Raw genomic sequence first — 55576 nt, 5'->3', positions numbered from 1 at the left:
CGAACAGATCGTCCTGGACGAGCTGCATGAACGCCGAGGTGTCGGCGTTGAGGTAGTGCGCGCCGAGGGTGTGGAAGGCGGGGTTGCAGGACGTCGAGACGTGGATCATCGCCGGGACGTCCAGCTCCACCATCGCCTCGTACAGCGGGAACCAGTACGGATCGGTGAGGGGCGGCGACGTCCAGTGGCCGCCGGACGGGTCGGGGTTGAGGTTGCACCCGACGAAGCCGAGCTCCCCCACGCACCGGCGCAGCTCGGCCACCGAGTCGGCCAGGGATCCGCCGGGGGTCTGGGGGAGCTGGCAGACCCCCGCGAAGTGCCGCGGGAACAGCTCGATCACCCGGTGGACGAGGTCGTTGTTCACGCGCGCCCACACCCGCGCCGTGTCCGGGTCGGGCACGTGGTGCTCCATCGCCGACGCCCGCGGTGAGAAGATCATCAGATCGCCGCCACGCTCGCGCAGGACCTTGAGCTGGTTTGTCTCCAGGCTCTCGCGGATCGCGTCGTCGGCGATGGCGGGCGGCTCGGGAACGGGGCGGGAGGCGTCCTCCAGGCGCGCGAGCTGTGCCTCACGGAAGGCCCTGTGCTCGACCGGGCTCGTGGTGTAGTGGCCGTGGCAATCGATGATCATCTGTGCTCGTCTTCACTCGTCCGGCGTTCGGTCGACGTAGGTGAGCCCTTTGCTCTCCAGGCGCTCACGCATGGCGTTGACGTCGAGGCCGAGTTCACCACGGGCGTAGCGTTCGCGCAGCACCGCCTCCTTCCTTTCCCGCACCCGGGCGGCCTCGGCGACCTGCCCGGCCCGGCGGCGCGGCACGACCACGACGCCGTCGTCGTCGGCGACGACCACATCTCCGGGCTCGATGTGCTGCCCCGCGCACACCAGGCCGAGGTTGACGTCGCCGAGGGTCTCCTTCACCGTTCCGAACGCGCAGACGTACCGGGCCCACACCGGGAACCCCATCCGCTGGAGCTCGGCGACGTCGCGGCAGCCCGCGTCGATGACCGCGCCCCGGACGCCGCGCGCGGCGACCGATGTGGCCAGCAGTTCGCCGAAGTAGCCGGCCTCCGAGGGGGACGTGGGCGCGACCACCAGGACATCGCCCTCCCGGCACAGCTCGACCGCGACATGGATCATCCAGTTGTCGCCCGGCGGCACGCTCACCGTCACCGCGGTGCCCGCGATGTGCGCGCCCGGATAGACGGGACGCAGGGCGGGGGAGAGCAGCCCGGTACGTCCCTGCGCCTCATGGATGGTGGCCACGCCGTACCGGCCGAGCTCGTCGACCGCCTCCTTGCCGGCGCGCGGCGGGTTGCGCACGACGGTGCTCATGCCGTGTCCGACCAGGGCAGCAGCGAAACGTGGATCACGTCTTCGGCGCCCTCGCCGCCCACCGTCCGGATGGCCAGGTCGGCGTCGTGCAGCCCGAAGGCGTGCGTGCTCAGCTTCTCCAGGGGGAACCGGCCGGACGCGAGCTGGTCGAGGGCGAGCTCGCAGGATCGGTAGCTGTGCCCGCGGGCGCTCTTCACACTGATCGACTTCTCCGTGACCTTCTTCAGCGGGAAGTCGGGGAAGGCGGCCATCTCGCCCTGCACGACGATCGTCCCCTCGCGCCGCTTGAGCGCGTCGATGCCGAGCAGGATCGGGGCGGTCCCGGCGCCGGAGGTGCAGTCCAGCACGACATCGACGCCGCGCCCGCCGGTGATCTCCAGAACACGCCGCAGGGGGTCCTCGCGCGTGATGTCGATGACGTGGTCGGCGCCCAGCTCCCTGGCCAGCGCGAGCCGCGCCGCGTCCCGCGCGGTCCCGGTGACGATGATGAGGGAGGCGCCCGCCTGCTTGCACGCGACGACCTGGGAGAGCCCCTGCTGTCCGGGACCCTGGACGAGAACGGTCGAGGCGTACCCGACCCCGGCGGTGAACAGCGCCCACTCGATGCCGTTCGACAGCGGCGTCACCAGCCCCGCCAGCTCCGCCGACACCCCGTCAGGGACGCGGTGCGTCACCGAGTTCCAGGGCAGGTAGAGGTATTGCGAGAAGCCGCCCCACAGGTGGTAGGGATTGTTCGCGGAGGTGTAGCCGTAGCGCAGCGCGCCGGCATTGGTACGCCAGTCGGTCGCCTCGCAGTGCCGGTACTCGCCCGCGTGGCACCACTCGCAGCGATAGCAGCCGACGTAGTGCTCGACGAAGACGCGGTCTCCCTCGGCCAGGCCCTTGCGCTCGGTGAACGTCCGTCCCGCCTTGGCGATGACGCCGACGTTCTCATGGCCCATGATCACCGGATCGGCGAACGGGGGCCGGGCGTACATCTTGACGTCCGTCCCGCAGATCCCGGCCACCTCGACCCTGAGCAGCGCGCCGTCGTCGGGGATGTCGGGCATCGGGAACTCGCGCAGCTCGGTCGTGCCCGGCCCGGTTCTGACCGCGGCCAGCACCTGCTCCGCCATGCCTTCTCCTTCCTGTGTGCGGCCCCTGTGCGGGCTCGTCCGGTCTGGGCCGGCCCGGCCTATGCCCGATCCAGGAAGCGCAGCACCTGGGCGGGGGCGGTCGATTCGGTCTGCTCGGCCACCGGGACGTCCCAGTACTCCGCCCGGGGCAGGCATTCCTGGAGGTAGCGAGCTGCCGAGGGCGCGTGCGAGTCGTCCTCTCCCGGGACGATGAGGGCGGGGACGTCCAGCCGCAGCAGGTCCTCGGGTTCCGCTCCGGGTACCGTGTCGCGGTCGTACAGCAGCCGCGCGATGCTCTTGACCAGGATGCGGTAGCGGCCCGCGTCCTGCCGGGCGTACTCGTCGGCGAACGCGGCGTCGTTGCGCAACGCGGGAGCCCAGGGGCCGACCCGGGGATCCTTGGAGAACCCCTGGTCGGAGTTCTTGACCAGGGCCAGCACTCCCTCCAGCCCGTGCTCGTCCACGTAGGCCAGATGCCGGTCGAACCGGTCGTGCTGCTTCATGCGGTACTTCACGCCGCCCGCGGGCGAGAACAGCACCATGCTCAGGGTCCGCTCGGGACGGGCGACCGCGAACGCGGCGACCGTGGAGCAGCCCGCACAGCCGCCCATCAGATGCGCCCGTTCGATGCCGAGATGATCGAGCAGGCCGGCCCCCTGCGCCGCGTAGCGATCCCAGCTCAGCCGCTCCAGCCGCCCGCCGGACTCGCCCGCCTCCCGCCGGTCGAAGACGATGCAGGTGTACCGCTCGCCGAGATGGTCGAGCAGCCGCAGGCGCCGGTAGATCCCCAGCGTCCGCCAGTTCTCCCGCTGGGCGTCGAACCCGCCGGGGGAGAACATCAGCAGCGGAGGCCCCGAGCCGATCACCTCGTACCTGGTCGGTATCCCGTCGGCATGGGCGATGGGCATGAACGTGCTCTCCTTGGCTGTCGGTCGGCCTGGCTGTCGGTCGGCTTGGCGGGTGGTCAGCTTCCGGGCGGGACGGGGATGCCGCCCGCGATCTGGCGGGCGGCCCGCACGTCCTCGGCGTACGAGCTCAGCGCGTCCAGTGTGATCCGCGCGACGTTGGCGTAGGTGTCGGGAGGATCGTCGATGGCGGACGCGGCGTAGCCGATGGCGGCGTGCGCCATCCGCATCCGGCCGTCCAGCCACGGGCCGCCGCCGAAGCCACCGACGACGGGGATGGACACGGACTTCGCCACCGCCGCCCCCACCACCGGCCCGGAGTTGGTGAAGTTGAGCAGCGCGGCGCCCGCCTCCTCCAGCCGCTTGGCCTCGGCGATCAGCGCGTCCTTCATCTCCACCGGCACCTGGTCCGCCCCGGACGGGACGGAGCTGTACTCGACCCCGTACCGCAGGGCCGTCTGCGGCGTGATCCCGAACTGCGCGAACACCGGGATCCCCGCCCGGGTGATCGCCCTGACGGAGTCGAGGAAGTCCGGGGCCGCGTCGAGCTTCACCATGTCGGCCCCGGCCTCCTTGACGAACCGGATGGCCGCCCGCACGGCGCTGTCCGTGCCCTCCTGCAGAGGGCCGAAGGGGAAGTCCGCGCTGAGCAGCGCCCGGCTCACCCCGCGCCGCACCGCGCGTGTCACCAGGATCATCTGGTCCATGGTGACCTCGAACGGGTTCGGGTCGCCCCACAGGTTCACGCCGACGGTGTCGCCGACCGAGACCAGGTCCACGCCCGCCCGGTCGGCGATCCGGGCGATCTGGTAGTCCCAGGCCACCACGCCGACGATCTTCCGGCCGCCGTCCTTCATCTCCTGGAGCGCGCGCGGCGTCACCTTTCCCGCGGTTCCGCCCGGCATCGCGGGCCTCCTCTCTGACCCGAAACTCAGACCCGAAGCGCGGTGAGCAGTTCGTACACGTCGCTCTCGTCCGCGGACAGCAGCAGCACCCGGGCGTGCGGGCGGAGCGCGGCGACGGCGTCATCGGCCTCGAAGCCGTCGCCGAGCACGATGCCCGCGGTCATGATGGCGCGGGCGCCGCACTCGCGGCCGATCGCCGCCGCATGGGCCCTCCCGGTGTCGTCGGTCGCGAGGACCACCACCACGTCGGTGTCGGTCAGCAGGTCCGCCAGCGCCGCGGGCGTGCCGTCGAACTCGTGCAGCTCGACCGCTCCCGCGCCGTTGACCGGCCCGCGGTTCCCGCAGGTGAAGAACCTGGCCTTGGCCCAGGGGCCGTCGGCGACACGGCGGGCGACGGACGCCGCCCGCCGGTCCAGAGCGATGATCCGCGCGTTCCTGGCGGGGGCGATGTCGCCGTCGATGCGGTAGCGCGCCTCGTCGGCGGAGGCCGCCCACGCCGACTCGCTGGAGTAGGCCGACAGCGACGCCATCTCAGACCGACGCCTGGGGGGTGCCGGGCGTCGCCTTGACCGCGTCGCGGCAGGCGTCCAGGAACGACTCGGCCTGCGGAAGCACGACCGCCGCCGAGCGCACCCGGTGGTGTGCCGGATCCACGCCGGGTGGCGTCACGCCTTCGTCCCGCAGCGCGATCGCGGCCTTGCGCAGCTTCTGCCGGGCCTTGATGATCCCGCTGTCGGCCGGCACGAGCCGCTCCTTGGTGCGGTCCACGATCGGGCCCATGCTCTCCTGCACCGAGGCGTCCTGCAGTGCGATGCCGGCCACGCCGGAGTAGGTCTCGCCGCGCTTCTGCGCCTCGCGGTCCATCAGGTAGTCGTTGTCCATGTTGGCGACGGGACGGTAGGTCCCGGGGATGTTCTTGCTGTGCACGCCGTGCCCGTCGATCATCGCCTGCCGCTCGGCGTCGGTCAGCGCGCGGACGGGGTGGTAGTCGAAGGAGTAGGTCCAGCAGTTCTCGTCGTCGATCGGCACCCAGAAGTGGCCGTGCACCGGGTGGTCGCCGCGGGGCGGCACCATCGTGAACGCCGGCATCACCCAGGGCGTGATGCGCCAGTAGTACTTGCCCTCCTCGGCGTTGCGGCGGGCCCCGACGAACAGGCCGCCCTCGCTGTCGGCGACCTCGAAGAACGGCTTGGTGTCGTTCAGGTTGTACTCGTTGCCCTTGGCGCCCTTGAACAGCGGATCGTTCTTCAGGCCGCCGGAGTGCAGGAACGTGACGTGGCTGGAGTCGATGCCGCCCTCGAACGCCTGCAGCCAGTTGCACTGCTGCCACCGCTTGGAGGTGTAGGTCTGCTCCGGGGGGACGTGCAGGAACTCGAACTCCGGCAGGCCCGGCCGCCGGGCCGGGTCGCCCATGTGCGTCCACAGCACATCGCCGACCTTGACCAGGGGGTAGGAGGTCAGCTTCACGTTCTCGCAGAAGCTGCTGTTGTCGGCCTCGGACGGCACCTCCACGCACTGGCCGGTGACGTCGTACTTCCAGCCGTGGTAGGGGCAGCGAAGGCCCGACTCCTCGTTGCGGCCGAACCACAGGGACGCGCCGCGGTGGGCGCAGAACTCGTCGATCAGGCCGTACCGCCCCTCGCTGTCGCGGAAGGCGATCATCCGCTCCGACAGCAGCTTCACCCGCACCGGCGGGCAGTCGTTCTCTGGAAGCTCCTCGGCGAGCAGTGCCGGGATCCAGTACTGCCGGAACAGCTCGCCCATCGGCGTCCCGGGGCCGGTCTGGGTCAAGAGGTCGTTGATGTCCCGCCTCAGCACCGCCTTGTTCCCTTCTTCGTGGCTGCTCGGGTCGTGGTCGGCCGGAAGGTCGTGGCCGGCCGGATCATGGCTGGTCGGCTGGGATCTCCACCGTCAGGCCGTCGAGATCCTCGGTGATGCGGATCTGACAGGAGAGCCGGCTGGTGGGGCGCCGCTCCGAGACGCCCATGTCGAGCAGGTCCTCCTCCATGTCGCCTGGGCCGCCCACGAGCGGGGCGAACCGTTCGGCGACCCACACGTGGCAGGTCGCGCACGAGCGGTTCCCGCCGCACTCGGCGACGATCCCCGGGATGCCGTTCTTGACGGCGGTGGCCATGACCGTGTCGCCGACCGTCGCGTCGACGGTGTGCGCGCGGCCGGTGCTGTCGATGTAGGTCACCTTGGACAAGTCGCCGATGTCCTCTCGCGGTGGCGCTACGGCCGTATGACGTTCCCTGGTTCGGACGTTTGGTATGTCCATTAGACCAGACCTCTCTCCCTGGCACAAGGTGAGGTCTCGATGACCGACTTCAGCGGCGCCTCGGGGTCGGCGGCGCGGCCGGGAGGGATGGTCGCGCCCTCACCGAGGGCCTTGCGCACGGTCATGTAGTCGGCGGGCCGGTTGACCGCGTCCACGGCCAGCAGGCGGTTCTGGCGGTAGTACAGGACGGAGAACCGTTCGCTGTCCGGCTCGCCCCGCACCACCTGCTCGTCGTAGCCGGTCGACAGGCCGGCGATCTGCAGCCTGAGGTCACCCTGGTAGGACCAGAACCAGGGCACCGGCTTGGTCCCCTCCGCCCGGCCCAGCAGGGTCGCCGCCGCCACCTGCGCCTGGGCCACGGCGTTCTGGACCGACTCCAGCCGCACCCGCCCTTGCCCGGTCACCGGGTGCGGCTGCGCGGTGCAGTCGCCCGCGGCGACGACCGAGGGCTCGCTGGTGCGGGCCCGCGCGTCCACGACGATGCCCCCGTCGCACGCCAGCCCCAGCTGTTCGGCGAGCTCGGTGCGCGGGACGACGCCGACCGCGATCAGCACGAGGTCGGCGGGCAGCTCCGTCCCGTCGGCCAGCGCGACCGCGGTCACCCTGCCCCCTATGCCAAGGAACGCCGACACCTGCGACGACAGCCGCACGTCGATGCCGCGGCGCCGGTGCGCCCGCAGGTAGAACTCCGAGACCACGGGCCCCACGGCCCGTGCCATCAGCCGGTCCGCGGCCTCGATCACCGTGACCGACCCGCCGAGACGGCGGGCCGCCGCGGCCACCTCCAGGCCGATGAACCCGCCGCCGATGACGACGGTCCGCGCGGCGGAGCGGAGCCGGGCCTGGAGGTTCACCGCGTCGTCGCGGTCGCGCAGGAAGCAGATCCCGTCGAGGCCGGCGCCGGGGACGGGCAGCCGCCGGACGCTCGCGCCCACGGTCAGCGCCAGCCGGTCGAAGGGCAGTTCGCGTCCGGTGGCGGTCTCCGCGACCCCCGAGCCCGGCGGGCCGGTGGGCGACAGCGTCAGCCGGCTCACCCGCTCCCCGCACACCAGGTCGATCCCGGAGTCGGTGTAGAACGCGGGCGCGCGGAGGGGAAGCGAGTCGAGCCCCGCCTCTCCGGCGAGGAACTCCTTGGACAAGGGCGGCCGCTGATAGGGCGGGTGCGGTTCCTCCCCGACGAGGACGATCGGCGCGGTGTCCCCGAGCCGCCGCAGCGACACGGCCAGCTGAAGCCCGGCCTGGCTGCCGCCCACGATCAGAGTGCCGCCGCTGCCCTTCTTCGTGGCGCCTGACATGCAGTACCTCGCTCGACTGGAATAAATGTAAGACCATTATGCCTTAGTCTGGGAGGGGTGTGGCGCGATGCGTCGATCCGGTCGCCGGTGGCGCTCTCGCGGTCGCGCTGATCTCGGCCGAGGGTCTTATGTTTAGAATGTGTTACCTTCCTCTCATGTCTCGTGGTGACAGCCTCCCGACCCTCAAGGCGGTGACCCGGACCCAGGGCGCCAACGCCGCGCTCAAGGACGGCTCCGTGCGACCGGAGGGATTCGTCTTCGACTTCGAAGAGGTCCCCGTCCTGGTGAAGGCGTTCCGCCGGATGGTGCGGAACCTGGAGTTCGACGTCAGCGAGATGGCGTTCACCACCTACCTGTGCGCCAGGGCGCACGGCGTGCCGTTCTCGGCGCTGCCGGTGTTCCTGGTCCGCGGCTTCCACCACGGCGCGATCGTGCACAACACCAGGCTGGGCATCCGGCACCCGAAGGACCTCGAAGGCCGGCGGGTGGGGGTGAACCGCGGTTACACGGTGACCACCGGGGTGTGGGCGCGCGGCATCCTCGCCGACGAGTACGGCGTCGACCTGGACGCGATCACCTGGGTGCTGTCCGGTGACGAGCACGTCGCCGACTACCGGCCACCGGCCAACGTCGTACCGCTGGAGCCCGGACGCACCCTGGAGGAACAGGTCGCCACCGGTGAGCTCGCCGCCGCGATCGGGGTGAGCGTCGACCACCCGGACGTGGCGCCACTGATCCCTGACCCCGACGCCGCCGCCTTCGCGGCGTTCCAGGACTCCGGCCTGTACCCGATCAACCATCTCGTCGTGGTCCGCGACGAGCTGCTCGAAGCCCGGCCGGAGCTCGCCGGGCAGGTGTTCGACGCGTTCGAACGGGCCAAGGACCGGTACGTGGACCGGCTGCGGGCCGGCACGCTCGACCGGCCGGGCCCGGACGACCGGCGCCACCTGAGGGTGCTGGAGGCGACCGGCGCGGATCCGCTGCCGTACGGCGTCGAACCGAACCGGGCGATGATCGACAAGCTGATCGGGCACGCGGTCCGCCAGCACATCCTCGACGAGCCGATGCCACTGGAGACCGTGTTCCCGTACCCGGTGGGCCGAGGCCGGACGGCCGGCGCGCAAGGCGCGCAAGGCACGTAAGGCGCGCAAGGCGCGTAAGGCGCCGCTCGCCGGAGGCGGCCCCCCGCCGGCTCCCTCAGGAGCCGGCGAGCGGGCCATCGGCCGCGGCGCCGACCGCGGCCGACAGATCGTCGGGGGTGAGCCGCTCGGGGTCCTCGGCGAGGTCCGGGCGCCGCGCCAGGGCCGACAGGATCGCCTTGCGCACCCGGCGCCCGTCGAATCCGGCGCACCGGGCGGCGAGCTTGCGATGCAGCTCGGTGTCCTCGGCCAGTGGCCGCAGTCCGGGCCACTGGACGGCGAGTTCGGTCAGCGATCCGCGGATGATCTCGGTGATCACCTCTTCGTCGGGCAGCGCCGTCTCCAGCACCAGGTCGGCACGGGACAGGAACGCCTCGTCCAGTGCGGGCATGAAGTTGGTGGTGGCCAGCATCAACAGGTGGGGTGACGAGGCGCGCAGCTCGTCGAGGCCGGACAGCACGGCGTCGGTCGCGCGGTGCACATCGACGGGGTTGGTCTCGAACGCCGCCGCGCTGCGGCGTACCGCGAGGGACTCGATCTCATCGATCAGCACGATCGTGTGCGGCCGCCGCTGGGCCAGCTCGGGCAGCGTCTCGGTGAACAGCTCCCGCACGGCCCGCTGGCTCTCCCCGAGCATCTCGCTGGGGAACGCGTGCGGGTCGACCTCGACGAACGTCGTCCCGCCACGCCTGGCCAGGGCCAGCGCCACCACCTGGGCGAGCCCCTGGCACAGCGTGGTCTTCCCGGTGCCCGGCGGCCCGGCGAGCACCACCAGGCCGTGCGGCGCGCCGGACAGCCGTTGCAGCCGCCGGCCGTGGCGCAACAGCAGGATCGCCTGGCCCAACAGCCGTTCCTTCAGCGCGGGGGCGGTGATGATCGAGTCCCACGGCCCGTCATGGTGGTCGGCCGGCAGCGCGTGGACACCCGTGATCCCCGGGGGCAGGCGCACCGCGCTCATGGCCAGGTCGGCCGGACGACCTCCGGCCAGTCGACCGTCGTCGGGTCGCCGGCCTGGGCGTCGCGGATGTGGTCCGGCGGCTCCTCGAACAGCACCAGCGGGTCGGTGAGCACCCGCATCGTCTCCAGCAGGCTGTCGAACATGTGGATCCGGACCACCTTGGCCGTCCGGTCGGGATTGTCGTTCAGGTGCTGGTGCCACAGGAAGTGGTCGACGATGATCAGGTCGCCCTTCTTCCACGGATGCCTCTCGCCGCCCTCGGGCTCGGTGCCGAGGTAGCTGTGCCCGTTGCCCTCGACGACGTACAGCCATGCCTCACCCGGGTGGCGGTGCATGGACTGCGCACGGCCCGGGGCGATCTCGAACATCGCCATCGTGATCCCCGAGGCCCGGTAGCCGATCGCCCGGTCGAGCAGGAACGTCGTCCGCGTGCCCCGCGGTGTGGGCAGCAGTTCGAGGTCGTCCCAACTGGTGTGCAGCCGGCCGGACCGGCGGTCGTTCTGCTCGCGGGCGAGCCGGCGGACCCGGCGGGCGTACGGGTCGTCGCCGGCCATCGTCTCGGTGTACGGCGGACGCCCGGGCAGCTCGGCGACGTCGGTGTGGCCGGCGTCCTCAAGTACCGACATGCCCATCGTGTCCAGCATCGGCTCGCTGGAGAAGGTCAGGTACCTCGCGGTGGTCTCGCCCTCGTTGCCGGAGCGGTGCCAGGACCAGGCCGGCAGGTGCAGCGAGTCACCCGGGCCCCACTCGATCCGCTCGCCGTCGATCTCGGTCCAGCCCCAGCCGCCGACGACGAACACCATCGCGTCCCAGCTGTGCCGGTGGATCGTGGTCGTGGTGCCCGGATCGAACTCGTGCACCATGGCGTCCATCGTCCGGGTCGGCCGGTCGCCGTCGACGCCGACGTACACCCCGATCCGGTGGCCGCGCTCGCTGGGGTGGAGCGTGACGTCCTCGGCCGTGACGACCGTACGCCGATTCGCCCGCCAGCTCTCCAGGAACTCCGCGCGCCGTTTCTTCTGCACGTGGTAGTGGGTCACCTTGGTCGTTGTCCGGCTGGCCACCAGCACCTCCTAAAGGAATGACCATTAGGCCAATAATGTCAGGTCGGCGCCCGCCCCACAAGCGCCGCTACCGACCGCCCAGGTGGCGGCGCAGCCTCGGCGTGTAGCCGGCCGGTGTGGCCGCCAGGACCCCGGTCAGCATCAGGGCCGGCACGAGCGGCACGACGGCGAGCAGTCCCGCCACGCCGAGCGGGACCAGGAACAGCGAGGCCGCGCGGAACGTCCCGGCCGCCGCGATCGCGTCGCCCCGTTCCTCCGGGTGGACGGCGTCGGACGCCACCGCCGGCCCGACGGTCTGGAGCACCCCCGCGCCGATCCCGGAGACGGCGAGCGCCGCGCCGGCGGCGAGGGCGGTCGCCGCGAGGGGTGCGAACGCCGCGATGCTCAGACCGGTGGCCAGCACCCCGAGCCCGAACGACCGGGACATCCACCGCTCGGGCACCCTCCCGGCCAGCCCGGTGCCGGCGAGGGACGCCGCGTTGGCCACCGACACCAGCCCGCCGACCATCGAGGGACCCTGCCCGGCATGGGTGAGCACCACCGGGATGTAGGAGCTCAGCAGTCCTCGCCAGGCGCCCGCGGTGACGCCCGCCCAGCAGCCGGCGTCGACACCGGGCCGGGTCCAGATCAGGCCCGGCCGCCGGTCCTCCAGTTGTTCGAAGACCGGAAGCCTGGTCAGCCGGCGGGCGGGCCACATGACCACCGTGGCGATCAGCGCCGCGCACAGCAGGGCGCGGCCGGGCGACGCCTCGGTGAGGAACCCGGCCAGCACCGGCCCGCCGAGCAGGCCCGCCGTCGAGGAGAGGTTGAGCGCGGTGAGGCCGCGGACCGACGAGTCCGACACCCGGACCGCGTGGGTCTGGCTGCCGGTCCAGAAGAACGCGCGGGCGATGCCCTGCAGCAACTGGGCGAGGCCGAACCAGATCGGCAGTGCCGACACGGCGGCCAGCCCGCTGGAGACGGCCAGCAGCAGGGCCGCGAGGACGACGAAGTCCCGGTCCGGGAGCAGGCGCATCGCCGGGCCCATCACCAGGCGCGTGCACAGTTGCGCCACCGCGGACAGCGCCGTGTAGACACCGATCTCGGTGCCGCTGTACCCGGCCCGCAGGGCGAGCAGCGGCATCGCGACCGAGGCCATCCCCAGTGACAGGGAGAAACCCGACGTGCACAGCCAGGTGGGCACGGAGTCCCGGGGCAGTCGCCGGTCGTCAGGCCCCGGGGTCACCGCCCCGCCATGCGATCAGCCATCATCGCCCGGCTCAGGACCGCGCCGCGTCGAACTCGGGCGCGTTCTCCAGGTAGGCGACGGTGTCGTAGCCGAGGTAACGGAAGAGCCGGTTCTGGGCGCTGAGCAGCATGACCTCGCTTCCGTCGTCGGCGACGTGCTGGTGGATGGTGTTCTGCGGGACGTAGATCGTGTCGCCCGCGGTGAACCTGTGCACGGTCGGCTCCTTGGCGATCCGCGCGTAGTACCTGTCGGCGATCTCCGCCTCGACCTCCCAGTGGTAGCTGGTGCCCGAGCCGGACTGCACGTAGAGCACCTCGTCGGCCATGTGCCAGGCCCTGCCGGACCGGCTGCCCGCAGGGATGCGCTGCTGGTAGATGTCGACGCTGAAGCACCGGACGTCGTCACGGGCCGGTGACAGGATGCTGCGGATGATGCCGTCCTGGGTGGTCTCCCAGGTGGTGTCGGCGGGCTTGACGACCTTCTTGCGGTCCATCACGCCGGGCGTCCAGATCCGCGACCAGTCCTCCCTCGGCCCGAACCGGTGCTCGTCCTTGACCGGGCCGCTGCGGCCCTGCTGGATGAGGCCGAAGTACATCCACATGCTCTTGGCCTTGAAGACCAGCGCCGTGGCGGTCTCGTCGCCGTCGTTGAAGTGCCGGTGCACCGAGTCGGTGTGCACGATGACCAGGTCGTCCTTCTCCCAGTCGTAGCGCTGCCCGTCGTGGATCTCGTAGCCCTTGCCGCGCAGGATGTAGAAGGCGGCCTCGTTCTGGTGGCCGTGCCCGTGGTTGGACTTGCCGGGCGGGATCTCGACGAAGTGCACCTGCAGCGTCTGTGTCAGGAAGGGGTCGTCACCCGGGCCGACGCGCCACCAGGTGCGGGAGTCCTTCGAGTCGCCGGAGTGGCCGACCTTGGCGTCGTCGACGACCACCTCGTCGTTGCGGACCCGGGGAGCCTTGAGCTGCGCCTCGCGGAACTCCGACAGTCCGTACTTCTCCGAGGTGATGCCGCGCAGAAAGGTCCGACCGCTCTTCGCCATGATCTAGACTCCCGAGGTTGGAGAACTGTCGTACGGAAAGAATATACTAATGACTGACCATAAGACCATAGTGAGGGAGCGTGCGATGGCGTCGGAACCCGACGGCGGACGGGCCGTCGCGGGACTGTTCAAGCCGCTCCAGGTCGTCCGCGCCTCGCATGACGTGGTCAGGCAGATCAAGGAGGCCATTCACGCCGGCCGCCTCCGTCCGGGCGATGGCCTGCCGTCGGAGCGGGAGCTCACCCAGCGGTTCGGGATCAGTCGCGTCACGGTCCGTGACGCGCTCCGCACCCTGGAGGCCACCGGGCTGATCGAAATCCGGGTCGGAGCCCGCGGTGGTGCCTTCGTCCGGGTGCCCGGACCCGAGCATGTCGGTGACGGCTTCACCAACATGATGCTGCTGTCGGACCTGTCGCCGGAGGAGGTGACCGAGGCCCGGATGATCATCGAGCGCGGTGCCGTCCCGCTGGCCTGCCGGCGCCGTACCGACGACGATCTGGCCGCGCTCGACGAGATCTGCGACCGGTCGGTCACAGCGGTCGAGGAGGGCCGTCACGATGTCGCGCTCTCCGCCGAGTTCCACATCCGGCTGGCGTCCTGCGCGCACAACGACGCGATCGAACTGCTCGTCAACTCGTTCCAGGAACCGCTGCTGATGTCGTTGAGCCGGGCCATGGACGTCGCTCCGGAGATGGGGGCGAGGGGCGTGCGGGAGCACCGTGCCCTGGTGGAGGCGATCCGGCGCCAGGACGTCGCGGCCGCCGACCGGCTGATGAGCGCGCACCTCGGCCGGACGGCGGCCAGGCTCGGTGGCGCCCGGACCTCCGGCGAGGCGGTCGGGCGTGACTGACGCCGGCGACCACCTCACCCCGGTGAACTCCGGCCGGGTGAGCCAGCAGATCGTCGACCAGATCGTCGCGCTGCTGCGATCCGGCCGGCTCGCGCCGCACGACCGGCTGCCCTCGGAACGGCAGCTCGCCAAGGACTTCGGGGTCAGCCGGGTCACCGTCCGGGACGCGCTGCGGATCCTCGAGGCGCAGGGCCTCATGTCGGTCAAGGTGGGGGCCGGCGGCGGCGCGTTCGTCACCGCGCCGTCCGACGAGATGGTGGGGGAGCGGCTGAACGACCTGCTCACGCTGGCGCCGATCGACCCCGAAGACGTGGCCGAAGCCCGCCTGGTGATGGAGCTGGGCATCCTCGACCTGGTGCTGGCACGGGCGACCGAGCAGGACCTCGAGGCGCTGCGGGCGGTGTGCGAACGGGCCGAGCGGTCGCTCGCCGACGGCGAGTACGACCGGAGCACCGCCGAGCAGTTCCACGCACGGCTGGCCGAGGCGGCCCACAACGGCGCGGTGGCCCGGATGGCCGGGTCGTTCCGGGGGCCGCTGCGCATGGCGGCGCTGCGTGCGCGCGAACCCGCGGCGGACGCGCACCAGCGCACCGTCGAGGACCACCGGGAGCTGGTCGAGGCGATCGCGCGCCGCGATCGGGTGACGGCCCGGGCGGTGATGAGCCGGCACCTCACCCGGGGTACGGCGGTGGAGATACCGGAGCCGTGAGCCCGTTCACTGACGCAGGTTGACCACGACGCTTTTCAGCCGGGTGTAGCTGAGCAGCTCGTCGAGCGAGCTCTCGGTCCCGAGCCCGCTGTGCTTGTAGCCACCGAACGGGGTGCCGAGCGGCTTGCGGCCCGTGCCGTTGACCCAGACGGTGCCGGCCTGGAGGCGCCGCGCGGTCCGGTGCGCCCGATGCAGGTCGTCGGTCCAGATGTTGGCGGTCAGCCCGTAGTCGACGGCGTTCGCCAGCTCGACCATCTCGTCCTCGTCCTGCCAGTCCAGAACGGCCATCACCGGGCCGAAGATCTCGTCGGTGGCGATCGTCATGTCCTGCGTGACGTCGGCGAACACCGTCGGCTGGAGGTAGTGGCCGCGGTCCAGCCCGAGCGGCCGCCGGCCTCCGGCGACCAGCCGGGCCCCCTGCTCGACACCGAGCGCGACGTAGCGCAGCACCCGCTCGTAGTGCTCGCGGAACGCCAGCGGTCCGAGGTCGGTGGCCTCGTCGTGCGGGTTCCCGACCGTCAGCGCGTTCACCTGCTCGACCAGCTCGGCGAGGAACGTCTCCCGGATGGACCGGTGCACCAGGATGCGGGAGTTGGACTGGCAGGACTGGCCCATCGAGCGGCGCAGGTTCATCCCGGCGACCGCGCCCGCGGCGGCCCGCCGCGGATCCGCGTCCGGAAAGACGATCATCGGGTTCTTGCCGCCGAGCTCCAGTGTGACGTGCTTGATGTGGTCGGCCGCGCCGCGCAGGACGGCCCGGCCGGTCGGCACGCTGCCGGTGAAGGCGATCCGCTCGACCCGCGGGTGCTCGACGAGTGCCGCGCCGACCCGGCCAGGACCCGTGACCACGTTGAGCACTCCGGGCGGGAGCAGCCCGGCGGCCAGCTCGGCGAACCGGAGGGCGGACAGCGAGGTGTGCTCGGCCGGTTTGAGGACCACCGCGTTGCCGGCCATCAGAGGCGCCGCGCACTTCCCGGCCGCGAACTTGAACGGATGGTTGAACGGCACGATCCGGCCGACGACGCCGTACGGTTCGCGCTGGCTCATCGCGAGCTGCGCCGGTGTGGACGGCAACGTCGCCCCTTTGGCCTCGCCACCGAGTCCCGCGAAGTACCGGATCTCGTCCGCCGCGGAGCGTACGTCGCCGCGGCTGCCGTTGATCGGCAGCCCCGCGTCGGCCGTGTCCAGAGCGGCGAGCTCCTCGGCCGCGGCGTCGATCCTCTCGGCGAGGGCGCGCAGGGCCGCGGCGCGTTCCGGCCAGGGACGGTCGCCCCACTCCGGTGCGGCCGCGGCCGCGGCGGCCACCGCCCGGTCCACGTCGGCCTGAGCGGCGATGGGCACCGTGCCGATGGGCTCCTCCGTGGCCGGGTCCAGGCTGACCATCGTCGAGCCGTCGGCGGCATCGCACCACTGTCCGCCGATGTACATCTGCCGTGGTCGGGTCGGGCGTTCGGTGGCGGCGGTCATCGAGATCGCGGCGTGCGGACTCCGGCCGTTCGCGCCGAAGCGGGCACGCCGCTTCCCCCTTTCTGGGACGTTACGGACGTTGCGGACGTGCGGGAAAGGGTCAACGCCTGGTTCTCGGTCGCGGCGCGGTGTGCACGTCGACCAGCGCCACCTGTCCCTCGTCGACGGCCTGGAGCGCGTCGCCGAGCGCGGCGGGAAGGGCGGCCGGATCGGTCACAGGCCCGGCCGCCCAAGCCCCGTACGATCTGGCCATGGCGGCCAGGTCGACCGCGGGCCCGTCGATCCGCATGCCGATCCAGGAGTTGTCCACCGGACGGCCGCGGTGCCGGGCGACCGCGTACTGGTGCTCCTCGTCGTTGTGGAAGGAGCGGTTGTTGTTGACCACGATCAGCAGCGGAATGCGGTAGTGGACGGCGGTCCACAGCGCGCCGGGCGCCATCAGCAGGTCGCCGTCGCCGATGATCGCCACCGGCAGCCGGCCACTGTCGCGGGCGGCGAGCGCACCCCCCACCATCGCACCGGGGCCGTAGCCGACACCGCCGCCGCCGCTGTGCCCGAGGAAGCTGCCGCCGCCGGGGAACTGCCAGATCCCTTCCGGCCAGCTTCGCGTGTTCCGCAGGGTGAGCAGCCACGGCCGGTCCCGGACGGCGTCCCACACCGCGGCGGCCAGATACGCCGGGGCGATCGGAGCCTGGCCGCGGACGCCCTCGACCGCGGCCCGCTGTCGCGCGCGCAGTTCGCGGTGCCGGGCCGCCACGTTCTCGCGGCGCCGCTCGCGAACCCGCCGGCGGTCCGGCGGCTCGGCCGAGACCAGGTCGGCCACGGCGTCGCGGAGCTGCCGGAGGCCGGTCAGCGGCTCGGCCAGCAGCGGCACGTCGATCGGCACCGGCGCCTGCCCGGCGTGCGACCAACCGCTCGGCGCCAGCGGATCGAGGGTGATCGCGACCAGATCGCGGTCGGTGGACGCAGTACCCGCGGCGCCCGGCTCCCGGGATGAGCCGACCGGCCTCACCGCGCGCAGGTCGGCGAGGTCCACGGCCAGCACGGCGTCCGCGGTGTCCAGCACGGCCGGGTCGCCGCTGAGGTTGTGCGGGTGCGCGGTCGGGAAGCAGACGGTGTTGGGCGCGTCCTGGTACGCGGCGGCGAGCAGCTCGGCGAGCTCGACGAGCGGTGCGGTGGCCTCGGCGCGCAGGCCGACCCGGCCGGCGACGATCAGTGGCGCCTCGGCCGCGACCAGCAGCCGGGCCGCGGCCAGCACCTGGTCCGGATCCGCGCCCGGGCCGGGCTGCGGCAGGCACCGGCGGAGGTCGGGTAGGTGGAGACCCTCCGGCGGCGCCGGCTGCTCCTGCAGATCGGCGTCCACGGTGACGTACACCGGCCCGGTGGGGGCGGTCCCGGCAAGCTGATGCCCGCGGGCCACCCCGTCGAGCAGCGCCTGCGGATCGGCGGGCTCGTCGTCCCACTTCACGTAGTCGCGGACCAACTGGGCCTGGTTCGCCGCCGAATGCAGCCAGTCGATCGGGCGGCGCGCGGTGGTGGTCAGCGGGCCACCGCCGCCGAGCAGCAGCAGCGGTGCCCGGTCGCACCAGGCGTCGTACACGGCCATGCTGGCGTGCATCAGGCCGACCAGGTCATGGACCGCCGCGACGGCCACCCCGCCGGTGGCCTTCGCATAGCCGTGCGCCAGCGAGACGGCTATCTCCTCGTGCAGGCAGAGCAGCAACTGCGGATCGCGGTTGCCGCCGTGGTTCACCAGTGAGTCATGCAGGCCGCGGAAGCTGGAGCCCGGGTTCAGCGGCAGGTACGTGCAGCCGAGGGAGCGGAGCAGGTCGACGAGGTGGTCGGACACGTAACCGGCGGTCCGGTCCGCGGCCGGCCCGACCGGCACCTCGACGGGGGTCCGGTCGGTGCCGGTCTCGGTGACGCTCATCGAAGCCCTCCGGCCGTGGCGGCGGCGCGGTTCAATTGCCGCCCACCTTCTTGCCCTTGCGGGCGATCGCCTCGTACTCCTTGATGGCCCCGTCCTCCTCTTTCAGATACTTCTCGATGTCCATGACCCGCACGTCGGCGCTCCCGGTGTTCAGCAGGTCCTTCCGGCTGGGATCGATGTTGCTGTCGCGCAGGACCGGCTGGCCGTCGCTCAGCAGCCACTCGGCGAACAACTGGGCGCCGGCCGGGTTGGCCGCGTTGCGCACGAGCCCGACACCGTTCGGCCGGGCGAACAGCGGCTGCACCGGCTTCGGGTCCTTCCAGGCCACCGGCGCGCCGTCGGCCGCGACCTCGGAGATCCCGTAGCTGTAGTCGCTGGTGACCAGGGCGTACTCGCCGGCGACCAGCAACTGGCGCATCGTGGTGTGGCCGTTGGTGAACGCCGCTCCGTCGGCGATCTTGTTGAAGTAGTCCTGGACCTGGGCGGGCGTCATCCCGCCGTCGGTGGTCAGGTACTCGCGCAGCGCCCAGTACCAGTCATAGTCCTCGATCTCCATCGCCATCCTGCCGTCCCACTTGGGGTCGGCGAGATCGGCGTAGGTGGTGGGCTGCTGGCCGGGCTTGACCAGGTCGGTGTTCCAGGCGACCGCGAAGATGTTGAACCGGGAGACGGTCCAGGTCGGCCGCTTCGACCCTTCGACCAGGTTCGCGGTGACCGGCGCGTTCAAGGGGGCGAAGGCGTTGCCGTCGGCCATCGCGACCATCTCCGGTCCGTTGGTCTCGACGACATCGGCACCCGCGAAGCCCGCCTTGACCTCTTCCAGGACGCGGTTGCGGACGTTCTCGCTACCCGCGCGGTAGAGCGTGACGCGGACGCCGGTGGCCTTGGTGAACGCGTCGAGCAGTTTCCGGGCGACGTCCTCATTGAGCGAGGTGTACCACTTGAGCTGCTTCTCCTTCTTCGCTAGTTCCACCAGTTCGGCGCGGCGCGCCTGGCCGTCCAGTCCCTTGACCGCCGCGGCGATCGGCGCGTAGCGGTCGCCGCCGGAGGCCGCCTGCCCACCGGATCCCTGCTCGGCTGTCGGGGACCCGCCGCAGGCGGCGCAGAGGACGAGAACGGCTGCGATCATCAGAGCACGCATCGGGGCGCTCCTTCGCTGAGGGCTGGCTGACCACGGTACGGAGGCCGCCAAGCCCGGCCACAGCGAGGCGTCTCGAATAGTGGGCTGGTTCCGGCGGGATACGGCGGGTTCGGGGCGACCATGGTCGCGATCTCGATCACATCGATCAGGAGCGTGATCCGATGGTGCAGTTCGCAGCGAAGGCCCCGGCCGCACGAACCGGCGTCGCCCTCGTGGTGGCCCTCTGCCTGGCGGCATGTGGTGGCTCCCCGACGCAGAAGGGAGCGGGGTCCGGCGGGGACCGGGACCCGTACGCCGCGGTGCTCGGCCGGCTGAAGGGCCTGGAGGGGAACGCGCGCACCCAGAAGCTGCTGGAACTGGCCCGTAAGGAGGACAAGCTCAGCGTCTACACCTCCAACACCGACCTCGCGGACCAGGCCAAGAAGTTCACCGAGAAGTACGGCATCCAGGTGAGCGTCTACCGGGCCAAGGCGAACCAGGTCCTGCAACGCCTGCTGCAGGAGACCAAGGCCAGGCGGTCGTCGGCCGACCTCTATGACAGCAACGCGGAGGAACTGGCCACCGCGAACACCGAGGGCCTTCTGCGTCCGTACGAAGGCCCGGCCGACGACGGGCTGGTCCCCGCCGCCAAGCAGAAGGGCTGGGTCGGAAGCCGGCTGAACATGTTCACGGTGTCCTGGAACACCAGGGTGGTGAAGCAGCCGCCGAAGTCCTTCGAGGATCTGGCGGACAAGCGGTTCGCCGGAGTCACGATCATGGAGAGCCGGGCGTTCGAGTGGTACATGGCGTTGTCCCAGTACTTCATCGGCAAGGGCAAGACCCAGGCACAGGTCGATGACCTGTTCCGCAGGATCGCCGCCAACTCGACCGCCGTCGAGGGCAACACCACACACGCCCAGTTCCTCGGCTCGGGCGAGCACGGCCTCTCGACGAGCGTCTACAACCACCTCGTCGACCAGTTGATCGACACCGGGGCGCCGCTGTCCCGTACGCCGGTGGTGGAGCCGCTGGTCATCCGTCCCAACGGGGTGGCCCTGCTGCGCAACGCCAAGAATCCCGCCAGCGCGCTGCTCTTCATGGAATGGGTGCTCAGCGACGGCCAGCAGCTGATGATCGGCGAACACCGCATCCCGGCGCGGGCGGACCTGCAGAAGGGCGCGCTCGACGGGATCGAGACCGTGACGGTCGACATCGGCAAGCTGGTCGCCGAAGGCGAGCAGTGGGAAGCGCGCTACGAGGACATCCTGCGCAGTGCGCGATCGGCCAAGTAGACGTCCGCCCCCGCTCGACCTCGGCTTCCGCTCGACCTCCGCTTCCGATCGACCTGCGTGTCAGGCGCTGAGTCCGGCCATGTCGGTGGTGTCCCTCCCGACCGGATGCCACCCCAGCCGGCGCTGGATCTCGGTGGCGGTGGCCAGCAGCGGGCGCTCCACGGACCGGAACCGTCGCCGGTCGGGCAGGGTGCCCGCCGAGACGGAGATCGCCGCGATGATCTGTCCGGCCCGGTTCCAGATTCCGGTGGCCACCGACGAGACGCCCAGATAGTGCTCGTCGTGCTCCCAGGCCAGGCCGCGGTCGCGCACCGTGTCGAGTTCGGCCAGGAGCCGTTCCGGCTCGACCAGTGTGTGCGGCGTGAACCGGGCCGGTGGCCCGGCCGTGTACCGCTCGACGACGGCGCGCGGCGCGTAGGCGAGCAGGACCTTGCCGGCGGCGATGGCGTGCAGTGGGCCGCGCTGGCCGACCCGTCCGGGCACGTTGGACCGGCGGTGGTCCACCTTCTCCAGGCAGAGCAGGTCGTCGCCGTCGCGGACCGACAGGAGCGCCGGCAGCCCGACCTCGGCGGAGAGCCGTTCGAGTGGTGTCGCCGCGACGTCGTGCAGGCGCCGGCGCAGCGGGGCGAACGAGCCGAGCTCGAACAGCCGCAGCCCGAGCAGGTACTGGCCGTACTCGTTCGACTCGAGGACACCGGCCATGCGCAGGGTGACGAGCATCCGGTGCGTGGTGGCCCGCGGAACCCCCAGCAGGCGGGCGGCCTCGCCGGCTCCCAGCAGGGGTCGCTCGGCGAACAGATCGAGCAGCTCGAAGGCTTTCAGCACGGTGGTTGACGGGGGTGTCGCCATGGGCCACTTGCCTCCTTGCGGGGGTCTTTCCTGTGCGGGCTGCACGGATTGACACCTTTGGGCTATGACCATATGGTCTTACCATTATGCCGTGGAGCTTGGCAAGCATGCCCTCTCCACCCCCCGCATGGTTCCCGTCAGAGGGAGCGGTCGACGGCGTCGGCGACAAGGAGCCACGGATGACGGAGCGTCTCGACCCGGCCAAGGTGGCGCTGGTCGTGTTCGACATGCTGGAGTGCTACCGGCCACGGATCGAGCAGGCCGGCGCGCTGGAACCGATCCGCGAACTCATCGGGCACTGCCGGCGGCACCGCGTGCCCATCTGTTACGCGCGTGCCGACCACCGTCCTGACGGCGCCGATGCCAACCGCACCCTTACCGACACCGACGAGGGCTTCATCCCCTGGGGGCCCGAAGGCCAGCGGTTCGGGTTCGCCCACCCGCCCGAGTCGATGGCGGTGCTGGCCGAGTTCGCGCCACAGCCCGGTGACTACGACGTGCCCAAGCATCGGTGGAGCGCGTTCCACCAGACGCACCTCGACCTGAGCCTGCGCAGCCGCGGTGTCGACACCATCGCGCTGGTCGGCGGCTCCACCCACGTGGGCATCGCCAGCACGGCGTTCGCGGCGCGTGACCTCGACTACCAGGTGATCGTGGTCTCCGACGGGTTGACCGGATACGAGCGGCAACGGCGCTTCTTCATCGAGCACGTGTTCCCGCGGATGTGCCGCGTGCGAACCGTCGGCCAGGTGGCCGCGGCGCTCGACGCCGGCGCCGCCTGAGGCCGCCGATGGCGATCCCCGCACCGCTGCGGAGCGGCAGATTCGACCTGTACTGGACGGGCGTAGTGCTGACCGAGATCGGCACCCGGGGCACGTTCATGGCGAATCTCTTTCACATGTACCAGTTGACCGGCTCGGCCCTGCGGACCGGCCTGATCGGGCTGTTCCAGGCGGTCGCGCTGATCGTCCTGTCGCCGCTCGGCGGTGCCTGGGCGGACCGGGTCGACCGGCGCCGCATCGTGCAGCTCATGCAGTGCTTCTCGCTCCTGGTCAGCCTCGGCCTGGCGGTGCTCACGCTGGCCGGGGCGATCCAGCCGGCGCTGATCCTGGTCGCGGTGCTGCTGAACACCGCCGCCGAGACCTTCGACCGGCCGGCCCGCCAGGCGATCATCCCGGCGCTGGTCCCCGAGAAGGACCTGGTCAAGGCGTTCGCGCTGATCAACCCGTCCCGGGAGATCGCGATCCTGGTCGGCCCGGCGCTGGCCGGCCTGCTGATCGCCGGGTTCGGGCCCGCCGGGATGTACCTCGCCGACGTCGCCACCTTCCTGGTGCTGATCGTCATCATGCAGGTCCTCCGGGTCCCCCCACTCCCAGGCGAGACCCGTCAGGTCAGTGTTCTCACCAACATCCGGGAAGGATTCGCATGGCTGCGGCAACGCTCACTGATCCTCCAGCTGATCGGGCTCGACCTGGTCTGCACGCTGTTCGGTGCCTACCGCGCGGTGCTGCCGGCGCTGGCGACCGACGTACTGCACGTCGGAGCGGCCGGCTTCGGCCTGCTGGCCGCCGCGCCCGCGCTCGGGGCGCTGATCGGATCGGCGCTGGTGTTCCCGTTGATCGACAAGGTGCGGTCGGGCGTGGTGGTCCTCGGCTCGACCGCCGCGTACGGGCTGATGGCGATCGGGCTCGGGCAGGCGCCGATGGTGTCCCTGGCCTTGGTCGCCGCGACCGGCCTCGGCCTGTGCGACGCGCTGCACACCACCATCCGTCACGCCGCGGTCCAGATCGAGACACCGGACGCGATGCGCGGCCGGGTCACCTCGACCTACCAGATCGCCTCCCGGGGCGGCCCGGCGCTCGGCGACCTGAACATCGGCGGCGCCGCCGGCCTGCTGGGGCCCGCGGCCGCGCTCAGCCTCGGCGGCGTCGTCCCGATCGCGGTCGCCGCGGCGGTGGCGGTGAAGGGCCGGCTGGTGCGTGGCTACCAGGTACCGGCGCATGAGTCCGCCTGAGGCACCGCGAACGCACTGCTGGGACGACCTGATCGGCCCGCAGGAGCGGCTCGTCGCGAGCAGGTACGGCGGCGACCGTACACCGGGAGGCAGGCCGGCGCTGCTCCTCATCGACTGCTACCGCAAGGTGTTCGGCGACCGCCGGCAGTCGGTCGCCGAGGCGATCGACAGGTTCCCGGCGAGCTGCGGTACGGCGGCCTGGGACGCGCTCGGACCGCTTGAGACGGTGCTCGCCGCCGCCCGTGGCGCGGGCGTGCCGGTGCTGCACACGACCGGCGAATCCCGGCCGCAGGGCCGGGTCGGCGCGACCACCCAGCGCCGCCGGCAGCCGGGTGAGGACGAGGCCGCCGGCTACGAGTTCGTCGAGCCGCTCACTCCGCTGCCGACCGAGCCGGTGGTCATCAAGAGCCGGGCGAGCGCGTTCTTCGGGACGCCCCTGGCCACCTGGCTGCGGCAACTGGACATCGACACGCTGGTGGTCGCCGGCGAGAGCACCAGCGGCTGCGTGCGTGCGAGCGTCGTCGACGCCTACTCGCTCGGCTTCAAGGTCCTCGTGGTCGAGGAGGCCACCTTCGACCGCAGCGAGCTCTGCCACAAGGTCAACCTCTTCGACATGCACCTCAAGTACGCCGCGGTCACCCATCTCGACACGGTCGTCGAGTACCTCAGGGGCGTGGGCGCGCGGCCCGAAGGCTGCTCATGAAGTGAGACGGGTGGCTCTACGACGAGCGTGAACCTGTCGTACGGTCGCCCGACATCGGGGTGTCAGGCCATCCGACAAGAAGGTGCCGATGCTCGAGGCGTTCTTTTCCAGCTTCCTTCAAGTGCTCGAACCGGCGACGTTCCTGCTGGCGTTGCTCGGCATCGCGATCGGCTTCATGGTCGGCATCCTGCCTGGCCTGGGCGGTGCGGTCACCCTCGCCCTGATGCTGCCGTTCATCTACGACATGGAACCGGTGCAGGCGTTCGCGTTCCTGCTCGGCATGTGGGTGGTGACCGCGACCACGGGCGACATCACCTCGGTACTGCTCGGCGTGCCGGGCGAGGCCACCTCGGCCGCGGCGGTCCTCGACGGCTACCCGCTGACCAAGCGGGGGGAGGCCGGCCGGGCGCTCGGCGCGGTGCTGTTCAGCTCCGCGATCGGCGCGCTGCTGGGCGCCTTCTTCCTCGCCCTCTCCGTGCCGATCGTGCGGCCGCTGGTGCTCGCCCTGGGACCGCCGCACTTCTTCATGCTGACCCTGCTCGGGCTGACGTTCGTCGTGACGCTGTCGGGACGTGACATCCTCAAGGGCTTCCTGATGGCGGCCCTCGGGATGCTGGTCGCGCTGGTCGGCATCGACCCGCAGGCCGGCGTGCCGCGCTACACCTTCGACCAGCTCTACCTGTGGGACGGCATCGACCTGGTGCCACTGGTGGTCGGGCTGTTCGCCGGCGCCGAGGTGCTGCAGCTCATGCTCAGCAAGACCTCGATCGCCAACCGCCGCCCGACGGGCAGGCTGGCCGGGATCGGCACCGGTGTGCGCGACACGCTGCGTCACTGGTCGGTCGTGGTGCGGTCCAGCGCGATCGGCGTCGGGATCGGGCTCATCCCCGGGATGGGCGGCACCGTCTCCCAGTTCATCGCCTACGGCGTCGCCCAGCAGACGTCCAAGAGGCCCGAGCGGTTCGGCAAGGGCGCGATCGAGGGCGTGATCGCCGCCGGCGCCAACAACAACGCCAAGGACGCCGGGTCGCTGATCCCGACCGTCGCGTTCGGCCTTCCCGGCGGTGTCGGGACCGCCGTGCTGCTGGGCGCGTTCCTGATCACCGGGCTGAACCCCGGGCCGGAGATGCTGACCACGCACGTGGACGTGACCTTCTCGATGGTCTGGATCCTGGTGCTGTCGAACCTGATCGCGGTCGCCGTCTCGTTCCTGCTGCTCCGGCACCTGGTCAAGCTGACGTTCATCCCCGGGACCTGGCTGGTGCCGTTCCTGCTCGTGCTGCTCGGCATCGGCGCGTTCACCGCCAACAACAGCTTCAACGACATCCTCGTGATGATCGCGGCCGCGGTGTTCGGCGTGATCGCCATCCACTGGGGCTGGCCGCGGGTGCCCTTCCTGCTCGCCGTGGTCCTGGGCGGGCTGGCCGAACGGTACCTGTTCCTGTCCCACTCCCTGGAGGGCTGGTCCTGGCTGAAGGACCCCGCGGTCATCGCGATCGGGGGATGCCTGGTCCTGGTGTTGCTGTGGCCCCGGATCCGTGCCCGGCGCCGGCGCCGCGGCGGCGTCGGCGCGGACACGGCCGCCGACTCGCCCGCCCCCGAGAAAGACATCGTAAGAGGTGGCTGATGCCTTCGACAGACGACATCGCGCCCGCCCGGATCCGGGCCGGCGACGTGGTGATGACCGTGATCCTGCTCGGCGTCTTCTCCGGTGCCTTCCTGCTCGCGCGGGACTGGCCGTTCCGGGCGGCGTTCTTCCCGAGGCTGCTGTCCGTCGCGGGCATCTGCTTCTCGGTCCTGAAGCTGATCCAGTTCGCCGTCCTGCTGTGGCGTCCCGCTCGGTCCGGGCCGGTGGAACCACCCGCCGCCCGGCCCGTGCACGCCGACGACGAGGAGCAGGACGACCAGAGCCTGGAGTACGTCTTCGGCAGCGCCGGTGCCCGGGCCTGGACCGCGGCCGTGGCCTGGGTGGCCGGGTTCTTCGTCGGCCTGTGGCTGGTCGGAATCTATGTCATCGTTCCCGTCTTCGCCCTCGCCTACCTGCGCACGGCCGGTAAGGCGAGCTGGCCCGCCGCCGCGCTGTACGCGGCGGTGGCGGGCGGCGTGCTGTGGCTCGCCTTCACCCGCCTTCTCGCTGTGCCGATGCCGGCTGGAGTCCTCTGATGAAGACCACCGTGCCCACACTGCTCGCCGCGTCCGCCGTGACCGTGTCGCTGCTCGGCGCCTGCGATCTCTCCGGAAAGACGACCACGACCGGTGGCGCACAAGGCTGCGCGGCATTCGAGGGGGAGACGCTCTCGCTGGTCGTGCCGTTCAGCCCGGGCGGCGGCTACGACTCCTACGCCCGGATGATCGCGCCGGAGCTGGCCACGCGGCTCAAGGCCAAGGTGATCGTGGAGAACCGGGACGGCGCCGGCGGCCTGCTCGCGATCAACTCGCTGGTGACCGCGAAACCGGACGGCAGACGCCTGGCGATCATGAACGCGGTCGGCGTGGGCGGAGCCGCGGTCGCGGAATCGCAGAGCGTCCGGTTCGGTCTGGACAAACTCTCCTACATCGGCCGGGTGGGCGCCTCGTACCACATCTTCTCCACCTCGGCGAAGAGCCGTTTCAAGAGCTTCGACGACGTGATCGCCGCCGATCGCTTCCGGTACGGGTCGACCGGTCCCGGAGCCGCCGACTTCGTCAACGGCCAGATGCTCAAGGCGATCTTCCGGCTCCGGGCGGACATCGTCACCGGCTTCGAGGGCTCGGAGGAGAACGAGCTGGCGGTCACCTCCGGGAAGGTCGACGGGATGACCGGCGACTTCGACAGCCGGCTCCCGGCGATCCGCAACGGCGACCACCGGCCGCTGCTGCTGCTCGGCCCCGAGCGGGACCCGCAACTGCCCGGCACGCCCGCGCTCATGGAACTGCGGATGACCCCACAGCAGCGCGCACTGGCACAGGCGCAGGTCGACCTGCTGTCGCTCGGCCGGCCCATCGTGGGTCCGCCGGGGATCCCGGCGGACCGTCTGAGCTGCCTGCGCACCACATTGCAGAGCGTCCTCCAGGACAGGACCTTCGCCGACAAGGCGGCCAAGACCGGGCGTCCGATCAACTTCATGTCCGGCGCGGACGTCGACCGGCTGGTGCGGCAGGTGCTCTCCGCGCCGCCGGAGTTCCGATCGATCATGAAGAACGCCTACGCAGGAGAGAGATGATCATGAAACGGGCAGCGGCCCTCACCGCCATCGTCATCCTGCTGAGCGGCTGTGGCGGCCAGTCCACCACGGGCGGCGGCCAGGACGGGCTGAAGGGCAAGAAGATCGACTTCGTGGTGCCCTACGAGCCCGGCGGCGGGTACGACATCTACGTCCGGTTGCTGGCACCGGCGATGGAGAAGTGCACCGGCGCCACCGTCGTGGTCCGCAACGAGCCGGGCGCCGGCGGCCTGGTGGCGACCAGCAAGACCTTCGTGGCCAAGCCGACCGAGCTGCGGCTGCAGATCGTCAACACCGTCGGCGCGGTCAGCAGCCAGATCGCCCGGGACGAGGGCGCCCGGTACCGGCTGGAGCGGTTCAGCTGGCTGGGCCGGGTCTCGACCGAGCCGAACGTCCTGGTGGTGGCCGCCAACAGCCGGTTCCGGACCTTCGACGACATCCGGAAGAGCAGGACCCCGATACGGTTCGTCGCGACCGGTCCCGGCAGCAACGAGTACATAAACTCCGTGATCCTGCCCAAGGTGTACGGCTTCCCGGGCACCGTGATCACTGGTTTCGCCGGGTCCGGCGAGGCGCGCGCCGCCGTCCTCTCGGGGAAGGCGGACGCGCACATCCTGCCCCTTGACAGCCAGCTCGCGGCACTTCGGTCCGGCTCCGTGCGGCCGCTGCTGGTCATCGGCCCGAAGGCGGGCGCACCGGTCAGCGACACGCCGACGACTGCGGACTACCCGCCCGCGGACCCCGCGCAGAAGCCGATCGTCGACGCGCTCGTCGCGCTGGCCGCCACCGGCCGCGGGGTCGTCGGTCCGCCGGGTATGGACGCCGGCCGGCTGACCAGGCTGCGGGCGGCGCTGGACTGCGCGCTGAAGGACCCCGGCGTCGCCCAGGCCGCCGCCCGCCAGAAGCGGTCGATCGTGCCCCTCTCCGGCCCCGAGACGGCGCGGATCGTCGGCGCGGTGCTCTCGTCGCCCGAGGCGTTCCAGCGTCTGGTCCGCGAAGGGGCGTGAGCGGGGCGAGTCATTGTGGGGGGCGACCCCCCACACCCCCCGCTGGGCGAAGGGCGTGGCCCTGCGCTCGCAGGGCTCGCTCCGGGCCACGCCCTTCGCCGGTCAGGGGCTCCGCCCCCGACACCCCCGGCAGGGGGCTCCGCCCCCTGCACCCCCGTTTGGGGCTTTGCCCCTTTGCACGAGTCATTGTGGGGGGCGAGTCATTGTGGGGGGCGACCCCCCACACCCCCCGGAAGGGCCGTCCGGCACGGTTCCCGGAGCGGAGGGGGCCGGGCCGGACGCACTCGAGCGAAAGGCACTTATGAGGAAACTGCTACGTGCGGCCGTCATCCTGCTCGTCGGCCTCACCGCCGCCTGCGGCGGTGGACAGGTGACCGGCGGTGGCGGCGGCGCGGCCTTCAAGGGTAAGACCCTCCACTTCGTGGTGTCGTACGGTACCGGCGGCGGCTACGACATGATCGCGCGCGCCATGTCGAAACACCTGGAGAAGCGGCTCGGCGCCACCGTGGTGGTCGAGAACCTGGACGGCGCCGGCGGGCTGCTCGCCGCGAACAAGGTCTTCTCGGCGAGGCCGGACGGGCTGACCATCGGCATCTTCAGCGGCCAGGGCATGGCGGGCGCGGTGCTCGGCAAGGCCAAGGGCGCGACCTTCGAGCTCCCGAAGTTCGGATTCGTCGCGCGGGTGGCGGCCGACCCACGTGTCCTGAACGTCCGCGCGAAGGGAACCCACACCTCGATCGACGCGATGCGCGCCGCGCGCGGGTTGCGGTTCGCCAGCTCCGGCCCCGGTGGGTCGGAGCACATCGACGCGACCGTGCTGTTCCCGGTGCTCGGCATCGACGGCAGGATCATCACCGGCTACAAGGGGTCGGCCGAGACCGAGCTGGCGGTGACCTCCGGTGACTGCGACGCGACCAGCGGCACGCTGAGCACCAGGCTGCCGCCGATCAAGAGCGGCGAGCAGCGCGCCGTGCTGGTGATCGGAGCCAAGCGGGTGCCGGAGCTCCCCGGCGTTCCGGCCCTCTCCGAGATCAGGCTCGACCCGGCGAACGCGGCGCTGGCCAAGGCGCACATCACCATGCAGGAGATGGGTCGGCTCGTACTGGCGCCTCCCGGGGTACCGGAGGACCGGCTCGCGGCGTTGCGGGGGGCCTTCGCCGCGGTCAGCAAGGACCCGGAGTTCCTGAGCTCGATGAAGCAGGCCGGTCAGCCGATCGAGTTCGTCGACGGCGCGCAGGCCAGGAAGGTCGCCGAGTCGGTGCTACGCGCTCCGCCGGCGTACCGGGCCCTGCTGGAGGAGTCGTACCGGGGACAGTGAACGGGGGCCGACGATGAGGACGCGAACCGAGACCCGTTCGCACTACGAGGTGCAACGGGACCGGCGCAAGGCCATGGCCGACGACTGGCGGGCGCACCGGCAGACCGTGATCCGCTCCGGTGATGTCGAGCACCGCCAGGCCGGACCGGGCGTGACCGCCGGTCAGTACATCGGCGCCGCGGCCGGACGGCCGACCAGGCTGGTCGACTGCACGGAGTACCGGCTGGAACCGGGTGCCGTGAGCACCGCCCGCCGGGAGTCCTGGGACACCATCTACCTGGTGGTGTCGGGCACCGGGTGGACCGAGATCGACGGCCGCCGGGTGTCCTGGCGGCCGTGGGACGCCGTCCACGTGCCGCATTGGGCGGCGTTCCGGCACGGCACCGACGACCCGCGCGGAGCGGTGCTGCTGTCGTGCAGCTCGCGGCCGGTCTTCGAGTCGCTGGGCGCGGCCTGGACGCTGCCCGCGGATCGGCCGGATCCCACCGAGGCCACCGGCGGGCGCCGGGGGCGGCTGCACACCGACTACGACGAGATCGAGCTGCGTCCCAATCCCAAGGGGACGCGCAGCAAGTTCCTGGTGGACCCCTCGATCGGCTCGCGCACCTCGGGCCTGACGATGGTCATGGTCCAGCTCGGGCCGGGGCTGTTCCAGGCCAAGCACCGCCATCCGGGCGAGGCGCTGCTCTATGTCGTCGAGGGCCGCGGGCACAGTTACTTCGGCGAGCAGCCCACCGGAGGCCGGGAGGAGCCCTGGGAGGCGGGTGACCTGCTGGTCGTCGACCACTTCCTCTGGCACCAGCACTTCAACGACGACGCGGAGCGACCGGCGCGGCTGGTCCGGATGCACCTGATGGAGACCATGCTCACGACGATGCAGGCGTTGCTCGACCCGCTGGTCCTGCTGGAGGAGCCGCCGGAGGAACTGGCCAAGGCTCCGGACGCGACGATTCCGGACTGGCCGGAGGACCGGCGGCCGGACTGAAACACGGAGGGGCGAGGGCGCATGACCGACATCGCTGACCGGCAGGGCGGGGGAGGGCTCGGGGTCCTCGTGGTGGACATGGTGCGCGCGCTCGCCGACGAAACCGTGCCCGGCCATGAGCCGGACGGGCCGCCGGCCGCGGAGCGGTGCCGCCTGCTGCTCGACGCGGCCCGGACGGCCGGGCTGCCGATCTGGTTCACCCGGGGCGGAAAGCGGTGGCACACGAGCACGGCGAGCCCGCTGTCCACCGTCGAGCGGGGCGGATGGTTGCGGCGTAACGGATGGAAGCGGGATCCGCCGGAGGTCGCGGAGCTCGCGATGGAGATCGCGCCGCGCCTGGCCCCCCGGCCGGGCGAGGTCGTGCTCACCAAGAGCAAGCCGAGCGCGTTCTTCGGCACGCCGCTGATCAGCCAGCTACTGTCGGCGCGGGTGTCCGAGCTGGTCGTGGTCGGCATGATGACCTCCGGATGCGTCCGCGCGACCGTGACCGACGCGTTCTCCTACGACCTGGACGTGACCATCCCGGTGGACTGCGTGGCCGACCGCGACGCCGCCGCGCACGAGGCCAATCTGCGGGACATCGGACGCAAGTACGCCACCTTGCTGGACGCGCGTGGATTCAGTGCATTGATCGGCCGGCTTGAGGGGGCGCGCCCATCTCACATGGGGAGACACAAGGGTTGACCAAGGGCAATAGGTCATACCATTCTGCCTTAAAGATCCGGCCCGCGAACCGACGGTAGTCAGCCGCAACCAGCCGAAGGACCCCCCATGAAGCACAGATCCCGAAGCCGCGTCGGTCTCGCCACGGCCGCCGTCGTCATGCTCGCCCTGGCGGGCTGCGGCGGCTCGCCGACGGCGCAGTCCGGCGGCCAGAACGCGGCCAAGCCCGGCAGGTCCGAGGGCTTGGAGAAGGTGCTGGCCCAGGTCAAGGGGCTGACGGGCGCGGAGCGGCGGGCCAAGCTCGTCGAGCTGGCCAAGGCCGAGGACAAGACCAGCGGCAGGCCGTTCAACCAGTACACCACGATGAACCTCGACAACTCGCGGCCGATCGCCGCCGCCTTCGAGAAGAAGTACGGCATCAAGCAGGAGCTGTACCGCGCGACCGGCACGACGGTGGTGCAACGGGTCCTCCAGGAGACGAGGGCCAGGTTCCAGAACGGGGCCGATGTGGTGTCGATGAACGGCACCGAGATCGAGATGCTGGACCGGGCGGGCGTCCTCGCTCCCATCGAGGTGGGGGTCGCCAAGGATCTGGCGTTCGTCCAGCCCACCTGGGTGTCGAACTACCTCAACGTCTTCATCGGCGGGTGGAACACCGAGCAGGTGACCGACCCTCCGAAGACGTGGGAGGAACTGCTCGGGAGCAGGTTCAAGGGCAAGCTGTCGCTCGAGGTCGGTGACTTCGACTGGTTCGCCACCCTGGTGCAGGAGTACTTCGTCAAGCAGAAGGGGATGACCGAGCAGGCGGCGGTCGACGTGATCCGTCAGGCCGCCAAGGGCGCGTACGGCGTCGACGGCCACACCGTGCAGAACGAGCTGCTGGCCAGCGGCGAGTTCGGGATCGCCCCGTCCCTCTACCTGCACAACACGCTGCAGCGCATCGACGAGGGCGCGCCGATCGCCTGGGACAAGCCGGCGCCGGTGCAGCCGCTGATCGTGCGCGCGAACGGCATCGGCATCAACGTCGCCACCGACCGGCCCGCCACCGCCCTGCTGTTCGTCGAGTACATGGTCGAGGACGCGCAGGCGCAGATCGCGAGCTTCCATCGCACCCCGGCGAACCGGAACGCGCCGGGCGGTATCCCGACGCAGTACAAGATCATCAACGTCGACCTCGACGACCTGCTGGACAACGAGAAGAAGTGGAAGGCGCTGTACGAGGACGTGACCCGCGACGCCACGATCAAGGGCGACTGATGGGGCGGCGGCTCGAAGGCATCGACGTTCACGTCCACATCCACGACGAACGGGCCCGCAGGCTCCGGGGCGAGGAGGCACAGCGCCGGTTCGAGGAACGCGCCCGGTACTTCAAGCGGGAGGCGACCGGCCTGCCGGTCGCCGAGCAGGCCGAGCAGTACCGGGCCCGGCGGATGATGGCGGTGCTGATGAACGGCACCGACGAGACGATCACGGGCATCCCGCCGATCCCGAACGACTTCGTCGCCGAGACGGTCGCCGAGCATCCCGACGTCTTCCTCGGCTTCGGCATCGTCGACCCGTGGCAGGGTGAGCTGGCCCGCAGGGAGATCCGCCGGATCGCCGAACTCGGGTTGCACGGCGTCGGCGAGTTCAACCCGGCGCGGCAGCACTTCTATCCGAACGACCGGCGCTTCTACCCGCTGTGGGAGGAGGCCGAGCAGCTCGGCCTGCCGGTGCTGTTCCACAGCGGCTACGCCGCCGCAGGATCGGGCCGCCCGGGCGGACGCGGGGTGAAGCTCAAGTACACCCAGCCGCTGCATCTCGACGACGTGGCGGCCGACTTCCCGGACCTGAAGATCATCAGCGCCCACCCGTCATGGCCGTGGACCGCCGAGAGCCTGGCGATCGCCCGGCACAAGGCCAACTTCTACATCGACCTGTCCGGCTGGGCGCCGAAGTACTTCCCGGCCGAACTGGTGCAGCAGATCAACAGCCTGCTGCAGGACAAGGCGCTGTTCGGCTCGGACGCTCCGTCGCTTCCCGTCGACCGCTGGCTGAAGGAGTTCGCCGACTTGGATCTGAAGGAGGAGGTCCGCCGCAAGGTGATGGTGGACAACGCGCGGCGGGTGTTCGGTCTCGACGAGCAGGGGAGGCCCGCGGGTGCCTGAGCCGCGAGAAGCCCCCGCGTTGCCGCTGGACGACATCCGCGTTCTCGATCTCGGGCAGTACATCTCCGGTCCGTGCGCGGCGGTGCTGCTGGCCGAGATGGGCGCCGACGTGGTCAAGGTCGAGCCGCCCGAGAGGGGCGACCCGTTCCGGGCCTGGGAGTCCGGCGGGCTGAACGCCACCTTCGTCGCCTTCAACCGCGGCAAGCGGTCGGTGGTGCTCGACCTGAAATCCGAAGCGGGCCGCGAGGGGCTGCTGGAGCTGGCCGCCGACGCCGATGTCCTGGTGGAGAACTTCCGGCCGGGGGTGATGGCGCGCCTCGGGCTCGGACACGATGTCCTCCGCGACCACAATCCACGGCTGGTCCACTGCAGCATCACCGGCTTCGGCGGTGACGGCCCGTACGCCGGTCTGCCGGCGTACGACGGCGTCGCGCTCGGATACAGCGGGATGGCCGGGCTGCTGCTGGACCCCGGCGACCCCCGGATGCGCGGACCGGCCCTGGCCGACGCCATCACCGGGCACACCGCGGCGTTCGCGATACTGGCCGCGCTGCACGAGCGCGGCCGCAGCGGGCGGGGCCGGCACCTGGATGTGAGCATGCTCGGCGCGCTCACCCACTTCCTGCACTCGGCGGTCGCCAAGAAGGTGGTCGAGGGCCGCGAAGAGGGGCCGTACACCCGGCCGCACGGGTCCGGGTGCCACGCGTTCCTGACCTCGGACGGCCGCGCCCTGCTCATCCACCTGTCGTCCCCGGCCAAGTTCTGGGAAGGACTGTGCGCCGCGGTCGGCCGGCCCGACCTGCCGGCCGACCCGCGGTTCGCCACCCGGCCGGACCGGCGCGCCCGCTACGACGAACTGCACGCCGAGCTCGCGCCGATCTTCCGGACCAGGGACCGTGACACCTGGCTGGCGATCCTGCGGGACCATCAGGTGCCGTGCGCGCCCGTGAACGGGATCGGCGAGGCGCTCGCCGACGAGCAACTGCGGCACCTGGGGATCATCGACACGGTCGACGAGCCGGGCATCGGGCCGATGCCGCGGATCCGGCCTCCCGTGGCCTTCGACGGCGCGGTGCTCCCGCCGGTGCGCCGCGCGCCGTACCTCGGTGAGCACACCGACGAGGTCTTTTCGCCGGTCCCGGGGGCGGGGCGATGAGGCAGGTCAGGTTCGTCGACACCACGATCCGCGACGGCCAGGCCAGCCTGTGGGCCATGAACATGCGGACCCGGCACATGGCACCGGCGATGCCGCTGCTGGACCAGGCCGGCTTCGACCAGATGGAGTTCCTCGCACCGGGCAGCCGCCTGAAGAAGTTCGTCCGGCACCTGCGGGAGAACCCGTGGGACTGGATCCACACCGGCGCCCGGCTGGCCCGTCATACCCGGCTGCGCTGGCACGGGCACATCTCGGGGTCGACCATGAGCGGCAGGGTGCCGATCGAGGTGGGCACCCTGCTGTTCGCCAAGGCCGTCGAGCTCGGCATCCGCTACACCCGCACCGGCGACAACTGGAACGACTTCACCAGGGTCGCGCAGGACGTCAAGCGGCTCGACGACATCGGGATGACCTCGGTGGTCAACGTCATGTACTCGGTCTCGCCGCGGCATACCGACGAGTACTTCGTGACCAAGGCCCGGGAGGCGGCGGCCCTCAAGCCGTGGCGGCTGTGCTTCAAGGACGTCGGCGGCCTGCTCACCCCGGAGCGCACCCGGGAACTGCTGCCGAAGATGATGGCGGTGACCGGCGACATCGAGTGGGAGTTCCACGGGCACTGCAACAACGGCCTGGGACCGCTGAACGCGATCGAGGCGGTCAAGGCCGGAGTGGGGTACGTGCACACGGCGGTGCCGCCGCTGGCGAACGGCAGCTCGCAGCCGTCGATCCACAACGTGGCGGCCAACCTGCGGGCGCTCGGCTACGACCCGCTCGTCGACGAGGCGCCGCTGCGCGAGGTGACCGCGCTGTTCACCGAGATCGCCCGTCGGGAGGGTCTTCCCGTGGGCGTGCCGCACGAGTACGACGAGCGCCTTTACGCCCACCAGGTGCCCGGCGGCATGATCTCGAACCTCCGGCACCAACTGGAGCAGGCCGGCGTCGGCGACCGGCTGGAGGAGACGCTGGAGGAGACGGGCCGGGTCCGGGCCGACTTCGGCTACCCGATCATGGTCACCCCGCTGTCGCAGTTCGTCGGCACCCAGGCGGCCATCAACGTGATCGTGGGCGAGCGCTACCGCCAGGTGACCGACGCGGCCATCGAGTACGCGCTGGGGTGGCACGGCGGCGCGGAGGCGATCGGGGCGATGGCGCCGGACGTCCGGGACAGGATCCTCGACCGCCCGCGGGCCCGGGAGATCGCCCGCATGCGGCGGCCCGATCCCACGCTCAAGGAGCTGCGGGCCAGATACGGCCGGGGCATCTCCGACGAGGACCTGATCCTGCGGGCGATCGTCGGCGATGACGCGCTCGACGTGCTGCGCGACGCGCCACCCGACACCGCCGGCGACACACCGCTGATCCGGCTGATCCGCGAGCTCGCCGCGCGGCCGAGGCCGCGGCTGGTGACGGTCGCCAAGCCCGGGATGTCACTGACGATCCGCAAGTCCGGACGATGAGGAGCCCCGGCCGATGGACCTGACGCACGACGACGTCCGGCTGATCCTGGACCTGGTGGACGAGCACGAGGACATCGAGTTCCTCGAGCTGCGCCTCGGTGACCTGCACCTGGTCGCCGACCGCACCGGCACCGGCGGCCAATCGCCTCCCGCCGCCGTGCCACGGACCGCCGGGCCCGGATCGGCCGCGGCGGCGGAGCCGGAACCTCCCGCCGGCTCGGCCACCTCGCCTGCGGTCGCGGCGCCGGAGCCGGATCCTCCCGCCGGTCCGGCGACCGCGCCCGCGGGCGAGGTCGCAGTCGTGACGGCCCCCGTGGTCGGGGTGTTCTTCGCGGCCCCCGAACCGGGCGCGCCGCCGTACGTCGAGGTCGGCGGCCGGGTCGAGGCGGAGGACACGGTCGGGCTGATCGAGGTCATGAAGATGTTCAACGGCGTCCAGGCCGGAGTGCGCGGTGAGGTGGTGCGGATCCTGGTCGCCAACGAGGAGTTCGTCGAGTTCGGCCAGCCGCTGATGGAGATCAGGCCGGAGGCGGGCGAGTGAGCCTGCGCCGTCTCCTGGTCGCGAACCGCGGTGAGATCGCGGTCCGGGTGATCCGGGCCTGCCGCGAGCTCGGCATCGAGACCGTGGCCGCGGTCTCCGAGGCCGACAGGGACGGCCTTCCGGCCCGGCTCGCCGACCGCGCGGTGTGCGTCGGGCCGTCCCGGGCGGCGCACAGCCATCTGAACCAGAACGCGCTGCTGGCCACCGCGATCGGCACCGGCTGCGACGCGGTCCAGTGCCGGCCCCTGTCGAGGAGAACCGATGAGAAAGCCCCTGTCCTTGCTCTGTATCTGCCTGCTCGCCGGCGTTCTCATGGCCTGTGGCGGTACACCGACCTCCAGCCCTACCGGCGGCGGCACGGCCGATGAGAGGCTCGCCGCGGTGCTCGACCAGGTGAAGGGCCTGCGGGGCGAGCGGCGTGCCGACAAGCTCGTGCGGCTCGCCAAGGACGACGGCGGTACGGTCAGCATCTACACCGCACTCACCAACAAGGTGGCCGCCGAGGTCCAGAAGCGGTTCCAGCAGCGCTACGGGCTGAAGCTGACGGTCTACCGGGCCTCGACCGAGGCGATCAGCCGGCGGCTGGTGCAGGAGGCCATGGCCCGCAAGCCGGGCGCGGACGTGGTGGAGAGCGGCGGCACGGAGCTGGTGGAGCTCGGCAATCAGGGCGTGCTCGCGGTCTACGACTCGCCGGAACGGCAGGCGCTGCACGACGCGGCCAAACCGTTCACGACCTGGACCGGCACGAGGTTCCAGGTCTACGAACCGGCCTGGAACACCAAGCAGGTGACCAGCCCTCCGAAGACCTGGGAGGAGCTCGCCGACCCCAAGTGGAACGGCCGGCTGGCGATGGAGCCCAACAACTCCGACTGGTACATGACCCTGTCGGAGTACTGGCTGCAGCAGGGCAAGTCGCAGGCAGAGGTGGACACGCTGTGGCGGGACATCGCCCAGGGCACGGTCATGGTCAGCGGTCATTCGACGATGCGCGAGCTGCTGGGCGTCGGTGAGTACGGCGCCGTGGCGGCGTTGCCGACGTACATGACCGAGGAGTCGATGGAGGCCGGTCTGCCGCTCGCCTGGAAGCCGACGGTGAGCCCGGCGATCGTCCGTACCCAGGGCGCCGGCGTGGTGAAGAACGCGCCCAACCCCGCCGGCGCGCTGCTGCTGATGGACTGGCTGCTGGCCAGGGACGGCGGGCAGCAGATCTTCGTCGACGCCCACATCGACCCGGCCCGCAAGGACATGTCGAAGCTCGACATGAGCAAGGTCAAGGTGATCGACCTGAAGCGGTACGTCGCCGAGTCCAAGCGCTGGCAGGACGCGTTCGAGAAGGTCACCCGGCTCGGCACGGTGGCGGGTCGCCGGTGAGCCCGCGGCGCGCGCCAGTGGCCGTCCCGCGGGCGGGATGCGGAAATGGCCAGGACCATGAGGAGGACGTTTGTCGCGCTATCGGGTGACCGTCGACACGGGCGGTACGTTCTCGGACTTCGTCGTGTTCGACGAGGAGACCGGCACGTACCGGATTCTCAAGGTGCCGTCCACGCCCGACGACCCGGGCCGGGCGGTGCTGGACGGGCTGGAGCTGCTGCGGGAGCAGGGCGTCCGGCCGGAGCAGATCGGATTCTTCTCCCACGGCACGACGGTGGCGACCAACGCGTTGCTGGAGGAGCGCGGGGCCCGGGTGGGGCTCGCGGTGACGGCGGGTTTCCGCGGGATCTACGAGACCGCCGAGCAGAGCCGGCCGTACGGTCCGGCGGTGTTCGACCTCGGCTACAGCAAGCCCGCACCGCTGGCGCCGCCCTCGCGCACGGTCGAGATCACCGAGCGGATCGGGGCCCAGGGCCAGGTGCGGGTGGAGCTCGACGAGCAGTCCGTACGGGACGCCATCGCGGTGCTCGAGGCCGAGCGGGTCGAGTCGGTGGCGATCTGCCTGCTGTTCTCGTTCATGTGCCCCGACCACGAACAGCGGGTGGCGCGGGCCTTCCGCGAGGCACATCCGGAGTGGTGGATCTCCACCTCCAGTGACCTGCTGCCGCAGATCCGCGAGTACTACCGGCTGAGCACGGTGGTGGTGAACGCCTATGTCTCGGCCGTTCTCGGCCGGTACGTCGAGCAGCTCGGCGACCGGCTGGACGAGCTCAAGGTGGCCCCGGCGAGCCGGTTCACGATGCAGTCCAACGGCGGCTCGGCGCCGTTCAAGAGCACCTCGGCGCGTGCGGTGGGGACGATCCTGTCCGGACCGGCCGGGGGTGTGACCGCGGGCAGCGCGCTGGCCGCCGCGGCGGGGATCGACGACATCGTCACCTTCGACATGGGCGGCACGAGCTGCGACGTCGCGTTGATCCAGAACGGCGAACCGCTGATCAGCGACCGCAACAAGATCGGCGGACGCGACATCGCGCTGCCGATGCTGGACATCAACACCGTCAGCGCGGGCGGCGGGACGGTGGCCACCGTCGACGCCCACGGCGCGCTGCACGTCGGGCCGCACAGCGCCGGCGCGGTCCCCGGGCCGGCCTGCTACGGGCGCGGTGGCGACCAGGCCACGGTCACCGACGCGAACGTCGTCCTCGGCTACCTCAACCCCACCGAGATCCTCGGCGGGGCGATGAGCCTGGACCGCGACCTGGCCGAGACCGCGATCCGCACCAGGGTGGCCGAACCGCTGGGCCTGGACCTGCTGCGCGCCGCCGACGGGATCATCGAGATCGTCAACGTGAAGATGGGCGAGGCGATCAAGGCGATCTCCACCGAGCGGGGCTTCGACCTGCGCGAGTTCACCCTGGTGCCGTTCGGCGGCGCGGGGCCTCTGCATGCCGGCCGGATCGCCGTCGACCTCGGCGTGCCGCGGCTGCTGGTCCCGCCCGCGCCGGGTGCCACCTCCGCGCTCGGGCTGCTGATGTCGAACGTGAAGCACGACCACGTTCGCAGCCGGTTGACCGACATCGAGCGGCTGTCCGCCGACGAGGTCACCGACCTGTTCGAGTGGTTGCGGGGACCGGCCGCCGAGCAGCTCGCCGAGGAGGGGTTCGCGCCGGAGCAGATGCGGTTCCGGTACTTCCTCGACATGCGTTACGCCGGCCAGGGATACGAGAACCCGGTGCCGGTGGACTCCGTCCCGCTCGCCGACGGCGACCTGGCCCGGTACCGCTCGCGCTTCGACGACATCCACCGCTCCTGCCACGGGCATGCCGCGCCCGGGCAGCCGGTCGAGGTCGTGAACTACCGGCTGGAGGCGATCGGCGTGGTGCCGAAGGTGGAACTCGCCCGGCTGGACGAGGCGGACGGCCCGGTCGAGGCGGCCCTGGCCGGCACCCGGCGCGCGTACTTCGCCGGCGCCGGCGGGATGGTCGACGTGCCGGTCTATGACAGGCACAGGCTGCGCGCCGGGCATCGTTTCGCCGGGCCAGCCCTGGTCGACCAGTACGACGCCACCACGGTGGTCTGCCCCGAGCAGGTGGTCACCGTCGACCCGATCGGAAACCTCATCGTGGAGCTTGCCGAATGACCCGGAACACCGTGCCCGCCGTCGACGCGATCACCGTCGAGGTGGTCGGCCAGAGCCTGGCCGGCATCGTCCAGGAGATGCAGAACTCCCTGTTCTGTACGGGGTACTCGACCATCATCCGTGAGTCCCGGGACGCCAGTTGCGCGATCCTCGACCCGGCCGGAAGGGTGCTGTCGCAGTTCACGGTGCTGCCGCTGCACCTCGGCGCGTTCCCCGCGTGCGTCGAGGGCCTGCTGTCGTTCTACTCGGCCGACGAGCTGTCCGATGGCGACGCGTACCTGGTGAACCACCCTTACTGGGGCGGCAGCCCGCACGCGCCCGACATGGCGATCCTGTCGCCGATCGTGATCGACGGCGGCCTGTTCGGGTTCTCCGCGAGCATCGCGCACAAGAGCGACATCGGTGGCCTGGTGCCGGGCTCGAGTTCGGGCCAGGCACGGGAGATCTTCCACGAGGGCCTGATGGTGCCGCCGGTGCGCTTCCACCAACGCGGCGAGCCGGTGCGCGAGGTGGAGACGATCCTGCGGGCGAACAGCCGGACACCGGACCTGGTGATCGGTGACCTCCAGGGCCAGGTGGGCGCGACCCGGCTCGGCGCGGAGCGGGTGCGCGACCTGTGCGCGAAGCACGGCACGTCGACGGTGGCGTCCGCCGCCGAGCGGCTCTACCTGCTGACCGAACGCCGGTCGCGGGCGGCGATCGCGAGCTGGCCCGACGGTTCCTACGAGGGCTACGCGGCCCTGCACAGCGAGGGACTGGAGGGCGGCAGGCCGGTCGCCGTCCGGGTGACGGTCACCGTCGACGGGGACCGGGCGACGTTCGACTTCTCCGCGTCCGACGACCAGGTGGCCGGGCCGTACAACATCAGGCCGCCGCTGGTGCGGGCCGTGTGCAGCTACGCGCTGAAGTGCCTGATCGATCCCGAGCTGCCGTCCAACCACGGGCTGACACTGGCGGTGGAGACGATCACCCGCGACGGCTCGGTGCTGTCGCCGGTGATGCCCGCGCCGGTGAACACCTATATGCCGATCGCCAACGTGGTGGCCGAGGCGATCTTCGACGCGCTCGGCCCGGTGCTGCCGCGGGCGAGGATCGGCGAGAGCAGCCGCGGCGTGTCCGGCACCCTGTCGCACTTCCTGCCGGGGGAGCCCTACCCGCGTGTGCAGTACGAACTGCCGGCGGGTGCCGTCGGCGCCCGCGCGGACGCCGACGGGGTGTCCGCGTCGAAGGCCCATGTCGCCAACGGCACGATCACGCCGGTGGAGATCCTGGAGTCGGAGTTCCCGGTGGAGCTGGTGCGGTTCGAGCTGGTGCCGGACTCCGGGGGAGCGGGCCGGTTCCGCGGCGGCCTGGCCTATGTGCGGGAGTACCGGATGCTCGGTGACGGCCAGTTCTCCGGTCGCGGCGGGCATCTGCTGACGCCTCCGGCCGGGCGCGAGGGGGGTCTTCCCGGCGGCGGCGGCGCGACCATCGTGAACCCGGGCCGTGCCGATGAGCGCCACGTGTCGGCGCGGGACGGGAACGTCCGGCTGCGCGCGGGCGATGTGCTGAGGCGGGAGATGAGCGGGGCCGGTGGCTACGGCGACCCGCGCGAGCGCGAGGTCGAGCGGGTGCTGGACGACGTGCGCAACGGCTACGTCACGCCCGAGTCCGCGCGTTCGGCATACGGCGTGGTGGTGGTCCGCGCCGGCCACACCTGGGACGTCGACGCCGAGGCCACCGCCGCCCTGCGCGCCGGCTGACAGCGCCGTCCTGTTGATCATCGAAGGGAACAGACCGCATGAGGTTCGAGGACAAGGTCGCGATCGTCACCGGCGGCGGACGCAACGTGGGCCGGGCGATCTGCCACCGGCTGGCCGGCGAGGGCGCCCGGGTCGCGGTCGTCGACATGGACGCCGGCCGCGGGGCGTCGGTGGCCGCCGAGCTGTGCGCGATCCGGCCGGGTGCCGGGCACTACGTGCGATGCGACGTCTCGTCGGCGGCCGACGTCCAGCGGATGGTGGCGGAGGTGGTCGACACCTTCGGCGGCGTGGACATCCTGGTGAACGGCGTCGCGATCACCGACCGCGGGACGACCGTCCTCGATCTGGAGGAGGAGGTGTGGAGCAGGGTCCTGGCGGTGTCGCTGGACTCGGTCTTCCTGTGCGCGAAGTACGTCGGCAGGCGGCTGGTCGCCCAGGGCCGCGGTGGCGTGATCGTCAACATCGGCTCGACCTCCGGGCACCGCGGCCGCCGCAACGCGACGGCGTACTCGGCGGCCAAGGGCGCGATCATCACCCTGACCCGGTCGCTGGCGGTGCAGCTCGGCGAGCACGGGATCCGCGTCAACACGGTCACGCCGAACAAGGTCGGCTCTCCCGTCGGCGAGGATGTGGAGCCCACCGACCGCAAGCGGGAGAACCTGCTCGGCCGCGGCGCCGTTCCGGCCGATATCGCCGATGCCGTCGCCTTCCTCTGCTCCGCCGAGGCGGGTTTCATCACCGCCGCCGACCTGATCGTCGACGGCGGCTCGCTCTACGCCTCGCCCGCCGGCTGACGCGCCGCCGCCGTGGGGGCGCCGGCGCGGGCGTTCAGCCAGGTCGGCCGTTCAGCGAAGGTCGGGCGTTCAGCGAAGGTCGGCAAGGTCCTCGACGGTCAGCTCGCCGATCAGCGGTTGCAGCGCCTCGATCATCGGCAGGTGGACGCCCGCGTCCTCGGCCAGGGCCAGCGCGACCTCGAGGTCCTTCTTGGGCCACCGCAGCCGCTGCGCGCCCCATTCCTCCAGCGGACGGTTGGCGCCGCTGCCGATGCTGAGGAAGGCCCGCAGCTTGCCGGGATCCACACCGAGCTTCCTGGCGAGTGTCAGCGCCTCGTAGTTGGCGCGGATACAGCTCCACAGCAGCAGGTTGTTCGCGGTCTTGGCGACCTGGCCGGCACCGACGTCGCCGACGTGGCAGACGTTGATGGCGAACGCGGCGAACGCCTTGAGACAGGCGTCGACCACGTGCGACGGCCCGCCGCACATCAGCTTGAGAGCGCCCGCCTCCGCGCCGCGCTCGCCGCCGACCAGGGCGACGTCGATGACATGGACGCCGTGCCCGGCCGCGACCCGCGCCATCTCGGTGCAGGTGTCCGGGCGCACCGACGGGCAGATCGCCACGATGGTGCCGGGGCGGGCCTTGCCCAGAATGCCGTCCGGCCCGGTGATGGCCTCCTTGACCTGGGTGTCGTCGACCACCACCAGCAGCACCAGGTCGCTGCTCGCCGCCACCTCGGCGACCCCGCCGGCGACCGTGGCGCCCGCCTGCGCGGCGGCGGCCCGCGCCTCCTCGGACGCGTCGTACGCGACGACGGGCCAGCCGGCGCGGACGGCGAAGGTGCCCATCATCCCGCCCATCCGGCCCCAGCCGATCAGACCGATGGTCTCGACGGTGCGGATCTCTGCCTCGCCCATGCGGGAACCCCTTCTCATCGGTGCGGGTAGTTAATGGCTAGTCCATATGTCCATTCAGTGTCAAGGAACGGGCGGTGCCCGCCCGATCCGTCTCAGCATTCGGTTCCGGTGTCTGGCCGTACGGCCGCGGAACGTCCAGCCTGGCATCTGTCGAGGGGAGGGCGAAGTGGGTCGTTTGACCGGGCGCTGCGTCATCGTCACCGGCGGCGGGCACGGGATCGGCAGGGCCTACTGCCACCGGCTGGCGGCCGAAGGGGCCGCCGTGACCATCGCCGAGCTCGACGCCGCCGCCGCGGAGGCCGTGTGCGAGGAGATCGGCGACGCGGGCGGGACCGCGCTCGCCGTGCCGACCGATGTGGCGGACGAGGACGGCGTCGGACGGATGGTGGAACGATCGCTGGCGGAGTTCGGCCGTGTCGACGGCCTGGTGAACAACGCCGCGATCTTCGCCACCGTGCCGATGTCCCGGGTCGGCATCGGGGAGCTGGGCGTCGAGGAGTGGGACCGGATGATGGCGGTCAACCTGCGCGGGACGTTCCTCACGTGCAGGGCCGTGCTGCCGGCGATGCGCCGGCAGGGCTCGGGCCGGATCGTCAACATCTCCTCCGGGACGGCGCTGAGCGGGTCGCCGTCCCGTCTGCATTACGTCACCTCGAAGGCCGGTGTGCTCGGCTTCACCCGGAGCCTGGCCCGCGAGGTCGGCGCGTACGGCATCACGGTGAACGCCGTCGCGCCGGGCAGCACGCTCAGCGAGAAGGAGCCCGACGAGCGGGTTCTCGAGCTGCGCCGGCGCCGGGTGGGTGCCAGGGCGCTCGCCCGGGTCCAGGTGCCCGGCGACGTCGTCGGCGCGGTCGTGTTCTTCCTGTCCGAGGACGGCGCCTTCGTCACCGGCCAGACGCTGGTCGTCGACGGCGGTGCGACCATGCATTGACGCATTGATCGCTAAATGGGGTGGTAATACCGTTATGCCGAGTCCGGGGGGACCGCGCGGCGCCGACCCTGGCGAGGCGGACCGCGTGCCAGGCGCCGATTCGTCTATGCCACCAGCTATTGACAGACCGAAAAATGGTTATACCATTAGTTCAAATTCGGGGGCCGCAGCACATCGGGTGACAGGTCGGGAACAAGGAGCGTAGATGGCCTACGACGCCGCTCGGTACGGCTCTGACGTGATGGTCGACGCGATGAAGGCGCATGGCCTGCGCTACGTGAGCCTCAACCCCGGGTCGTCCTTCCGCGGCCTGCACGATTCGATCGTCAACTACGGCGGCAACAGCCCGGAGATCATCGAGTGCCCGCACGAGAAGGTGGCGGTCGGCCTGGCGCACGGGTACGCCAAGGCATCCGGTGAGGCGATGGGGGTGATCCTGCACAACGTCGTGGGCCTCCTGCACGGCGCGATGGGGATCTACTACGCCTATCTGGACCGGGCACCGGTGGTGATCTTCGGCGGCACCGGGCCGATGGCCCTGGAGCGGCGCCGGCCGAACATCGACTGGATCCACACCGCCAACGTGCAGGGCAACGCGGTCCGCGACTACACCAAGTGGGACGATCAGCCCGCCACCGTGCGGTCGGTGCCGGAGACCATCGCCCGCGGCTACCGGATCGCGATGAGCGAACCACGCGGCCCGGTCTACATCTGCCTGGACGCCGGGCTCCAGGAGGACGAGCTCACCGAGGAGATCCCACCGCTCGATCCCGCGCGTTACCGGGTGCCGAGCCGGATCGGCCCGGACCCGCTGGCACTGGACCGCCTGGCGCGGATGCTGGTCGACGCGCGGCGACCGGTGATCATCCCCGGGTACGCCGGCCGTGACCCGAAGGCGTTCGACCAGCTCGTCGAGCTGGCCGAGCTGCTCGGCGCGGGTGTCATCGACACGGGCATCAGGCTGAACTTCCCCAACCGGCACCCGCTCAACGTGACCGGCTCGGACGACGCGCTCTCGGACGCCGACCTGGTGTTCTTCCTCGACGTCAAGGACTTCGGCAAGCCGACCCAGGAACTGGACCGGCTGGCCCGGTCGGTCCGGACCCGGATCCCCGCGGACGCGAAGATCGTCGACCTCGGGTTCAACGATCTGGAGATCTCCTCCTGGTCCCACGACTTCACCGCGCTGCACCCGACCGATCTCCAGGTCACCGCCGACTCCGCGGTGGCGCTGCCGATGCTGCTCGACCGGTGCAGGGAACTGGAGCGGGCCGATCCGGGGCGTCGTCCGGCGCGGGAGGAGCGGCGGTCGGTGCTGGCCGGCCGTCACGAGGTGGTCTGGGAGGGCTGGCGGCGCCAGGCCAAGGCCGACAGGGACCTGTCCCCGGTGTCGACCTCGCGGCTGGCCGAAGAGGTCTGGGAAGTGGTCAAGGAGCACGACTGGGTGCTCACCGCCGGCACCGCCTCGGGCTGGGCGCCGCGCATCTGGGACTTCGACAGGGCCTACCGGCACCCCGGTGCGAGTCTGGGCACCGCGACCCAGATCTCCATCTCCCTGGGCGTCGCACTGGCCCACAAGGGCAGCGGGAAGCTGGTGGTCGACCTACAGCCGGACGGCGATCTGATGTTCGACCCGGGCGCGCTCTGGGTCGCGGCCTACCACAAGATCCCGATGCTGGTGGTCATGTTCAACAACCGCGCCTACTACAACGACTGGGAGCACCAGGAGCGGATCGCGCGGCATCGCGGCACGCCGGTGGAGAACGCCTACCTCGGCATGGAGATCGACGGACCGGCACCGGACTTCGCGAACATCGCCCGGTCCTTCGGATGGTACGGCGAGGGCCCGATCGACGACCCCGAGCAGGTGCGGGGCGCGGTACGCCGCGCGGCGGAGATCGTCATGTCGACCGGGCAGCCGGCGCTGGTCGACGTGGTCTGCCAGCACGAATGAGCGCAAACGGCGGGGGATGTCCGACCGACGAACCAACGACCAGGGAGTTGTCGTGACCGATATGTCGACAGCCGGGCGGACTCGGCTGGTGGTTCGGCTGAACCACATGACGCGCGGCTGGAGCTGGCGGAGGTTGCTGACCCCACAGGTGCTGATCATCGCCGTCGTCGTCGCGTTCGTCGCCTATCTGGCGCTGGTGCCGCTCGGCTACCTGCTGTGGGGCACGTTCTATGACGGCACGTCGGTCACCTTCAGGTTCTTCACCGAGGCGTACTCGGCTTACGGCCTGACGTCCATGGTCGTGAACTCCTTCGCCTTCGCGATCGGCTCCACGCTCCTGTCGGTGACCATCGGCACCACGCTGGCGTACCTGACGGTGCGCACCAACGTGCCGTTCAAGGGCCTGATCTTCGCCGCGTCCCTGGTGCCACTGATCATTCCGGGCATCCTGCACACGATCGCGTGGATCTTCCTGGCCAGCCCGCGGGTGGGGCTGTTCAACAAGCTGCTGGAGCCGCTCTTCGGGCCCGGCGTGCTGAACGTGTTCAGCATCTGGGGGATGATCTTCGTCGAGGGGCTGCACCTCTCCCCTCTGGTGTTCCTGCTGATGTACGCCGCGTTCCGCAGCATGGACCCCTCGCTCGAGGAGTCGGCGCAGATGAGCGGCGCCCGGCTGCCCACCGTGCTGCGCCGGATCAGCCTGCCGCTGGCCAAGCCGGCGCTGGCCGCGTCCGTGCTCATCATGATGGTGCGCGCGCTGGAGGCGTTCGAGGTGCCCGCGCTGCTCGGCATCCCGAACGGCACCTGGGTCTTCACCTCGCGGATCTGGCGGGTGCTGAACCAGTACCCCGCCGACTACGGCCAGGCCGGGGCGTACGCACTCTCACTGCTCGCGCTGACGACCGTCGGCGTCTTCTGGCAGTCCCGGATGTCGAGGAAGGGCAAGGCGTACCAGACGGTGACCGGCAAGGGGTTCCGGCCGCGTCCGATGGACCTCGGCAGGTGGCGGTGGCCGGCGACCGCACTGATCTTCGCCTACTTCCTGATCGCCGTCGCCATGCCGACGCTGATCCTCGTGTACGCCTCGTTCCAGCCGTACTACGCGATGCCCTCGGCGAAGAGCCTGGAGACCTTCACGCTGGAGAACTACGCCTACACGCTGACCAACAGCCAGGCGCTGGGGGCGGCCAAGAACTCCTTCCTGCTGGGCATCGGCTCGGCCACGGCGGTGATGTTCCTGATGGCGATCGTCGCCTGGACGGTGGTGCGGACCAGGATCCCCGGCCGCTGGATGGTGGACAACCTGACCTTCCTGCCGCTGATCATCCCAGGTCTGGTGATGGGCGTCGCGCTGCTGTTCGTCTACCTGCGCTTCCCGGTGCCGATCTACGGCACGATCTGGATCCTGTTCATCGCCTACTTCACCCGCTACATGCCGTACGGGATGCGGTACGCCTCATCGTCGATGTACCAGATCTCCGGTGAGCTGGAGGAGTCGGCGCGCAGCAGCGGGGCGAGCTGGTGGCAGACGTTCCGGCGGGTCAACCTGCCGCTGCTGATGCCCGGACTGCTCGCCGGCTGGATCTACATCGTGATGGTGTCGATCCGCGAGCTGTCCAGCTCCATCCTGCTGTACTCGCCGGGCAACGAGGTGCTGTCCATCCTGATCTGGGAGCAATGGGAGAACGGGCAGTTCACCGAGCTCGCCTCTCTCGGGGTGCTGATGATCCTCGCACTGGTCGTCCTCGTGGCCGTCGCCAACAGGCTCGGAGCGAAGGTCGGCGTCCGGGAACACTGAACGGCCGCCTGCACCGATCCCGCAGACCAACCCCCCAGGGAGCAGAGCGCAAATGCTGCAGATCGACAACCTCCGTAAGACCTTCGACGGCACCAAGAGCGAACGCAGGTCCCGTGTCGTCGCCGTCGACGACCTGTCGCTCAGGGTCGAGGAAGGGCAGATGTTCACGCTGCTCGGCCCGTCCGGTTGCGGCAAGACCACCACGCTACGCTGTGTCGCCGGCCTGGAGCACCCCGACCGCGGCGAGATCGTCGTCGGGGACCGGCCGCTGTTCTCCGACAAGCGCGGGATCCGGCTGGCGGCCAACGAGCGCGGCCTCGGCATGGTGTTCCAGTCCTACGCGATCTGGCCGCACATGAACGTACTGAAGAACGTGGCCTTCCCGCTCGAGGTGCTGCCGCGGTCCAAGCGGCTCCCGAAGAAGGAGATCAGGGCCCGGGTGGAGCGGGTGCTCGCCGTCGTCCAACTGGAGAAGATGGCGGACCGTCCCGCGACCAACCTGTCGGGAGGCCAGCAGCAGCGGCTGGCCCTCGCCCGCGCGCTGGTGATGGAGCCGCCCCTGCTGCTGCTGGACGAGCCCCTGTCCAACCTGGACGCCAAGCTGCGCGAGGAGATGCGCTTCGAGCTCAAGCGGTTGCAGCGGGAGCTGAACATCACCGCGGTCTACGTCACCCACGATCAGGTCGAGGCGCTGGCGATGTCGAACAGGATCGCGGTGATGCGCGACGGCAGGGTCGAACAGGTCGGCCGGCCGCGGGAGATCTACGAACGCCCGTCGTCGCGGTTCGTCGCGGACTTCATTGGCACGTCCAACTTCATCGACGGCACGATCGAGAGCCACGAGACCGGCGACATCTACCTCGTGGGGACCCCGCAGGGCAGGATCCGGGGCAGCTCGTCCGCCGACCTTCCGGTGGGGGAGAAGGTCGCGGTCTCGATCCGTCCCGAATACGTCGACGTGCAGAAGGGCGCGGCCCCCACGTCCGACGTCGTCGGCCGATGGAGCGGTGTCGTCCAGACCCGGGCGTTCCTCGGCGAGTCCGTCGACCACGTCATCCGGGTCGGCGAGCTGGAACTGCGCGCCCGGTGCCACCCGTCGCTGTCGTTCCCGCCCGACACCGAAGTGACCGTCACCCTCCAGGAGAAGATGTGCTCGTTGATCCCGGTCGGTGAATGAGGGGGAGGCGCGACGACGCCGGCTCAACCCGTTCAGCCGGGGCAACCCTCTGGCCGCGTCGTACCTCTGCGTCTTTCTCTACAGTTCCGGCGAGGCGGCACTGCACGTCCTGGTGCCGCCCTACCTCTCCGACGGCCGCGGCCACGGTCCCGGCGCCATCGGCACCGTACTGGCGATCTTCGGGCTGAGCTCGCTGCTGACGCGGTTGCCGGTCGGCGCCGGCTACGCGGCCGACCGGGTCCGCCCGCTGCTGCTCGTCGGCGGGCTGCTGTCGGCCGGCGCCTTCGCCGTCGTCCCGCTCACGGACGAACTGGTCCTGTTCGGGGCGCTGATGGCGATGGACGGCGTCGGCTGGGCGATGGCCACCACCACGCAGCTGACCGTACTGGTGGCGTCCCGCCCGTCGCACCTGTCGATCGCGTCGGCCATGGGCTGGTACTCCGGCTTCACGGGTCTTGGGAACGCCGTCGGCGGTGCCACCGCGGGTTTGGTGGCCGACAGGCTGGGCTACACGGCCGGCTTCCTGGTACTGGCGGCGTTCCCGGCCTTGGCGACCGCGGTCATGCTGCGGTCGCTGCCGGGACAACTCGCCGCGGCGACCCGCGCCAGGGATGACGACGGCAAGGAGCACAACGCACTGTCGGCGTTGCGATCGATCCGAACGCTGCCGATGGCGGTGTTCGGCGGCGCCTTGATCATGTTCTTCATCAACGTGCACAACGCGCTGCTCAGCACCTTCCAGCCGGTGCTGGCGCTGGCCGCTGGCCTGACCCTGACGCAGATCGGCCTGCTGGCCAGTGTGCGTTCCCTCACGTCGTCGGTGACGAGGATCGCGTCCGGCCCGCTCTTCGCCCGAGTCAGCGGCCGTTCCCTGACCACGCCGATGTTCCTGCTGGGCGTCGCCACCCTGTACCTGGTGCCCGTCGTCCGCGAGTCGTTCTGGCTTCAGGCCGTGGTGTTCGCCGCGGCCGGACTGTCCCGCGGCCTGCTACGGGTCACCGGTGCCGCCTCGGCCTTCGAGGACACCCGCGACGACCAGCCCCACGGCCTGGTCTCGGCCTTCTTGCACATGGGCCTGGACCTGGGCAAGGTCCTGGGCCCACCCATCGGCGGCGCCCTGGCCGAGTGGGTCGGAGTAGCCACGATGTTCAAGGTCGCCGCCATCGCCTTACTGGCGGCCTACCTGACCTTCGCCCTAGCATCCACCCACCGCCACCCAAACCCGCCCCGAACCACTTAACAGCCAGGACGTGGTCACGTGAATTGGAAACTGGACCAGACCCATTTTCCTTTGGGCGGAGTGAACTGGACCCCCTGATCGGATGCGAGGGCCGTGACGATCTGTAGCCCGCGGCCGTTCTCATGAAGAGCGGCTACGATGCCGTCCAGATCGGCGGCCTCTTGGGGGAAAGGCTTAGGCGTGGGCGGCCTGTTGGACGCGTCCCACAGGCCCAGCCACGCCCAGCTCTCGGCGAGCCGTACTCGCAGGGTGATCGGGTCGTCGGGCGGCGCGTGCTCCACGGCGTTGGTGATCAGCTCTGATGCGGTGACGAGGATGTCGTAGGCCAGCTCACCGGAAATGGCCGGATGGCGCTCCATGCGCGAGGTCAGCAGGATGCGCCACGATTGCGCGAGGCTGCGGACGGGCAGCGCGCTCCATTCCAGATTTTCGATCATGCTTGCCGTGGTCATCCGTTCATGTCCTTGGTGGGTAGGCCGCCCTGCCCGCTTGCCGACGGCCGGGCTACGAATCCCGGCAGGGACAAAAGGATCGTTTCCGACATCCCGCCCTCCGGGTCCGAATCTTTCGTTGTCCGGCCTTTACCTTCACGCCATTGGCGTTACCGTTCGACTGTGCACGGCGATCGGAAACGATCGAAAACCAAGGGGGACTGGCAATGGGCAGCTCACCGCTCGATCCGAAGGCGAGCCTGTGGAACGAGATAGCCGTCTATCTGAGGCATTGCCGCGAGCAACGCGGCCTGTCAGGTGAGTCGCTGGGACGGATCATCGGCGCGTCCAAGTCCACGGTTTCCAAGATCGAAACCGGCAAGGAGCGACTCGACGCGAAGCAGGCTCACCTGCTCGATGTGGCATGGGAGACGGGCGGCCACTTCGAGCGCATGGTGTTCTTCGCCAGCATCGGCCACCGACCCCAGTGGCTCGCCGACATGAAGGGCTTCGAGCAGGATTCTCGACTCATCGGGCTTTTGAACCGAAATTGATCCAGCCTCTGTTCCAGACGGAGGACTATGCTCGGGCGTTGCTGATCGGCGGCGGGTCACCCAAGGTCGAGGAGGACGTGGCCGAGCGAATGGCACGTCAGTCGATTCTGGATCGCGCGTTCGTCACCGCCGTTCTGGACGAGGAAGTGCTCCGACGGCCGATTGGCTCGCCCGCCATCATGCGGGACCAGCTGTCACATGTCCTCAAGGTCGCCGAGCGAGACAACGTTCTCGTCCACGTCATCCCAGCAACCTTCGACACGGGCGCCTACCCTGGTCTGGACGGTGCCTTGACGCTGCTGACCGGCGACGACTTCGGCGAAGTGGCCTACACCGAATCGTTGGGTGGCGGGCGCCTTATATCGTCTCCCCGCGAGGTCGCAGAATTCGCGATCCTGTTTACGCGGATCATGGGCGCTGTTCTTCCCGCTGGGCAGAGCGTAGCCTTGATCCGAAGGGTCATGGAGGAGGCGTTCCAGAGTGACGATGATGTGGCGGAAGAGTAGTTACAGCGGGACGCAGAGCGGCTCCAGCTGTGTCGAGTTGGCCCGCCTTGGTGAGGCCGTGGGTATCCGCGACAGTAAGGACCCTCACGGGCCGATCTTGGTGGTCAGCCGTGAGGCGCTGAAGGCCGTGCTCGCCGGGCATCGCTGATCCTGCGCAACAGAGCGACCCCCGGAGCGCCTGCCGCTCAGTTGGGGGGCAGTCGCGACAAAGGGTGGCGGAAGAGTAGTTACAGCGGGACGACGAGCGGGTCCGACTGTGTTGAACTCGCCCGCATCGGTGGGGCCGTGGGTATCCGCGACAGTAAGGACCCTCATGGGCCGAAGTCGGTGGTCAGCCGTGAGGCGCTGAAGGCCGCGCTTGCCGAGCACCGCTGACCCTGCCCAGCAAAGCGACCCCCGGAGCACCTGCCGCTCAGTTGGGGGGTGCAGTCGTGAGACCTGATCCAAAGGGTGGTGGAGGAGGGATTCCACAGTGACGGTGTGGCGGAAGAGTAGTTACAGCGGGACGACCGGCGGGTCCGATTGCGTCGAGTTGGCCCGCCTTGGTGAGGCCGTGGGTATCCGCGACAGTAAGGACCCTCACGGGCCGAAGTTGGTGGTCAGCCGTGAGGCGCTGAAGGCCGCGCTTGCCGAGCATCGCTGATCCTGCGCAGCAGAGCGGCCCCCGGAGCGCCTGCTGCTCAGTCGGGGGTCGCAACGTTGCCGCAGTGCAGTCGCGTGACTTGATCCAGAGGGTCTTGGAGGAGGGATTTCATAGTGACGGTGTGGCGGAAGAGTAGTTACAGCGGGACGCAGGGCGGGTCCGACTGCGTGGAGTTGGCTCGCCTTGGTGAGGCCGTGGGCATCCGCGACAGTAAGGATCCTCACGGGCCGAACTTGGTGGTCAGTCGTGAGGCGCTTAAGGCCGCGCTTGCCGAGCATCGCTGATCCTGCGCAGCAGAGCGGCCCCCGGAGCGCCTGCCGCTCAGTAGACGGACACCGTGTCACTTGGGCGAGCGCCATCAGCCCGACCTTTTGATCTGCGCCCAGCTCAGTAGCGGTTTTGCTGGGCGGGGAGGGCGCGCCCAGAGGGATTCGAACCCCCGACCGTCGGTTTAGAAGACCGATGCTCTGTCCGGCTGAGCTATGGGCGCCTGCTGGGCCCTGAGTGTAGAGCGCGACCCGTGGTCTTCGCACGGGCGTATCTGGGAGATGGCCCTGGCAGTGGCCTTGAGGGTAGCCGGATGGGGCGTGGGGCGCCGGTATGTTCTGGGCGTGATGCCGGGGCGATTTGGGCTGTCGCGTACCGGACTCGGGTGGGGAGGGGTTGGATGCGGGGCTCGCGGGAGGGGTTGCTGCTCGGGATGGCCTTGGACGTGGTGTTCGGGGATCCGCGGCGGGGGCATCCGGTGGCCGCTTTCGGTCAGGTGGCGAAGGCTTTGGAGCGGCGGCTTTACAAGGATGACCGGGGGCGGGGTGCCTTGTATGCGGGGGTGTTGGTCGGGGGTGCGGCGGGGGTCGGGGCTCTGGTGGAGCGTTGGACGCGGGGCCGGGCTGTTTGGCGGGTGGGGAGTACGGCGCTGGCTACGTGGGTGGTTCTGGGTGGGACCTCTCTGGGGCGGGAGGGGTTGAGGATGGCGCGGGTCCTGGAGGAGGGGGACGTTGAGAGGGGGAGGGAACTGCTTTCGCATCTTTGTGCGCGGGATCCGGCCGGGCTTGGGGTGGATGAATTGGCTCGGGCGACCGTGGAATCGGTGGCGGAGAACACGTCCGATGCGGTGGTGGCTCCGTTGTTCTGGGGGCTGGTAGGGGGCGTGCCGGGGTTGTTGGCTTATCGGGCGGCCAACACGCTGGATTCCATGGTGGGTTATAGGAGTGAACGGTACGAAAGGTTCGGGTGGGCGGCGGCCCGGCTGGATGACGTGCTCAATTGGGTGCCCGCGCGGGTGACCGGGGTGCTCGCGGTCATCGCCGCGGGACGCAGGGCGCCGGACGCGCTCAGGGTCCTGATAAGGGACGGCGGGCGGCATCCGAGTCCTAACGCGGGGAGGTGCGAGGCCGCCTTCGCGGGTGCGCTCGGAGTGAGGCTCGGGGGTGTCAATTCCTACGGTGGGATCACCGAACGGCGGGACGAGATGGGGGACGGCCGGGCGCCCGAGGTGAGGGACGTGCGGAAAGCGGTCCGGCTGTCGGCGGCGGTGGCGGGGCTGGCCGCGTTGGTGATCGGCGCGAGGCGTTGAGCGGCGGTCTTCTGGTCGCCGGGACGACGTCGGACGCGGGCAAGAGCGTTGTGGCGGCGGGGTTGTGCCGCTGGCTTGCGCGGCGCGGAGTGAAGGTGGCGCCGTTCAAGGCGCAGAACATGTCGCTCAATTCGATGGTGACCGCGGACGGCGCCGAGATCGGCCGGGCCCAGTACATGCAGGCCCAGGCGGCGGGGGTCGAGGCGCGGGCGGTCATGAACCCCGTGCTGCTCAAGCCCGGGAGCGATCGGCGCAGCCAGGTGGTCGTTCTGGGACGTCCGGTGGCCGAGGTGGACGCGCTGGAGTACGGGCGGCACAAGGAGCGGCTGCGAAGGATCGTGGGGGAGAGCCTCGCGGAGCTCCGGGCCGAGTTCGACGTGGTGATCTGCGAGGGGGCCGGGAGCCCGGCGGAGATCAATCTGCGGGCGGGGGACATCGTCAACATGGGGCTGGCGCGCGCCGCGGAACTGCCGGTGGTCGTGGTCGGGGACATCGACCGCGGCGGCGTCTTCGCCTCCCTTTACGGGACGGTGGCGTTGCTGGACGAGGCGGATCAGGCGTTGGTCGCGGGATTCGTCATCAACAAGTTCCGCGGTGCGGAGGAACTGCTGCGTCCCGGGGTGCGGAGGCTCACCGAGCTGACCGGACGGCCCACGTTCGGGGTGCTTCCGTGGAAACCGGGGTTGCGTCTGGACGCCGAAGACTCGCTGGCGCTGGAGAGGCCGAGTGCCGAGGCGACCGCGCCCTATGGCAGGGAATCGTTGCGAATCGCGGTCGTCCGGTTCCCAAGGATCTCCAATTTCACGGACCTTGACGCGCTGGGCTGCGAACCGGGCGTCGTGGTGCGGTACGCGGTGAACGCGGGTGACCTCGCCGACGCGGACCTGGTGGTGCTGCCGGGCTCCCGGGCGACGGTGGCGGACCTGCGCTGGCTGCGTGAGCGGGGGATCGCGGACGAGATCAAGCGGCGTGCGGACGAGGGACGGCCGCTGCTCGGGATCTGCGGTGGCTTCCAGATGATGGCCCGGCATATCGAGGACGGATACGAGTCGGGGGAAGGAAGCGTCGAAGGGCTCGGGCTGCTGCCCGCCAGGGTGGTGTTCGAGGGCGAGAAGACGCTCGGGCGCCCGCGCGGACGGGCCTACGGGGAGC

At 70.5% G+C, this 55576-nt stretch carries 56 protein-coding genes and 1 tRNA gene (2 of these 57 only partly in view); 37 read left to right on the top strand and 20 right to left on the bottom strand.

What is annotated here, in order from left to right; all coding sequences use genetic code 11:
* The 9 genes from QSK21_RS26250 to QSK21_RS26210 all read right to left on the bottom strand — a co-directional run.
* A protein-coding gene (locus QSK21_RS26250; RefSeq protein WP_285699731.1) for an amidohydrolase family protein crosses the window boundary here: on the bottom strand, window positions 1-631 show its 5' portion. The gene continues 392 nt to the left of window position 1, outside the view; 631 of the gene's 1023 nt are visible here — the first part of the coding sequence; the start codon lies at window positions 629-631; its stop codon lies off the left edge, out of view.
* A 12-nt stretch (window positions 632-643) separates the two neighbouring features.
* Window positions 644-1333 carry a 4-carboxy-4-hydroxy-2-oxoadipate aldolase/oxaloacetate decarboxylase gene (locus QSK21_RS26245; protein WP_285699730.1) on the bottom strand — a complete coding sequence of 230 codons (690 nt, stop codon included), beginning with the start codon at window positions 1331-1333 and terminating at the stop codon, window positions 644-646.
* A complete protein-coding gene (locus tag QSK21_RS26240; protein ID WP_285699729.1) occupies window positions 1330-2448 on the bottom strand; it encodes a zinc-dependent alcohol dehydrogenase in 1119 nt (372 codons plus the stop codon). Before QSK21_RS26240 ends, QSK21_RS26245 begins: the two co-directional genes overlap by 4 nt.
* Window positions 2449-2507: 59 nt before the next feature.
* Entirely contained in the window at window positions 2508-3356 is an 849-nt protein-coding gene (locus QSK21_RS26235; protein WP_285699728.1) for an alpha/beta fold hydrolase, read from the bottom strand.
* 56 nt (window positions 3357-3412) lie between these two features.
* Window positions 3413-4258, bottom strand: coding sequence for a 3-methyl-2-oxobutanoate hydroxymethyltransferase (locus QSK21_RS26230; protein ID WP_285699727.1), 846 nt, complete (start codon window positions 4256-4258; stop codon window positions 3413-3415).
* Window positions 4259-4284: 26 nt separating this feature from the next.
* Window positions 4285-4788, bottom strand: a complete 504-nt coding sequence (locus tag QSK21_RS26225; protein ID WP_285699726.1) for a hypothetical protein — start codon at window positions 4786-4788, stop codon at window positions 4285-4287.
* Between the two features lies 1 nt (window position 4789).
* A complete protein-coding gene (locus tag QSK21_RS26220) occupies window positions 4790-6076 on the bottom strand; it encodes a Rieske 2Fe-2S domain-containing protein (RefSeq protein ID WP_285699725.1) in 1287 nt (428 codons plus the stop codon).
* Between the two features lie 64 nt (window positions 6077-6140).
* Window positions 6141-6455, bottom strand: coding sequence for a 2Fe-2S iron-sulfur cluster-binding protein (locus QSK21_RS26215; RefSeq protein ID WP_285699746.1), 315 nt, complete (start codon window positions 6453-6455; stop codon window positions 6141-6143).
* Between the two features lie 80 nt (window positions 6456-6535).
* Complete coding sequence (locus tag QSK21_RS26210) at window positions 6536-7831, bottom strand: NAD(P)/FAD-dependent oxidoreductase (protein ID WP_285699724.1); 1296 nt, start codon at window positions 7829-7831, stop codon at window positions 6536-6538.
* A gap of 155 nt (window positions 7832-7986) precedes the next feature.
* Here QSK21_RS26210 and QSK21_RS26205 point away from each other — a divergent pair, with 155 nt between their 5' ends.
* Window positions 7987-8973 (top strand): substrate-binding domain-containing protein, encoded by a 987-nt coding sequence (locus QSK21_RS26205; RefSeq protein ID WP_285699723.1) that lies wholly within the window; start codon window positions 7987-7989, stop codon window positions 8971-8973.
* Between the two features lie 55 nt (window positions 8974-9028).
* Here QSK21_RS26205 and QSK21_RS26200 read toward each other — a convergent pair whose 3' ends face one another.
* The 4 genes from QSK21_RS26200 to QSK21_RS26185 all read right to left on the bottom strand — a co-directional run bounded on the left by QSK21_RS26200 (window position 9029) and on the right by QSK21_RS26185 (window position 13259).
* Window positions 9029-9928: an AAA family ATPase gene (locus QSK21_RS26200; RefSeq protein WP_285699722.1), complete on the bottom strand. Its 900-nt coding sequence runs from the start codon at window positions 9926-9928 to the stop codon at window positions 9029-9031.
* On the bottom strand, window positions 9925-10992 hold the full coding sequence (locus QSK21_RS26195; RefSeq protein ID WP_285699721.1) for a cupin domain-containing protein: 1068 nt from the start codon (window positions 10990-10992) through the stop codon (window positions 9925-9927). The genes QSK21_RS26200 and QSK21_RS26195 overlap by 4 nt, the downstream gene beginning before the upstream one ends.
* Window positions 10993-11059: 67 nt before the next feature.
* The gene (locus QSK21_RS26190) at window positions 11060-12217 is read right to left on the bottom strand and encodes an MFS transporter (protein ID WP_285699720.1); all 1158 of its coding nucleotides are present in this window, start codon (window positions 12215-12217) and stop codon (window positions 11060-11062) included.
* Window positions 12218-12251: 34 nt separating this feature from the next.
* Window positions 12252-13259 (bottom strand): cupin domain-containing protein, encoded by a 1008-nt coding sequence (locus QSK21_RS26185; RefSeq protein ID WP_285699719.1) that lies wholly within the window; start codon window positions 13257-13259, stop codon window positions 12252-12254.
* Window positions 13260-13344: 85 nt separating this feature from the next.
* On the opposite strand from QSK21_RS26185, the gene QSK21_RS26180 reads away from it, so the two are divergent.
* A complete protein-coding gene (locus QSK21_RS26180; RefSeq protein WP_285699718.1) occupies window positions 13345-14109 on the top strand; it encodes a FadR/GntR family transcriptional regulator in 765 nt (254 codons plus the stop codon).
* Window positions 14102-14818 (top strand): FadR/GntR family transcriptional regulator, encoded by a 717-nt coding sequence (locus QSK21_RS26175; RefSeq protein ID WP_285699717.1) that lies wholly within the window; start codon window positions 14102-14104, stop codon window positions 14816-14818. Before QSK21_RS26180 ends, QSK21_RS26175 begins: the two co-directional genes overlap by 8 nt.
* 6 nt (window positions 14819-14824) lie before the next feature.
* Here the strand turns inward: QSK21_RS26175 and QSK21_RS26170 are convergent, their stop codons facing one another.
* The 3 genes from QSK21_RS26170 to QSK21_RS26160 form a co-directional block, all read right to left on the bottom strand.
* Window positions 14825-16285 (bottom strand): aldehyde dehydrogenase family protein, encoded by a 1461-nt coding sequence (locus tag QSK21_RS26170; RefSeq protein WP_285699716.1) that lies wholly within the window; start codon window positions 16283-16285, stop codon window positions 14825-14827.
* 100 nt (window positions 16286-16385) lie between these two features.
* Window positions 16386-18215 carry a thiamine pyrophosphate-binding protein gene (locus QSK21_RS26165; RefSeq protein ID WP_285699715.1) on the bottom strand — a complete coding sequence of 610 codons (1830 nt, stop codon included), beginning with the start codon at window positions 18213-18215 and terminating at the stop codon, window positions 16386-16388.
* A gap of 31 nt (window positions 18216-18246) precedes the next feature.
* Window positions 18247-19356: an ABC transporter substrate-binding protein gene (locus QSK21_RS26160; protein WP_285699714.1), complete on the bottom strand. Its 1110-nt coding sequence runs from the start codon at window positions 19354-19356 to the stop codon at window positions 18247-18249.
* A gap of 161 nt (window positions 19357-19517) precedes the next feature.
* On the opposite strand from QSK21_RS26160, the gene QSK21_RS26155 reads away from it, so the two are divergent.
* Window positions 19518-20627, top strand: a complete 1110-nt coding sequence (locus QSK21_RS26155; RefSeq protein WP_285699712.1) for an ABC transporter substrate-binding protein — start codon at window positions 19518-19520, stop codon at window positions 20625-20627.
* Window positions 20628-20687: 60 nt separating this feature from the next.
* On the opposite strand, the gene QSK21_RS26150 is transcribed toward QSK21_RS26155, so the two are convergent.
* Window positions 20688-21476 carry an IclR family transcriptional regulator gene (locus tag QSK21_RS26150; protein WP_285699711.1) on the bottom strand — a complete coding sequence of 263 codons (789 nt, stop codon included), beginning with the start codon at window positions 21474-21476 and terminating at the stop codon, window positions 20688-20690.
* 179 nt (window positions 21477-21655) lie between these two features.
* Between QSK21_RS26150 and QSK21_RS26145 the strand changes: the two genes are divergently transcribed.
* From QSK21_RS26145 to QSK21_RS26050, 20 genes are all read left to right on the top strand, one after another.
* Entirely contained in the window at window positions 21656-22258 is a 603-nt protein-coding gene (locus QSK21_RS26145; RefSeq protein ID WP_285699710.1) for a cysteine hydrolase family protein, read from the top strand.
* Window positions 22259-22266: 8 nt separating this feature from the next.
* Window positions 22267-23490, top strand: a complete 1224-nt coding sequence (locus tag QSK21_RS26140; RefSeq protein WP_285699709.1) for an MFS transporter — start codon at window positions 22267-22269, stop codon at window positions 23488-23490.
* Window positions 23477-24193 carry a cysteine hydrolase family protein gene (locus QSK21_RS26135; protein ID WP_285699708.1) on the top strand — a complete coding sequence of 239 codons (717 nt, stop codon included), beginning with the start codon at window positions 23477-23479 and terminating at the stop codon, window positions 24191-24193. The genes QSK21_RS26140 and QSK21_RS26135 overlap by 14 nt, the downstream gene beginning before the upstream one ends.
* An 88-nt stretch (window positions 24194-24281) precedes the next feature.
* Window positions 24282-25820 carry a tripartite tricarboxylate transporter permease gene (locus QSK21_RS26130; RefSeq protein WP_285699707.1) on the top strand — a complete coding sequence of 513 codons (1539 nt, stop codon included), beginning with the start codon at window positions 24282-24284 and terminating at the stop codon, window positions 25818-25820.
* Entirely contained in the window at window positions 25820-26356 is a 537-nt protein-coding gene (locus tag QSK21_RS26125) for a tripartite tricarboxylate transporter TctB family protein (protein ID WP_285699706.1), read from the top strand. Before QSK21_RS26130 ends, QSK21_RS26125 begins: the two co-directional genes overlap by 1 nt.
* Entirely contained in the window at window positions 26356-27396 is a 1041-nt protein-coding gene (locus QSK21_RS26120) for a Bug family tripartite tricarboxylate transporter substrate binding protein (RefSeq protein WP_285699705.1), read from the top strand. Before QSK21_RS26125 ends, QSK21_RS26120 begins: the two co-directional genes overlap by 1 nt.
* A 2-nt stretch (window positions 27397-27398) precedes the next feature.
* Window positions 27399-28403 carry a tripartite tricarboxylate transporter substrate-binding protein gene (locus QSK21_RS26115; RefSeq protein ID WP_285699704.1) on the top strand — a complete coding sequence of 335 codons (1005 nt, stop codon included), beginning with the start codon at window positions 27399-27401 and terminating at the stop codon, window positions 28401-28403.
* 301 nt (window positions 28404-28704) lie between these two features.
* Window positions 28705-29721: a Bug family tripartite tricarboxylate transporter substrate binding protein gene (locus tag QSK21_RS26110; RefSeq protein WP_285699703.1), complete on the top strand. Its 1017-nt coding sequence runs from the start codon at window positions 28705-28707 to the stop codon at window positions 29719-29721.
* Window positions 29722-29734: 13 nt separating this feature from the next.
* Complete coding sequence (locus tag QSK21_RS26105; RefSeq protein ID WP_285699701.1) at window positions 29735-30706, top strand: cupin domain-containing protein; 972 nt, start codon at window positions 29735-29737, stop codon at window positions 30704-30706.
* Window positions 30707-30727: 21 nt separating this feature from the next.
* Window positions 30728-31390 (top strand): cysteine hydrolase family protein, encoded by a 663-nt coding sequence (locus QSK21_RS26100; RefSeq protein WP_285699700.1) that lies wholly within the window; start codon window positions 30728-30730, stop codon window positions 31388-31390.
* Between the two features lie 87 nt (window positions 31391-31477).
* Complete coding sequence (locus tag QSK21_RS26095) at window positions 31478-32626, top strand: ABC transporter substrate-binding protein (protein WP_285699698.1); 1149 nt, start codon at window positions 31478-31480, stop codon at window positions 32624-32626.
* Entirely contained in the window at window positions 32626-33516 is an 891-nt protein-coding gene (locus QSK21_RS26090; protein ID WP_285699697.1) for an amidohydrolase family protein, read from the top strand. The genes QSK21_RS26095 and QSK21_RS26090 overlap by 1 nt, the downstream gene beginning before the upstream one ends.
* Entirely contained in the window at window positions 33509-34672 is a 1164-nt protein-coding gene (locus QSK21_RS26085) for a CaiB/BaiF CoA transferase family protein (RefSeq protein WP_285699696.1), read from the top strand. Before QSK21_RS26090 ends, QSK21_RS26085 begins: the two co-directional genes overlap by 8 nt.
* On the top strand, window positions 34669-36129 hold the full coding sequence (locus QSK21_RS26080) for a hydroxymethylglutaryl-CoA lyase-like TIM-barrel protein (protein WP_285699695.1): 1461 nt from the start codon (window positions 34669-34671) through the stop codon (window positions 36127-36129). The genes QSK21_RS26085 and QSK21_RS26080 overlap by 4 nt, the downstream gene beginning before the upstream one ends.
* A 13-nt stretch (window positions 36130-36142) precedes the next feature.
* Window positions 36143-36670 carry an acetyl-CoA carboxylase biotin carboxyl carrier protein gene (locus QSK21_RS26075; RefSeq protein WP_285699694.1) on the top strand — a complete coding sequence of 176 codons (528 nt, stop codon included), beginning with the start codon at window positions 36143-36145 and terminating at the stop codon, window positions 36668-36670.
* Window positions 36667-37038 (top strand): biotin carboxylase N-terminal domain-containing protein, encoded by a 372-nt coding sequence (locus QSK21_RS26070; RefSeq protein WP_285699692.1) that lies wholly within the window; start codon window positions 36667-36669, stop codon window positions 37036-37038. The genes QSK21_RS26075 and QSK21_RS26070 overlap by 4 nt, the downstream gene beginning before the upstream one ends.
* 13 nt (window positions 37039-37051) lie before the next feature.
* On the top strand, window positions 37052-38041 hold the full coding sequence (locus tag QSK21_RS26065) for an ABC transporter substrate-binding protein (RefSeq protein WP_285699690.1): 990 nt from the start codon (window positions 37052-37054) through the stop codon (window positions 38039-38041).
* Between the two features lie 70 nt (window positions 38042-38111).
* Window positions 38112-40181, top strand: coding sequence for a hydantoinase/oxoprolinase family protein (locus QSK21_RS26060; protein ID WP_285699689.1), 2070 nt, complete (start codon window positions 38112-38114; stop codon window positions 40179-40181).
* On the top strand, window positions 40178-41923 hold the full coding sequence (locus QSK21_RS26055; RefSeq protein WP_285699687.1) for a hydantoinase B/oxoprolinase family protein: 1746 nt from the start codon (window positions 40178-40180) through the stop codon (window positions 41921-41923). Before QSK21_RS26060 ends, QSK21_RS26055 begins: the two co-directional genes overlap by 4 nt.
* Window positions 41924-41961: 38 nt before the next feature.
* Window positions 41962-42717, top strand: a complete 756-nt coding sequence (locus tag QSK21_RS26050) for an SDR family NAD(P)-dependent oxidoreductase (protein ID WP_285699685.1) — start codon at window positions 41962-41964, stop codon at window positions 42715-42717.
* Window positions 42718-42786: 69 nt separating this feature from the next.
* Here the strand turns inward: QSK21_RS26050 and QSK21_RS26045 are convergent, their stop codons facing one another.
* Window positions 42787-43614: an NAD(P)-dependent oxidoreductase gene (locus tag QSK21_RS26045; RefSeq protein ID WP_285699684.1), complete on the bottom strand. Its 828-nt coding sequence runs from the start codon at window positions 43612-43614 to the stop codon at window positions 42787-42789.
* A gap of 166 nt (window positions 43615-43780) precedes the next feature.
* Here QSK21_RS26045 and QSK21_RS26040 point away from each other — a divergent pair, with 166 nt between their 5' ends.
* The 5 genes from QSK21_RS26040 (at window position 43781) to QSK21_RS26020 (ending at window position 50714) form a co-directional block, all read left to right on the top strand.
* The gene (locus tag QSK21_RS26040; protein WP_285699683.1) at window positions 43781-44545 is read left to right on the top strand and encodes an SDR family NAD(P)-dependent oxidoreductase; all 765 of its coding nucleotides are present in this window, start codon (window positions 43781-43783) and stop codon (window positions 44543-44545) included.
* A 205-nt stretch (window positions 44546-44750) separates the two neighbouring features.
* On the top strand, window positions 44751-46499 hold the full coding sequence (locus tag QSK21_RS26035) for a thiamine pyrophosphate-binding protein (RefSeq protein WP_285699681.1): 1749 nt from the start codon (window positions 44751-44753) through the stop codon (window positions 46497-46499).
* A gap of 106 nt (window positions 46500-46605) precedes the next feature.
* Entirely contained in the window at window positions 46606-48297 is a 1692-nt protein-coding gene (locus QSK21_RS26030) for an ABC transporter permease (protein WP_285699679.1), read from the top strand.
* Between the two features lie 52 nt (window positions 48298-48349).
* Window positions 48350-49474 carry an ABC transporter ATP-binding protein gene (locus QSK21_RS26025; RefSeq protein WP_285699678.1) on the top strand — a complete coding sequence of 375 codons (1125 nt, stop codon included), beginning with the start codon at window positions 48350-48352 and terminating at the stop codon, window positions 49472-49474.
* Window positions 49467-50714 (top strand): MFS transporter, encoded by a 1248-nt coding sequence (locus QSK21_RS26020; RefSeq protein ID WP_285699676.1) that lies wholly within the window; start codon window positions 49467-49469, stop codon window positions 50712-50714. Before QSK21_RS26025 ends, QSK21_RS26020 begins: the two co-directional genes overlap by 8 nt.
* Window positions 50715-50728: 14 nt before the next feature.
* On the opposite strand, the gene QSK21_RS26015 is transcribed toward QSK21_RS26020, so the two are convergent.
* Window positions 50729-51166, bottom strand: a complete 438-nt coding sequence (locus QSK21_RS26015) for an ATP-binding protein (protein WP_285699675.1) — start codon at window positions 51164-51166, stop codon at window positions 50729-50731.
* A 206-nt stretch (window positions 51167-51372) separates the two neighbouring features.
* On the opposite strand from QSK21_RS26015, the gene QSK21_RS26010 reads away from it, so the two are divergent.
* The 6 genes from QSK21_RS26010 (at window position 51373) to QSK21_RS25985 (ending at window position 53132) form a co-directional block, all read left to right on the top strand.
* Window positions 51373-51699, top strand: a complete 327-nt coding sequence (locus tag QSK21_RS26010; RefSeq protein WP_285699674.1) for a helix-turn-helix domain-containing protein — start codon at window positions 51373-51375, stop codon at window positions 51697-51699.
* Window positions 51633-52205, top strand: coding sequence for a DUF5753 domain-containing protein (locus QSK21_RS26005; RefSeq protein WP_285699672.1), 573 nt, complete (start codon window positions 51633-51635; stop codon window positions 52203-52205). The genes QSK21_RS26010 and QSK21_RS26005 overlap by 67 nt, the downstream gene beginning before the upstream one ends.
* Window positions 52186-52353, top strand: a complete 168-nt coding sequence (locus QSK21_RS26000; protein WP_285699745.1) for a DUF397 domain-containing protein — start codon at window positions 52186-52188, stop codon at window positions 52351-52353. The genes QSK21_RS26005 and QSK21_RS26000 overlap by 20 nt, the downstream gene beginning before the upstream one ends.
* A gap of 41 nt (window positions 52354-52394) precedes the next feature.
* A complete protein-coding gene (locus tag QSK21_RS25995; protein WP_285699671.1) occupies window positions 52395-52580 on the top strand; it encodes a DUF397 domain-containing protein in 186 nt (61 codons plus the stop codon).
* Window positions 52581-52677: 97 nt separating this feature from the next.
* Complete coding sequence (locus QSK21_RS25990; RefSeq protein ID WP_285699670.1) at window positions 52678-52848, top strand: DUF397 domain-containing protein; 171 nt, start codon at window positions 52678-52680, stop codon at window positions 52846-52848.
* Between the two features lie 113 nt (window positions 52849-52961).
* Entirely contained in the window at window positions 52962-53132 is a 171-nt protein-coding gene (locus QSK21_RS25985; protein WP_285699669.1) for a DUF397 domain-containing protein, read from the top strand.
* 132 nt (window positions 53133-53264) lie between these two features.
* Here QSK21_RS25985 and QSK21_RS25980 read toward each other — a convergent pair.
* A tRNA-Arg gene (locus QSK21_RS25980) sits at window positions 53265-53338 on the bottom strand.
* 90 nt (window positions 53339-53428) lie between these two features.
* On the opposite strand from QSK21_RS25980, the gene QSK21_RS25975 reads away from it, so the two are divergent.
* The gene (locus tag QSK21_RS25975; RefSeq protein WP_352231321.1) at window positions 53429-54424 is read left to right on the top strand and encodes a cobalamin biosynthesis protein; all 996 of its coding nucleotides are present in this window, start codon (window positions 53429-53431) and stop codon (window positions 54422-54424) included.
* On the top strand, window positions 54421-55576 hold the 5' portion of the coding sequence (locus QSK21_RS25970; protein ID WP_285699667.1) for a cobyric acid synthase. It continues 341 nt past the right edge of the window; 1156 of the gene's 1497 nt are visible here — the first part of the coding sequence; it begins with the start codon at window positions 54421-54423; its stop codon lies beyond the right edge, outside the window. Before QSK21_RS25975 ends, QSK21_RS25970 begins: the two co-directional genes overlap by 4 nt.

Source organism: Actinomadura sp. NBRC 104412 (assembly GCF_030269515.1).
Classification (GTDB): domain Bacteria; phylum Actinomycetota; class Actinomycetes; order Streptosporangiales; family Streptosporangiaceae; genus Spirillospora.
This window is presented reverse-complemented; position numbering and strand designations above follow the sequence as displayed.

What these genes read in the sequence shown, in the direction of transcription:
- QSK21_RS26035 (WP_285699681.1), top strand. Translation starts at nt 44,751, where the DNA reads ATGGCCTACGACGCCGCTCGGTACGGCTCTGACGTGATGGTCGACGCG.
- QSK21_RS26100 (WP_285699700.1), top strand. Translation starts at nt 30,728, where the DNA reads ATGACCGACATCGCTGACCGGCAGGGCGGGGGAGGGCTCGGGGTCCTC.
- QSK21_RS26135 (WP_285699708.1), top strand. Translation starts at nt 23,477, where the DNA reads ATGAGTCCGCCTGAGGCACCGCGAACGCACTGCTGGGACGACCTGATC.
- QSK21_RS26245 (WP_285699730.1), bottom strand. Translation starts at nt 1,333, where the DNA reads ATGAGCACCGTCGTGCGCAACCCGCCGCGCGCCGGCAAGGAGGCGGTC.
- QSK21_RS26120 (WP_285699705.1), top strand. Translation starts at nt 26,356, where the DNA reads ATGAAGACCACCGTGCCCACACTGCTCGCCGCGTCCGCCGTGACCGTG.
- QSK21_RS26045 (WP_285699684.1), bottom strand. Translation starts at nt 43,614, where the DNA reads ATGGGCGAGGCAGAGATCCGCACCGTCGAGACCATCGGTCTGATCGGC.
- QSK21_RS26235 (WP_285699728.1), bottom strand. Translation starts at nt 3,356, where the DNA reads ATGCCCATCGCCCATGCCGACGGGATACCGACCAGGTACGAGGTGATC.
- QSK21_RS26025 (WP_285699678.1), top strand. Translation starts at nt 48,350, where the DNA reads ATGCTGCAGATCGACAACCTCCGTAAGACCTTCGACGGCACCAAGAGC.
- QSK21_RS26000 (WP_285699745.1), top strand. Translation starts at nt 52,186, where the DNA reads ATGATGTGGCGGAAGAGTAGTTACAGCGGGACGCAGAGCGGCTCCAGC.
- QSK21_RS26155 (WP_285699712.1), top strand. Translation starts at nt 19,518, where the DNA reads ATGGTGCAGTTCGCAGCGAAGGCCCCGGCCGCACGAACCGGCGTCGCC.
- QSK21_RS26140 (WP_285699709.1), top strand. Translation starts at nt 22,267, where the DNA reads ATGGCGATCCCCGCACCGCTGCGGAGCGGCAGATTCGACCTGTACTGG.
- QSK21_RS26110 (WP_285699703.1), top strand. Translation starts at nt 28,705, where the DNA reads ATGAGGAAACTGCTACGTGCGGCCGTCATCCTGCTCGTCGGCCTCACC.
- QSK21_RS26075 (WP_285699694.1), top strand. Translation starts at nt 36,143, where the DNA reads ATGGACCTGACGCACGACGACGTCCGGCTGATCCTGGACCTGGTGGAC.
- QSK21_RS26165 (WP_285699715.1), bottom strand. Translation starts at nt 18,215, where the DNA reads ATGAGCGTCACCGAGACCGGCACCGACCGGACCCCCGTCGAGGTGCCG.
- QSK21_RS26130 (WP_285699707.1), top strand. Translation starts at nt 24,282, where the DNA reads ATGCTCGAGGCGTTCTTTTCCAGCTTCCTTCAAGTGCTCGAACCGGCG.
- QSK21_RS26015 (WP_285699675.1), bottom strand. Translation starts at nt 51,166, where the DNA reads ATGACCACGGCAAGCATGATCGAAAATCTGGAATGGAGCGCGCTGCCC.
- QSK21_RS26230 (WP_285699727.1), bottom strand. Translation starts at nt 4,258, where the DNA reads ATGCCGGGCGGAACCGCGGGAAAGGTGACGCCGCGCGCGCTCCAGGAG.
- QSK21_RS26185 (WP_285699719.1), bottom strand. Translation starts at nt 13,259, where the DNA reads ATGGCGAAGAGCGGTCGGACCTTTCTGCGCGGCATCACCTCGGAGAAG.
- QSK21_RS26145 (WP_285699710.1), top strand. Translation starts at nt 21,656, where the DNA reads ATGACGGAGCGTCTCGACCCGGCCAAGGTGGCGCTGGTCGTGTTCGAC.
- QSK21_RS26205 (WP_285699723.1), top strand. Translation starts at nt 7,987, where the DNA reads ATGTCTCGTGGTGACAGCCTCCCGACCCTCAAGGCGGTGACCCGGACC.
- QSK21_RS26080 (WP_285699695.1), top strand. Translation starts at nt 34,669, where the DNA reads ATGAGGCAGGTCAGGTTCGTCGACACCACGATCCGCGACGGCCAGGCC.
- QSK21_RS25975 (WP_352231321.1), top strand. Translation starts at nt 53,429, where the DNA reads ATGGGGCGTGGGGCGCCGGTATGTTCTGGGCGTGATGCCGGGGCGATT.
- QSK21_RS26210 (WP_285699724.1), bottom strand. Translation starts at nt 7,831, where the DNA reads ATGTCAGGCGCCACGAAGAAGGGCAGCGGCGGCACTCTGATCGTGGGC.
- QSK21_RS26055 (WP_285699687.1), top strand. Translation starts at nt 40,178, where the DNA reads ATGACCCGGAACACCGTGCCCGCCGTCGACGCGATCACCGTCGAGGTG.
- QSK21_RS26150 (WP_285699711.1), bottom strand. Translation starts at nt 21,476, where the DNA reads ATGGCGACACCCCCGTCAACCACCGTGCTGAAAGCCTTCGAGCTGCTC.
- QSK21_RS26180 (WP_285699718.1), top strand. Translation starts at nt 13,345, where the DNA reads ATGGCGTCGGAACCCGACGGCGGACGGGCCGTCGCGGGACTGTTCAAG.
- QSK21_RS26240 (WP_285699729.1), bottom strand. Translation starts at nt 2,448, where the DNA reads ATGGCGGAGCAGGTGCTGGCCGCGGTCAGAACCGGGCCGGGCACGACC.
- QSK21_RS26160 (WP_285699714.1), bottom strand. Translation starts at nt 19,356, where the DNA reads ATGCGTGCTCTGATGATCGCAGCCGTTCTCGTCCTCTGCGCCGCCTGC.
- QSK21_RS26030 (WP_285699679.1), top strand. Translation starts at nt 46,606, where the DNA reads ATGACGCGCGGCTGGAGCTGGCGGAGGTTGCTGACCCCACAGGTGCTG.
- QSK21_RS26105 (WP_285699701.1), top strand. Translation starts at nt 29,735, where the DNA reads ATGAGGACGCGAACCGAGACCCGTTCGCACTACGAGGTGCAACGGGAC.
- QSK21_RS26125 (WP_285699706.1), top strand. Translation starts at nt 25,820, where the DNA reads ATGCCTTCGACAGACGACATCGCGCCCGCCCGGATCCGGGCCGGCGAC.
- QSK21_RS26115 (WP_285699704.1), top strand. Translation starts at nt 27,399, where the DNA reads ATGAAACGGGCAGCGGCCCTCACCGCCATCGTCATCCTGCTGAGCGGC.
- QSK21_RS26050 (WP_285699685.1), top strand. Translation starts at nt 41,962, where the DNA reads ATGAGGTTCGAGGACAAGGTCGCGATCGTCACCGGCGGCGGACGCAAC.
- QSK21_RS26200 (WP_285699722.1), bottom strand. Translation starts at nt 9,928, where the DNA reads ATGAGCGCGGTGCGCCTGCCCCCGGGGATCACGGGTGTCCACGCGCTG.
- QSK21_RS26225 (WP_285699726.1), bottom strand. Translation starts at nt 4,788, where the DNA reads ATGGCGTCGCTGTCGGCCTACTCCAGCGAGTCGGCGTGGGCGGCCTCC.
- QSK21_RS26010 (WP_285699674.1), top strand. Translation starts at nt 51,373, where the DNA reads ATGGGCAGCTCACCGCTCGATCCGAAGGCGAGCCTGTGGAACGAGATA.
- QSK21_RS26170 (WP_285699716.1), bottom strand. Translation starts at nt 16,285, where the DNA reads ATGACCGCCGCCACCGAACGCCCGACCCGACCACGGCAGATGTACATC.
- QSK21_RS26095 (WP_285699698.1), top strand. Translation starts at nt 31,478, where the DNA reads ATGAAGCACAGATCCCGAAGCCGCGTCGGTCTCGCCACGGCCGCCGTC.
- QSK21_RS26090 (WP_285699697.1), top strand. Translation starts at nt 32,626, where the DNA reads ATGGGGCGGCGGCTCGAAGGCATCGACGTTCACGTCCACATCCACGAC.